This window comes from Hyphomonas johnsonii MHS-2, from assembly GCF_000685275.1.
GTDB classification, from domain to species: domain Bacteria; phylum Pseudomonadota; class Alphaproteobacteria; order Caulobacterales; family Hyphomonadaceae; genus Hyphomonas; species Hyphomonas johnsonii.
In genome coordinates, this window is the sequence record NZ_ARYK01000010.1 from 1 (window position 1) to 57,671 (window position 57,671).

Genomic DNA, 57,671 nt, shown 5'->3' on the forward strand with positions numbered 1-57,671 from the left:
CGGACTGATTGCCGGCCTGTCCGGCGGGAAGGCCCGCGCGACCGGAATCGGCGGCGTGGTGCGGCCAGACCGGATCATCCGTGCACGAGGGACCCGATCATGACATTGTCACTGGCCATTCCGTCAAAGGGGCGCCTGAAGGAAAAGTCCGAAGCCTGGCTTGGCGGGCTTGGATTTCCGGTCAGCCAGATTGGCGGCGAACGCGGATACCAGGCCGAGATCGCCGGGCTGGGTGATGTCGAGATGCGCCTGTTGTCAGCGCGCGAGATTGCACAGGGCCTGATCGACGGCAGTCTTCATGCGGGGATTACCGGCGAGGACCTGCTGCATGATCTGGCGCCGGACGCGGGCGTAGACTTCCGGGTCATCGAACGACTCGGTTTTGGCGGCGCCGACGTGATTGTCGCCGTGCCCCAGGCCTGGCTCGATGTCGACACGATGGCGGACCTGGAGGCGGCAGGCGCTGCGTTCCGCAAGCTGCACCACCGGCGCCTTCGGGTGGCGACAAAATACATGCGGCTGACCCGGCGATTCTTCGCCGCGAAGTCTGTCGGGGAATACCGGCTGGTCGAAAGCGCGGGCGCAACCGAAGCGGCACCGGCGACGGGTTCGGCAGACGTCATCGTCGATATCACGTCGACGGGGGCGACGCTGAAGGCGAACGGCCTGAAGATATTGCAGGACGGGGTGATCCTGAAGAGCGAGGCATCGCTTGCGATGTCACCGAATGCGCCCTGGACGGACGGATCCGAAGCCTCTCTTGCGCGGCTGGTCGACCGGATCGGCGCTGGCGCGAAAAAAGTCTAGAACACATTCTTGACACAAGTATGAAACTGGTGGCGTATGGCATTGCAAGTTTCTGGGAGGAAACGCTGCAAACGGTGGAGAAGCGCGAGACCCTGTTTCAGGTTTCGCGCTTCTTTCCGTTTTGGAAGTATGTCGAGGTTGGAAACCTGCCACCGTGCAAGGGGCAACACGTGCGGAAGGTGGAGTCAGGACGACCCGGAGCAACGGCTCAGGTGAGGTAGGGGGCGTTAAGAACATTACGTCCGGTCCGCCCTGACTTCCCGACTATCAATATGAGATTATCGATAAACGTCAAGCATATTTATCGTTTTTCAATTAATTTTTTGTAATCGTGATCAGGGTGGAGCCCTCGCGGCCCGCCTCCGGGGCAATCCGGATGATCCGTGTCGTGCCATCCGGCGTGAAAGTATCGGTGACCGTTTTGCCGGTCGCTTCGATATTGACGTGGTCATCGCCGTCGTTTTCGGTGCGCACGACGACTCGTACGGAAGTTGAGGGCGGGCCGGTGTCAGGCGAGTCGCCTGAAGCAAGCGGCGCAGACATCACTTCCGTGGCGGTTCGTTCACCCTTGCGGTTTACCTTGACGATTCTGTTGCGGAATGCCGGCGCGGCGCCGTCGGTGACGAACATGTCCTCTTCGCTCGCAGAGATCACCGGGATGCCGGGGGATGTTTCCACGGCAAACGGCACGTCCTGGACGACGGGTTCGGTTTCGGTGAGTCGGCCGCTGTCGATACCGAGCCGGTTGACCAGCGGTTCCAGAACCAGGTGGTCGGTGTCGCGCATTACCGGTTTGATCCGGCCGGTCTGGCCGTTGGAATCCAAGGCCCGCACGGCTTCCGGCGGCGACACGGCGGCCTCGCCGGTTACGGCGGGTCCGCCAGGGCCGATGTGGACCACGTGGGCATCGCCGGGTCGGGCGGCCGGCATCGTATCCGGCGCCGCGGCATTGAACTCTCCGGTTTCAGCCTGCTGGGGCATGGCGGGACATGCCAGCATTGCTGCGACAAGAGTTGCGGTGAAAGCCTGGCGCATCGATCTGCTCCCCGTTCCGGCGTGGCGTATGGGTAGGGGCCTATCGCGAAACCGTATGCCTGTCACATCAATCACGCTTGATCAGCCGTGCATCAGTTGACTTCCCGTGGGCGCCTCGCCAAGCGTATTTCCTAACCACCACGCTTGCGCACCGCAGGGAGAAACCATGACCGATCCGCGCCAACACATCATGCCTGTCTACCGTCCTCCGGAAGACGTCTTCGTTGAGGGGCAGGGCCTTTACCTCTTTACCGAGGACGGCGATCGGTATCTCGACTTCATCGCCGGCATCGCGGTGAACGCCCTTGGCCACGCGCACCCCGCCCTTGTCGACGCCCTGCGCGACCAGGCCGGGAAGCTGTGGCACACGTCCAACATGTTCCGCGTTCGCGGCGCAGAGGAGCTGGCCGACAAGATCTGCCGCGACACGTTTGCCGACCGGGTCTTCTTCACGAATTCCGGCACCGAGGCGATCGAGTGCGCCCTCAAGTCCGCCCGCAAGTATCACTGGGCCAATGGTCGCAAGGAGCGCATCGACATCATCACGTTCACGGGCGCCTTCCATGGCCGCTCGCTGGGCGCGATCAATGCGGGTGGCAATCCGAAATACCTTGAAGGTTTCGGCCCGCCACTGCCCGGCTTCGTGCACCTTGAATGGGGCGACCATGATGCGCTGAAGGAAGCCGCTGCCAGCCCGACGGCGGCGGCAGTGCTTGTCGAACCGGTGCAGGGTGAAGGCGGCGTGCGCGCCATGCCGGAAGACTGCCTGATCGGCCTGCGCAAACTGTGCGACGAGCACGGCCTTGTCCTGATCTTCGACGAAGTCCAGTGCGGCATGGGCCGGACCGGCAAGCTGTTCGCGCATAACTGGGTGGAAGGCGCCGAGCCGGACATCCTGTGCGCGGCCAAGGGCATCGGCGGCGGGTTTCCGTTCGGCGCCTGCCTGACCACGGAAGCCTGCGGCGAGCACATGCAGCCGGGCAGCCACGGGTCGACCTATGGCGGCAACCCGCTGGCCATGGCCGTTGGCAACGTCGTCTGGGACACGATCGCGAACGAGGACTTCCTCGCCGAAGTGCGCCGCGTGTCCGGAACCCTGGCCCAGGGGCTGAAGAGCCTCGCCGACAGCCACCCGGAGAAGGTTGAGGGCGTGACAGGCAAGGGCCTGCTGACCGGCCTCAAGATGAAGGCCGATCCGAAAAGCCTGCAGGGCATTTGCCGTGACAAGAACCTGTTGGTGGGCGTTGCCGGAGCCAATGTGCTGCGCCTCGCACCGCCGCTGATCATCACTGACGAGCATGTGCGCGAGGCCACCGGCATCATTGACGAGGCGATCTCGGAATGGACGCCAGCCTGAGGGACGCATGACAGGTCTCAGAGCCGCCTGTGTCCAGATGCGGTCCGGCACCGAGGTGGCGCCGAACATCGCGGCTGCTTCGGAACTGGTGCGGCAGGCGGCAGCGGCTGGAGCGATGTTCATCGCGACGCCCGAGATGACCAGCCTGCTCGACATCCGGCCGGGCATGGCGCGGCCCAAGATTGTGGCGCAGGGCGATGATGCGACGCTTGCCGCGTTCCGCGTGCTGGCGGATGAATTGGGCGTCTGGCTGCTGCTCGGCTCCATCGCCGTGACGCTTGAGGATGATGACAGGTTTGCCAACCGGTCCTTCCTGATCGGGCCGGATGGCAAGATCATCGCGCAATACGACAAGATCCACATGTTCGATGTCGAAGTCGGCGACGGGCAGACCTATCGCGAATCCCGCACCTACCGGCCGGGCGAAGCGACGACGCTGGCTTGTGCGGCGATCGGCCGGATCGGCATGACGATCTGCTATGACCTGCGCTTTCCGGCGCTCTATCGTACGCTCGCGCAGGCCGGCGCGCAGGTTCTGACCGTCCCGTCGGCGTTCACGCGCGTGACGGGCGAGGCGCATTGGCATGTGTTGCTGCGCGCGCGGGCCATCGAGACGGGCTGCTTCGTTATCGCCCCGGCGCAGGGCGGCAAGCATGAAGATGGGCGCGAGACCTATGGCCACTCTCTGATCATCTCGCCCTGGGGCGAGATTCTGGCGGAAGCGGATGGCGATGAACCGGGCGTGATCTGGGCAGACCTCGATCTCGATGAAGTCGCGAAGGCGCGGGCAAGGATTCCATCGCTGGGCAATGATCAGGTGTTCCGTCTGGACACGTCCACCGACGCCTAGCGCCCCAGCCGCCGGCGAAATTCCTCGTAGCCGAAATTGGAGATCGGTTCGATCACGCCGTCTTCCCAGCGTATGGCGAGGTTGGCGAGCGGCGTGCCGTTGAACGTGTTCGTCTTGACGAAGCTGTAGTGCATCTGGTCGGTGAAGATCAGCTGCTGGCCCGGCACCAGCGGTTCGGGGAAGGAATAGTCGCCGATCACGTCGCCGGTCATGCAGGTCTTGCCGCCGAGACGATAGGTGTGGGCGAGGTCGCCGGCTTCGCCCGAACCGATGATGTCGGGCCTGTAGGGCACTTCAAGAACGTCCGGCATATGCGTCGAGGCGGACGCGTCGAGAATGGCGAGGTCGATTTCGTTGCGATGCAGCGCGAGGACGGTCGCGTACAGCTCGCCCGTGTTGACCACGAGACCGGCGCCAGGCTCCAGCACGACTTCGACACCGAACTTTGCCTTGAACGCCTTGATGGCCGCGATCAGTGCATCGACATCATAGCCCGGCTTGTTGAGGAAATGCCCGCCGCCGAAATTCACCGCCGAGACCTGCTCGATATATTTCCCGAAATTGTCGGCGACGAACTCGATCAGGCCGACCGAGCCCTCGTGCAGGCTCTCGCACAGGGCGTGCACGTGGAAGATGTCGACGCCGGACCAGTCGACGCTGTCCAGCATGGCGGGCACTTCGCCGAAGCGGCTGCCGGGAGCGGTCGGGTTATAGAGGTCGCCGCCAAGCGTGGCGTTGGAATAGCCGGGGTTCACGCGCAGGCCGACCTTGCAGCCGGCCGTGCGCACGATGCTGCCGAAGCGGGCGAGTTGTTCGGCCGAATTGAAATAGATGTGCTGGGCCACCTTGGTCAGGCGCTGCACTTCGTCTTCCGTATAGGCGGGCGAATAGACGTGCACTTCCTTGCCGAATTCCTCATGGCCCATGATGGCCTCGTGCTCGCCGCTGGCCGTTGTGCCATCGAGATAGTCGCGCATCATCGGGAACACGGCCGGCATCGCGAAGGCCTTGGTGGCGAGCAAGACTTTGCAGCCCGCTTCCTCGCGTACCCGCTTCGCAGTCTCCAGATTGGTCAAGAGGCGAACGACGTCGAGGACGAAGACGGGAGTGGCGATGTTTTCCGGAAGTAGGGCTGATGTCATGTCATTGGACTCGTACAGGAGGTGCGCTCACCCGGAGCCCCTCGGGAATATCAGGTCTTCACTGCGAACAATTCGTCCTGCGCACCGGGCTCAAGGTCCACAATCGTGGTTGGCAAGCCGCGCTTGGCGAGGTCGTCGAGGAAGGGCTTGGCCGGGAACTGCTCGACGTTGAACACGCCCTTGCCGCTCCAGACGCCGTCAAAGAACATCTTCGCGCCGGAAACAGGCGGTACGCCGGTCGTGTAGGAGACGGCCTGTGCGGAGACTTCCCTGTTCGTCTCGGCATGGTCGGAGACGTTGTAGAGCATCTTGGTCATCGGCTTGCCATCCTTCCTGCCACGGATGATCACGCCAATGCTGGTCTTGCCGGTATAGCCTTCGGCGAGCGATGACGGGACAGGCAGCAAGTCTTTCAGGAATTCCATCGGCACGATGTCCATGCCCTTGTGCTTGATCGGTTTCAGGCCGATCAGGCCGATGGATTTGAAGACTTCCAGGTGTTTGATGTATTCGGGGCCGAACGTCATCCAGAAGCGGATCTGCTTCAGGCCCTTGATGTTCTTGACCAGGCTTTCCTCTTCCTCGTGATAGATGAGGTAGGAGGCGCGCGGGCCGACTTCGGGATAGTCGATGTCGCACTTGATCGAGAGGGCAGGGATCTCGATCCACTCGCCGTCTTTCCAGTATTTCCCGTCCTGCGTCACTTCGCGGATGTTGATTTCCGGGTTGAAGTTGGTCGCGAATGTCTTGCCGTGGTCGCCTGCATTGCAGTCGACAATGTCGATATAGTCGATCTCGTCGAACAGTTCCTGCTGGGCATAGGCGCACCAGATGTTCGATACGCCCGGGTCGAAGCCGCAACCGAGGATGGCGGTGATGCCCTTGTCGACAAACCTGTCCTGGTAGGCCCATTGCCAATGGTACTCGAACTTGGCCACGTCGCGCGGTTCGTAATTGGCGGTGTCCATGTAGTTGGTGCCGGTCTCGACACAGGCGTCCATGATCGGCAGATCCTGGTAGGGCAGGGCCATGTTGATCAGGAGGTCCGGCTTCACCTTGTTGATGAGCGCGACGACCTCGGCGACATTGTCGGCATCGACCTGCGCGATCTCGATTGGCGTCTTGCACATCTTCGCCACCTTCTCGCAGCTTTCGATGCGGCGGGACGCCAGCGTGATGTGTTTGAACGTGTCGCGGTCCATGGCGCATTTCTGCGCGACGACTGACCCGGCAGCGCCGGCTCCGATAATGAGTACGGTGTCCATTAGTCCTGTCTCTCCTGACGCTAGAGGGGCCGGTGGGCTTGCCCGTCACATAGGGCAAACCGATCGGCTTCGCCAGTGGAGAGATGGCAGAGGTGCCGCAGCGCAGGTCGGGGCTTTTTGGGAGGAACGATGCCCCGTTCCGCGCCGCGGCACGGGCAGAGTCAGGCTGCGCGACGAGGCGTATCGAGCCGCATGATCTCTGACGTCAGCCAGGCGTAGTGACGCTCGAGGCGCGTCACCATCGCGATTTCGATTTCGGGGCGGCAGGCGAGCTCCTCGCGCCAGACCTCGATTACCCGTACCTGCTGTTTCAGCCAGCAGAGCATGGCCGTATCGTCCAGGGGCAAGCACATTTGGAAAGACCTCCAATAGAGTTATTTGCGAATCATTCTCAATATTTGTCTCACACAGAGAAAATGCACTTGCAAGTCATTCGCAATAAAATGACGAGATCGTAACTCGGCGCCAGGCGGCGTTCGCTGGCTTCACTGGCGCCGGGGCGTGAAACGCGCTATCCCCCGCGCTTCTTTTTCCAACGGGAGCGCCCGCCCATGACCACGACCCCAGCCCCGCGCCATTTCCTCGACATCTGGCATCTCGAGACGGCCGAGCTGCGCGCGATACTGGACGAGGCCCACAGGGCCAAGAAGGCGCGGGCAGGCTGGCCCAAGGGCCGCGTCGACACCGGCGCACCGCTTGAGGGCCACACGCTGGCGATGATCTTCGAGAAGTCGTCGACCCGCACGCGGTTTTCCTTCGACATGGGCATGCGCCAGCTCGGCGGCAGCTCCATCACGGCTACCAGCACGGACATGCAGCTCGGCCGCGGCGAAACGATCGAGGACACGGCGCGCGTGCTCAGCCGGTATGTCGACGCGGTCATGATCCGCGCCAACGATCACGGCGATGTCGAGACATTCGCGGAATATTCCAGCGTACCTGTCATCAACGGACTGACCGACCGGTCGCACCCCTGCCAGATCATGGCGGACCTGCAGACCCTTGAAGAAAACGGCGTCACCCTGCGGGGCGCGCGCCTCGCCTGGGTCGGCGACGGCAACAATGTCTGCGCGAGCTTCATGCATGCGGCGGCCAAGTTCGGCTTCTCCCTCGCGGTCGGGACGCCGCAGCGCTTTGCGCCGGACGATGAGGATGTCGAGATTGCCCGCGAGCTGCAGGGCCGGATCGATCTCTATGATACGGCCGAGGAAGCCGTGGCTGGCGCCGATGTCGTGATCGCCGACACGTTCGTCTCCATGGGTGACCAGGACGCCGACCGCCGGCTCGAAATCCTGGAACCCTACGCGGTGACCGAAGACCTGATGGAGCTTGCGGCCGGCGGTGCGAAATTCCTGCACTGCCTGCCGGCCCACCGGGGCGAGGAAGTCGATGCCGAAGTGATCGACGGGCCGCAAAGCCTGGTGTTCGACGAGGCGGAGAATCGCCTGCATGCGCAGAAAGCCATCCTGCGCTGGTGCCTCGACAAGTAGGTCTCAGGTCACGGCCTGGACTTCTTCCAGTCCAAGCGCCACGGGAAGGGCGAGGGCGCTCATGGCGGCGAGCAGGCCGATCACGACTGCCTCGCCCGCATATTCCGCGACCAGGCTGAAGGCGCCGCCGAACACCAGTATGCCGCCAATCACCGTGTTCGACAGGGCCGTGTAGGCAGCCCGTGTGTCCAGCGTCGCCATGTCGACAAGGTGGGTCGACCGGCCGAGCCGGACGCCCTGGTAGGCGATCATCAGGGCGAAAAGGACGAGGGGAAGCGCCCAGGTGGACCCGAGAAGGCCGGCAGCATCGAGTCCAAGCGTTGCGCAGAGCGCGAGGGTCGCCGCAGCCGAGGTGAGAATCAGGACCTTGCGGCTGGATTTGTCTGCGAGGCGTCCCCAGACATAGGAACTGAGAAGGCCCGCACCGGCGGATGCGATCACCAGCAGGCCGAGCCCGCCAAATCCGTCGCTGCCGTCCGGGCCGCTTTCGTGCGCTGCCATTGCCACCATGAAGGGCGGGGCGAGCGCCGTCGACACCAGCAGGGCGCGCACCGCAATGAAGCGGCGCAGCTGGGCATCACTGGCGAGGAGTCCAAGATTGCCGAAGGCTGCGCTGATCGGATTGCCGCCGCCTTCGGTGGCACCGTGCACTTCCCTCAGCTGCAGGAAGATCGCCGCCCCCACGATCCAGAAAATCCCCGCGCCGATCAGTCCGCCGGTCACCAGGTCCATGCGGGCGATCGTGCCGGACGCCAGGAGTGCGCCATAGGCGAGCACGGCCGCGGCGCCGACCGTCGTGGCCGCGCCGGTTGCCGATCCGCGCCGGGACTTGGAAACCGTTTTGCCGAGAACGTCCTTGTAGGTGACCGAGCAGACAGACCGCGCGATGGCCAGCACGGCCAGCGCCGCAATGACGGCCATGCCCGCAGCGGCACCCTTGAGAGTCAACGCCGCCACGGCGATTGCCAGCGCGGACAGGCCTTGCACCAGCGACCCGGCCGCCCAGGCCCATTTGCGCACCGGCATCTGGCGCAGGGCACCGGCCGTGAACAATTGCGGCAGCAACGACCCGGCCTCTCGGACCGGCACGAGCAGGCCGATGAACAGCGTCGGTGCGCCGAGCGTTGCCAGCAGCCAGCTGAGCACAAGTTTCGGGTCAATCAGGCCGTCTGCGACCTTGCTGGTCGAGAGCGCGAGGACATGGGTGGTGAAACTGCGGGCTTCCTCGGCGCAGGCGGCCTCGGGAATGTCCTTGCACACCCGGCCATCATCGCCGGATGTCAGCATTTCGAACACGATATCATGCGTGGTCCGGCCCATGATATCTGATCTATACCAGTTCCCGGGCGCCGCAATGGCGGGCGCACTGCGTTAGCCCCGATCACGCTTTCGCGAAGCGGCTGGCGCGACAGCGTCAGCTATGCCTACACAGGCGCCATGGCTCACACGATCTTCCCCCGCGAGAAATTTTCCGATCCACGCCTGACCGCGAAGGGAGACGCCCGGGCGAGCGTCGCCTGGCACGGATTGAAAACGCTGTGGCTGAATACGGGAACGCTCTGCAATATCGAATGTGCCAATTGCTACATCAAGAGTTCGCCCTCCAACGACTCGCTCGTCTACCTGAGGCTGGCCGACGTCACGCCCTTCCTCGACGAGATCGATGCCCTTGGCGAAGGCGCCAAGGAGATCGGCATTACGGGCGGCGAGCCGTTCATGTGTCCGGAAATCCTTGCGATCATGGGCGCAGTGCTGGAGCGCGGGCACCGGCTGCTCGTGCTGACGAACGCAATGCGCCCGATGATGCGGCCGCGCATTCAGGCGGGTCTCGAGCCGCTGCACGAGCGCTTTGGCGATCGCCTCACCCTGCGCGTGTCGCTGGATTCCCATGACGCCGCGCTGCATGACGCCGAGCGAGGCGCAGGCGCATTCGACGAGGCTGTCAAAGGCCTGTCATGGCTTGCGGCGCGTCGGTTCAATGTTGCACTGGCCGGGCGGATGGCGCTGCATGAGGATGAGGCAGATGCCCGCGAAGCCTATGGCCAGTTCGCCTCACGCATCGGGCTCCGGCTCGAGCCGTCGAATCCGGCGCAGCTGGTGCTGTTCCCCGAGATGATCGCGCAGGACGACCCGCCCGAGATCACGACAGCCTGCTGGCAGATTCTGGGCAAGGACCCGGCCGACATCATGTGCGCCAGCCAGCGCATGGTGATCCGGCGCAAGGGCGCAGCCCAGGCAACCGTGACAGCCTGCACCTTGCTGGTCGAGGATACGGCCTTCGAACTCGGATCCACCCTGGCCGAAGCGACTGCCGCGCCGGTCAGCCTGAACCATGCCTGGTGCGCCAGTTTCTGCGTGCTCGGCGGCGGCAGCTGCTCAGCCTGACTGCGCGCCCCCTTGTCGCACAGGCCCGGCGCTGCCACATGGGGGCATCCTGCCGCTCTGCCTGAAAGCCGTGCCATGCCTGATACTTCACGTCCCGACAGCGACTTCGTTGCAAACTTCCAGATCGACCAGCGCCCCGTGCGCGGTCGGGCCGTTCGCATGGGCGCCGGCAGCCTGTCGCCGATCCTGCACCGGCATGACTACCCGCCGCACCTTGCCCGTGTGCTCGGCGAAGCCGTGACCCTGGCAGCCATGGTCGGCGCATCGCTGAAGTTTGAAGGCCGCATCCTGGTGCAAGCCGAAGGTGATGGCCCCGTTTCCATGCTGGTCGGCGAGTATCGCACCGACGGCGGCGTGCGCGGGTATGCCAAGTTCGATGCGGACCGCTGGGCCCACCTTGAAAAGGTCAACAAGGGCGCCGCGCCGCATATGCCGCAGCTGTTCGGCCCCGGCGGACGCCTTGCGCTGATCCTCATCCAGGACGATCCGTCCGTTGCGCCGTACCAGGGCATCGTGCCGCTGGTGAAGGGCACGCTGTCGGAATGCGCGGAAGATTATTTCACCATGTCCGAACAGGTGCCGAGCCGCATCAAGCTCGCGATCGCGGAACTTGACCGCAAGGGCGAAGCCCCGATCTGGGTGTCCGGTGGCATGATGGTGCAGCGTATCGCGGCCGACGAGGCGCGCGGCGATACGTCAGACGTATGGAACGAAGCCGAAGCGCTGTTCGGTACGCTGAGCGACGCTGAACTGGTCGACCCGGACCTGGCCATGCCCGACCTGTTGTTCCGCCTGTTCCATGAGCAGGGCGTGCGCCTGGAAGACTCCGTTTCGCTGGAAGACAGCTGTACGTGCAATGAGGAGCGGCTTATCGCGACCCTCAAGTCCATGCCCGATGATTCATTGCGTGACATGGTCGAGCCGGACGGGACGCTGGCGATCGATTGCCAGTTCTGCGCGCGGCACTATTCGGTGCCGATCGAGAAAGTGACCGGGCCGGTCAGCTGATGCTGGTGGTCCGGTCCTATTCGCCGTCCATGCCGAGGATGATCTGGGCGTAGCCTTTCGACAGGCGCCCCATGTTCTCGACCGAGATACGTTCATTCGTGCCATGGAAGCCGGTCAGTTCGTCCGGCGTCAAGACGGACGGCGCGAACCGGTAGATGTTGCTGGTGATGGCGGCGGCGTAGCGGGAATCCGTTGCGCCCAGCACAAGCCCGGGTGCCACGGGGGCGCCACTGCCGGCCACTTCGGCGACACTGGCCAGCACGGCGTAGGCGCGATTGTCTGTAGGTGAGACCGGAGAGGCGGGGCTGTTGATGCCATCGCCGCCGGTCTCGACCGCGATCCCGTCAATGCCGGCGGTGACATCCTTTACGTGCTTGATCACGTCGTCAGGCGTGTCGTTGGGATGTACACGGAAGTTCACGGTGGCCACGGCGCGCTGTGGCAGCACGTTTTCTTTGGCGGACCCGCGGAGCATGGTTGGCGCGGTCGTTGTCCGGACCATGGCATTGCCGGCAGAATTGTTGGCAAGCGAGGATTCGACGATGCCCTGGAACAGCCACAGGTTGGCCATTGCCATGCGCTGGGTGAAGGGCATGTCCTTTCCGGCAGCGCGGAACAGGTCCGACACGGGCGGTTTGGAAAAATCGGCGGGCATCTGGTTCTCTTCGAGCGCCAGGATGGCTTTTGCGAGGTTCACGTTTGCGGAATTGCGCGGCGGCGTCGATGAGTGGCCGCCCTGTGCCACGGCTGTCACGTCGACCGTGACATACCCTTTCTCCGCGATCCCGATAATACCCATGGGCTTGCCGGTGAGCGGTGACGGGTCGATGATCATGAAGCCTTCGTCGAGCACCATTTCCGGTTCCACGCCGCGGGATTTGAGCAGGGCAATGCCCGCCTCCGCGCCAGAGCCGAGCACTTCCTCGTCATGCCCGAACATGAACAGCACGGTGCGTTTCGGCTGGAAGCCGGAGGCGGCGAGCGCTTCGGCGGCTTCCATCAGGCCGACAAGGTTGCCCTTGTCGTCGATTGCGCCCCGCCCATAGACCATTCCGTCGATGATCTCACCGGCAAAGGGGGCGCCGGTCCAGTCCGACTGTGTGCCCATGTTGACGGGCACGACGTCCTGGTGGGCCATCAGCAGGATCGGTTTCAGCGCCGGATCGCTGCCTTGCCACGTATAGAGCAATGTCAGCGTGCCGGGCACGATTTCGCGTGTCATGGCAGCATGGGCTGCCGGGTAGGTTTCGGCCAGCCAGTCATGCAGTGCGAGCCATTCGCCTTCCTGTCCCGGACGCGGGTCGCCGCCTTGCAGCGTGATCGTCTTGAACTGGATGATTTCCGACAGATGCTGCGCGGCCGATTCTGCAGAGATTGCCGGGGCATCCGGCAGGTCAACGCGTTGGCCGACCGGTTCGCCGCCATAGGAGAATGTCCGAACGAGAATGATTCCGATGATCAGGACGATCAGTCCCGCTGCCCCCAATATCAGCTTCTTCAACATGATGAGCCCGCCCTCGTTCAGTTTGAACAGGACGGTTGCGGCTCCGGCGGCGCCCGTCAAGACTTTGCAGGGTAAAAAAATGACTTGGCCGTCACGATTTCAGTGGGCACGATACAGAGATGAGTGAAGCGCCGTCCCGACGCCTGTCCCTGCCGAGAGTACTCGCGTTTTCGAGTCTCAGTATTCCGTTGGCGGGCGTTGGCCTGCCACTCGCGGTCTACCTGTCGCCGCTGTATGCGAAGGAGGTGGGACTCGGGCTCGAACTTACCGGTCTCCTGTTCATGCTGCTGCGGTTCTGGGACATCTTCACCGACCCCGTGATGGGTTACATGGTGGACAGGTATCGCAGCCCGCTCGGCCGGGTGCGCCACTGGATCCTGCTCAGCGTACCGATCCTGGCGATTGCCACCTATTTCGTTTACCTGCCGCCACGAACCGGTGCCGGACCGGGCTATTTCGTGGGCTGGATGCTGGTTTTCTATGTCGGCTTTACCCTGCTGCAGACGTCGCGATCCGCCTGGGTTCCTGCCATCGCCAATACCTATGACGAACGGTCGCGGCTGTTCCTCTGGCCGGAGATCGTGAGCACGCTGTCGATGCTGACATTGCTGGCGCTGCCGGCACTGCTGCCCCTGTTGGGCTTCAAGCTGGACCGTTTCGGACAGGTCGCGGTGATGGGCTATGTCCTGCTGGTGTCCCTGCCGATTGCGGGCGCCCTGGCGTTCTTCTTCGTGCCGGACAGGCCGGTGCCCGGCGACAAGGGCCACGCCATGAAGTTCGAGCTGAAGCCGATCTGGGCAGCGGTGAAGAACCAGCTGTTCGGGCGCCTGTTGCTGATGGAATTGTTTGCGGGCACCGCCATTGCCGTCACGGCGTCCAACTATCTCTTCGTTGCTGAATACGTTTTCGAGCTGAGCGACGGGCAGGCCAGCCTGATCCTGATGGTGTTCTTCATCGTCGCGGTGGCGGCCATGCCGCTATGGTTGATGCTTGCGCGGCGGACGGAAAAGAACATCGCATTCCGGGCGGCGACGCTGACGTCTGCGGTGAGCTATATCCTGTATTTCATTCTCGGGCAGACTGGCGGCTTCTGGCCGCTGTTCATCGGGGCGGTGGTCAATGGCACCGCGTTCAGTGCGCCGATCGTGCTGACACGTTCGATGACCGCCGACGTGGTGGAATGGCACACGTCGCGCACGGGCGAAAACCGCGCGGGAATCTACTATTCGATCCTGACAAGCGCCTACAAGATCGGCTCGAGCCTGGCGTTCGGGGTCGGCTACCTGATGGTGGGCCAGCTCGCGGGATTCCACCCGGGCCCGGGAAACTCTCCCGAGGCGATCAATGGCCTGCTCATCATCTTCTGCCTGCTGCCTGCCGGCCTCTATCTCTGCGCGTCGATCGCGTCATGGACGTACCCGCTGTCCCGGGCGATGCAGCAGGACGTGGCGCGCAGCCTCGATCCGCGCGGTCCGCAGACGCTGGACTAGAAGCCACTTCCCGGCGTTGCAATGTAAGCCAGCTCGGCAGGCGTGGACGTACGCGCAAGGACTGCGTTCCTGTGCGGGAACCTGCCAAATTGCTCGATGACCGACTGGTGGGAATAGGCGTATTCGAGCGTCGATTCGGTCAGCTTCCTGAAATCATCCCGCGCGTCGCGGTTCAGGGCCGTGAACATTTCGATGGCCCGCGCCTGGTCTCCGGTGTCTTCGGAATGCTCGAGCGGGAGGTAGAAGAAGATCCGGTCGGCTTCCGGCAGGGACAGGTCCTCTCGGCGTGACAGGCCATCCTTGCAGAGGCGCAGGGCCAGCGCATCCTGGGCGAAGGCACGGGGGCTGTTGCGGAAAATGTTGCGGCTGAACTGGTCGAGGACAATGATTGCGGCGAGCCTTTCGCGCGCCCCCCTGGCCGCCCAGTCGTAGGCCAGAGGGCCTGCCGAAAGCGTTTCGAGAAGCGTCAGGAACCGCGTCCTGATCTGCGCGTCCGTGTCGTCGGACTTGGCGAACCAGACCTTGTTCCGCGCCTTGGCGGCCTCACCGGAGCGGGACGCGTCACCGATCCAGAACTCGAGAACGTCGGATGGCTGGGGCAGGTCTGTCATTCTGCCGGCCGTGTCGCGACGGTCATGTAGTTCACCGCCGTGTCCGAGGAGAGGGTCCAGCTGTCCGAAAGCGGCTTGTAGGATACGCCGGTTGGCGCCTGAGGGGTCATGCCGGCAGCGGCGAGCGCAGTGTGTACTTCGTCGGGCGTCACGAACTTGGACCAGTCATGGGTGCCGCGCGGCAGCCAGCCAAGCACGTATTCCGCGCCGATCACGGCGGTTGCGAGGGCCTTGGCCGTCCGGTTCAGGGTGGCGACGATCATCAGGCCGCCAGGCCGCACCAGAGAGGCGGTATCCTTCAGGAAGGCGTGCGCATCTGCGACGTGCTCGACGACTTCGAGGTTCAGCACGATGTCGAAGGGCTTTTCTCCGCCGTCGATCAGGCCCTCGGCTGTTCCGGCGCGATAGTCGATATCGAGCCCTTGTTCGCGGGCATGCGTGAGCGCGGTCTTGATATTGGATTCCGACGCGTCGACGCCGACCACGTCAGCGCCGAGGCGCGACATGGGTTCGCAGGCGAGGCCGCCGCCGCACCCGATGTCGAGCAGGCGCAGGCCCTTCAGCGGGGCAAGCGCGCCGGGGGCAATGGCGAAGTGGCGCTCTGCTGTCTCCCGGATAAAGCCGAGCCGGACAGGATTGAACTTGTGCAGCGGCTTGAATTTTCCGGTCGGGTTCCACCAGTCGGCCGCCATCGCCGAGAACTTGGCGACCTCGTCGGAGTCGATGCTTGGCGTCCGAGGAGCCGTGCGGGAGCCTTCGATTGTTTTCACCATCGTTTAGCGTTCCTGTTTGATCCGCGCTGAACTTCACCCTAAGACGGCGGATATAGAGGGCAATCCCTTCAGTTTACAGGATATGGGGTGAAATGGCGCGTACGGTTCTAAAATTTGGCGGCACATCTGTCGGCGATCTCGACCGGATCGCCAACGTGGCAGACATTGTGGCCAGCCGCGCGGCCCTGGGCGAGCACATGGCCGTCGTGGTTTCCGCGATGGCGGGCGAAACCAACAAGCTGGTCGCCTATGCTGAAGGCGCGGCGGGCGATGGTCTTGCCCGCGAGAATTTCGATGACGAATATGATGTCGTCGTCGCCTCGGGCGAACAGGTCACCGCCGGCCTGCTTGCGCTTGCCCTGAGACGGCGGGGCCTGAAGGCGCGCAGCTGGCTGGGCTGGCAATTGCGCATGAAGACGGATGGCGATCATAGCCGGGCGCGGATACTGGGCTTTGACAATAGCGGCCTGCCGGAATCGGTGGACCGCGGCGAGATCGCTGTTATCGCGGGCTTTCAGGGCGTCACGGACGATGACCGCGTTGCCACCCTGGGACGGGGCGGGTCCGACACCAGCGCCGTCGCGGTGGCCGCTGCGCTCAACGCCACCGTCTGCGACATCTATACGGATGTTGACGGCGTTTATACCACCGACCCCCGAATGGTGCCCAAAGCGCAGCGGATTGCGAAAATTTCCTATGAGGAAATGCTGGAAATGGCATCTCTCGGCGCGAAAGTGCTGCAGACACGTTCTGTGGAACTCGCGATGAATCATAACGTTCCGGTCCGGGTGCTCTCCAGCTTTTTGAAGCCGGGCGTGCCCAATCCGGGAACACTTGTCTGCTCAGAGGAAGAAATCGTGGAAAAACAGGTCGTTAGCGGTGTTGCCTATTCGCGGGACGAGGCGAAAGTGACGCTTTATGGCGTCGCCGACAAACCGGGCGTCTCGGCGAAGATCTTCTCGGCGCTGGCGCATGCCGGGGTCAATGTGGACATGATCGTCCAGGCTAATGCGCGCGGCCCGGAACGGGCCAACATGGTGTTCACCTGCACGGACCGAGACAGCCCGATTGCCAAGGAAACGCTTGAAAACATGGCGGCGGACATTGGGTACCAGCAACTTGAAGTTACGCGGGACGTCTCCAAGATATCAATCATCGGCGTCGGCATGAAAAGCCACACGGGTGTCGCCGAAACCATGTTCACGGCCCTGTACGAAAAAGGCATCAATATCGACGTCATCTCGACATCGGAAATCAAGATTTCGGTTCTCATAGCCGCCCCCTACACCGAGCTTGCCGTGCGTGCCCTGCACACCGCGTTCGGCCTTGACGCCGTGTAATCGGCACTGCGAAACTCAGGAGAGTCATGCCTTACAACTTGCCGGCCACGCGTCTCCTGATGAACCGGCTTCGCCAGGTGATGGCGGAGGATGGCGACACGCGGTTCAGGCTGGATCAGGTGGTCAGGCTGATCGCGTCCACGATGGTCGCGGACGTCTGCTCGGTCTATTTGCGCCTGTCCGATGGCGGGCTGCTGCTGATTGCCACCGAAGGTTTGAAGCCGGAAGCCGTATCGGCCACGCGCCTGGCACCCAATGAAGGCCTGGTCGGCCTTGTCGCGCGCCGCGGCGAGGCGATGGCGATCCAGAATGCCCCACGCCACCCTGCATTCTCCTACCGCCCGGAAACTGGAGAAGACCCGTTCCACGCCTTCCTGGGCATGCCGATCCTGCGCGGCGGGCGTGTCCTTGGCGTCCTGACTGTCCAGAACAGGACGGAGCGCGCCTATGGCGACGACGAGATCGACACATTGCAGACCATTGCGATGGTGCTGGCCGAGATCGTCGATCGCATGGACCCGGAACACATATCGAACGGCGTGGACTCCAAACGGGAGCGCAATCTTGCGTCCCTGCATGGCCGTGTCCTTTGCGAGGGCCTCGGCTACGGCCGCGCAGTCCTTCACGATCCCGTCGTGCCGGCGGCAAAGTTCTTCGCTGCGGACCAGACGCTGGAGGCCGCTCGCCTGTCCGAAGCGCTGGTCGGCCTGAAGGCGTCGATCGACCAGATGCTGGCCCTCGATGGCGCTGCGCTGGGCGACGATCCGCGGGATGTGATGGAGACCTATCGCCTGCTGGCGCACGATCCGTCCTGGGCCGAGAAGATGCGGGAAGGCATCCGGTCGGGCTTGTCCGCGGAGGCGTCGGTCGACCGGGCCCGTCGCGAGCACAGGGCGCGCCTGCAAAGTGCCCGCGACCCCTACCTGCGCGAACGGCTGAATGACCTTGAAGACCTGGACAACCGGCTCCTGCGCATCCTCGGCGGCGAAGATGGACGTCCGCAGATCAGCGAGGAACGCAGCGTGCTGGTGGCAAGGCGCCTCGGGCCTGCCGAACTGCTGGAATATTCGAATACCGGGCTGCGCGCGATCCTGATGGAAGAGGCGGCAGTGTCGTCGCACGCTGCCATTGTGGCGCGGGCCCTGGGCATCCCCACGCTGGGCGGGATCGAAGGCCTGACAAGCCGGATCGACCAGGGCGACTGGGTCATTGTGGATGCCGAGCAGGGCAGGCTTCATATCCGCCCGGACGACAGCCTGTATGATGCCTACAAGGGCCGGGTCGCCATCCGGTCGGAACGCCAGGCAGGCTATGCGGCCCTTCGTGACCTGCCAGCGCGTACGAAAGACGGCACCGACGTCAAGCTGTACCTCAATGCCGGTCTCGATCTTGACCTCGACATGCTCGAGCAGGCCGGCGCAGATGGTGTCGGATTGTTCCGGACAGAGTTCCAGTTTCTCGTGTCCGAAACCCTGCCGCGCCTCGACGACCAGGTCGCGCTCTACCGGCGGGTCCTGGATCGGGCGGCCGGCAAGCCGGTGATCTTCAGGACGGTCGATCTCGGCGGTGACAAGGTGCTGCCGGCGCTCAATACGGCGCGAGAGGAGAATCCTGCGCTTGGCTGGCGGTCAGTCCGGTTCGCCCTTGATCACAAGGGCCTTTTCCGCCGGCAGCTGCGGGCGCTGGTCCGGGCTGCGGGCACCGACCCGCTGACTGTCATGTTCCCGATGGTCACGACGCCCGGTGAGTTCTTCGAAGCGCGTGAGCTGCTGATGAAGGAAGTGGCGTGGACCCTGTCGCGGACAGGCAAGACGCCAAGCCGCCTCGAAGTCGGCGTGATGCTGGAGACGCCGGCCCTGGCGTTCAGCCTGACCGAATTGGCCGGAGAAGTGGATTTCCTGTCGGTCGGCACGAACGACCTGATGCAGTTCTTTTTCGCCGCAGACCGCATGACGCCATCGGTGTCTGACCGTTATGACCTCGTCAGTCCGGCAGCACTGCGCTTCCTGAAGCTGGTTTCGCAGACCTGTATCGACCATTCGATACGCATGTCGGCGTGTGGAGAAGCCACCGCCTCACCCATTTCCGCCTTGTGTTTCATCGCACTGGGCTTTCTCAACCTCTCGATGCCTGCGGCCTCCATCGGTCCGGTCAAGCGCATGGTCCGTTCGCTTGACCTGGCAGCGTTCCGGAAGGACTTCCTGGCAGCCCTCGACGCACCGGACACAGCGTTCCGTAACCAAGTGTTAGCCTTAGCCTCTGATCATGGTGTGCAATTGTCCGACGCTTGAAACGTTCCGGCCCTCAATATACCATGTTTGTGGACCAGAACTTGCTCGTCTTGGGGACGAACTTCCCCGTGGGCAGCTGGATTGGAAGAATATGGGACACGACGAGACTCCTGACGCATTCGGGCCTTCCGCAGGGGCAGGATCAGCCGCAACCGGGAACGATACGCATCGTTCACTCGACGATGTGGACGTGTCACGGCCGCGCCAGAACGTGCCCGAGCAGGCGCCTGAACGGGCGAGTGCCATGGCAATCTTCAATTCGCGGGAATTCAACGGTGAAACGCTGCGGATGGGACAGGTCCTGCGCCGCGTCCGCGAAGCGCTCGGCCTCGAGATCGCAGATGTCTCGCGCAAGTCGCTTTTGCGGCAGGATTTCCTGATGTGGATCGAGCGGATGGAAATCGGCCAGATCCCGAAGGGGTATCTTACACCCTACCTGCGTGCCTATTCCGGCGAACTCGGCCTGCCAGACGCCGAAGTCATCGCGCGATACACACATGAATGCGGGGCTGTCGCGGACGTGAAATCATCCGCACCGGTGCCGAAGATCGGCGATATCACTCCACAGAAATCAAAACTGCCGATGATGGCCGCCGCCGCTGCTGCACTGGTACTGGTGGCAGGTGGCGCGGTCACGATCACCCAGATCGTCAAGCCGCAGAAGGAACTGGCGCCCGCGCCGGCCATCGTCGCCGTGAACGGCGGCCGCCACAGCCTGTTCGAGGACGCCGAAACGACAAGCCGGCCGCTGCCGACCAACCTGCAGCTGCAACTGGTGGCCCTGCGCCAGGGATGGCTCGAGGTGCGCGGTGCTGACGGCACGATTTTCCGCAGTCGGGTGATGGCTGCCGGGGAAAGCTATTTTCCGAGGCTTGATGCCGGCTGGACGGTTTCAGCGCGTGATGGCGGCTCGTTCGAATGGCGCGTTGGCGATGCCGTGGTCGGACCGCTGGGTCCGGACGGTGGGGCTGTGTTCTCGGTGAGTGTCGACCAGAAACTGGTGGAAGCAGCAGAAATTGCTTCACCGACGGTTGCATCCAACGGTGCGAGCAAGGCGACGCGCTGAGCCTGCGCGGCGAAATGGGGCCTTTACGTCGTGCATCCGGCACGCCACATCAGGCCCATGGTGACTTGCAGGGAGACCGACGTCTCATGACCCACAATCCTATCCGGCCCTGGCGCAACATCGACCGACGCGTGTCGCGCAAGATTCGCGTCGGTTCGGTCGAGGTCGGGGGTGACGCGCCGATTGCCGTGCAGTCGATGACCAACACACTCACGCATGATGCCGGCGCGACAATCGCCCAGATTCGTCGCATGGAGCAGGCGGGCGCCGACATTGTCCGTGTGTCTTGCCCGGATCAGGCATCGACGGCGGCGCTGCGCGAAATCGTGCAGAATGTCGACGCGCCGATCGTTGCGGACATACATTTTCACTACAAACGCGGCGTTGAAGCGGCTGACGCCGGCGCTGCCTGCCTGCGCATCAATCCAGGCAATATCGGGTCGCTTGCCCGCGTGAAGGAGGTGGTCGCGGCCGCCCGCGCCAATGGCTGTTCCATGCGGATCGGCGTGAATGGCGGTTCGCTTGAGCGCCACCTGCTGGAAAAGTACGGCGAGCCGTGCCCGGACGCGATGGTGGAAAGCGCGCTGGACCATGCCCTTATTCTCGATGATCTCGGATTCCACGAATACAAGATCAGCGTGAAGGCGTCCGACATGTTCATGACGGTCGCCGCCTACCAGAAACTGGCCGAAGCCACTGATGCCCCCCTGCATCTCGGCATTACGGAAGCCGGCGGCCTTCGGACCGGCACGGTGAAGTCTGCAATCGGCATGGGCAACCTGCTGTGGGCCGGGATCGGCGACACGATCCGTGTGTCCCTGTCGGCAGACCCGGTCGAGGAGGTGAAAGTCGGCTACGAGATGCTGAAATCCCTCGGCCTGCGCACGCGGGGTGTGAATATCATCGCGTGCCCAAGCTGTGCACGGCAGGGCTTCGACGTGATCTCGACTGTCGAGATTCTGGAGAAACGCCTGGCGCACATCACCGAGCCGATCTCGTTGTCGATCATCGGCTGTGTCGTGAACGGGCCGGGTGAAGCGGCCATGACCGATCTTGGGTTCACTGGCGGCGGCGGCGAATCCGGGATGATGTACGCGGCCGGCAAGCCTGACCACAAGGTCGGCAATGCCACGATGGTCGAGGAAATCGTCGCTGCGGTGGAAGCCAAGGCGGAGAAGTTGCGCGAGGCGCGCGAAACGGCTGGCATCGCTGCCGAGTAGCCACGGTTTCGAGAAGAGACTGCCCAAAACCGAAAATGGCGCTAAGACTCCGGCACAGCGTCTATTTGGCCGGAAGGGTGGTCCCTGAATGATCTGGTTCCTGAAGCGGATTCCGCTGCTCCTCGTGATCGGTGTCACTGCGCTCATCATGTCGAACTGCACAATGCTCGGCCTGAATTACGCGAGTCTCGAAGTCGCGAACAAACCGGTTCCCGTTCCACCGATTGATGTTGCCGCGATTTCAGGTCGAGAGACGGCGCGAGACGCACTTAAAACGAAATTCGAAGACGCGCTCTACGGGCCATGGCCTGCAGGCATGCCGGTATCGGCGAGCGGCTGGCGGGTCATCGAGCCTGATTACCTGAACGGGCGCGGAACCCTGGAAGAGGCTGAGATTACCATCGGCAGCGGCGCGGGTGCCAGACTGTTTCACCTGGTCGCGGCCTTCCCGAAAGCCGACGCACCGTCGCCGGTGGTCATCAGCCAGACCTTTTCAACCAACTGTTCTGTGTTTCCGGACACTGCGGTGACGGCGACGAACGGGCTGCCTTGCGACGGGTCGGAAATGGACGGCGTCGTGGGAATGGCCGCGACGAGCATTTTCGGCACCTATATCGCCCTGGCGCCCGTCGAGCGCTATTTCGATGCCGGCCTCGCCTATGCCAGTTTCTACGCGTCCGAACTTGTGCCCGACAAGAATGGCGAGGCGCAGGCAGTGATGGCCAATCTGGGCGGCCCGGTAAATCCAACCAGCACGCTGATGGCCTGGGCCTACGGGTTTTCCGCTGCCCTGGACGTGCTGGAGGCCGATCCCCGCATCGACGCGAGCCGTACGGCGCTTATGGGACATTCCCGCCACGCTAAGTCCGCCCTGATCACCGGCGTGTGGGACCGCCGCGTGGATGCGGTGATCGCACACCAGTCCGGCTTTGCCGGCGCGGCGCTGTCACGGTCGACGGCTGGCGAAGGCCTCGCACGGATGGCGAAATCATATCCTCACTGGGTGGCGCCCCAGGCGCAGGCCTATCTCGACGACCCGTCGACCCTGCCAGTCGACCAGCACGAGTTGCTCGCCCTGCTGGCGCCGACACCTGTGCTTTTGGGGAATGGGCGCCGAGACGTCTGGTCGGACCCGAACTCGACGTTCCGGTCGGCCGAAGCGGCCTCGGCGGTCTACAAGGCCGACGGGACGACCGGCATGACAGCAACCGGCATGAAGGATTTCCTGCCATCCGACGCGCTGTCCTATTGGCTGCGTGCTGGCGGGCACAGCATCGTTTCGAAAGACATCGACGCGTTCACGACGTTTCTCAGCGCCCATTTCAATGACCCGGGGGAAATTGAATCTTCTGTTCAAACTGCAGATTGCACTCTAAACTCTCAGGAAAACAACGCTGAGGGAGGCGCACAATGTCCGTAACTGTTGAACTTCTTAAACCCGTACTGGCCCTGGTCTGCTGGACGCTGGTGATGTGGCTGTGGATGTACGCCACCCGCATTCCCGCAATGCAGAAGGCCAAGATCAATCCGGACGATGCCCGGCATCCCGGCACCTATGTTGACAAGATGCCGGCGAATGTCCGTTCGGCGGCCGACAATTACAATCACCTGCACGAACAACCGACGATCTTCTACGCTCTCATGTTCTTTGCCGCGATGACGGGTGGCGAAGGTCATTTCATGGTCGTGCTGGCCTGGATCTATGTCGGGCTGCGTGTGGTCCATTCGTTCGTCCAGGTTCTGCAGCCAAACGTGACCTTGCGCTTCATGGTTTTCGCGCTCGCATCGCTCACCTTGTTCGTCATGGCGGGCCGCGAAGTCATGCGGATTTTCCTCTAGACGACGGAATGTGGCAGCGGAGGCGCTTCACGCGCCTCCAAAACCGCTCTAAAGGGCGGCCATGGCCACTATTTCACCCTCCCGCCTGCAACAGGTCATCGACCGGTTCGAACAGGTCGAAGCGCGCATGGGCGCGGCAACCGAAACCGCAGAGATCATCGCGCTGTCGAAAGAATATGCCGAGCTGAAGCCGGTCGTCGAAAAGGCGCGCGAGCTGATCTCGGCGCGAACGGAACTCAAAGAGGCCGAAGCGCTCGTCTCGAGCGGCGACCCCGACATGGTGGAACTGGCCCGCGACGAAGTCGACAACCTGCGCGAGCGCCTGCCGGACCTTGAACAGGAGGTTCAGGTCCTGCTGCTGCCGAAGGATGTCGACGACAAGGCCGACATCGTCATCGAACTTCGCGCAGGAACGGGCGGCGACGAAGCAGCCCTGTTCGCCGGCGACCTGTTCCGCATGTATTCGCGCTACTTCCAGCTCATGGGCTGGAAGGTGGATATCGTCGATGCGGCGGAGGGCGACGCGGGCGGTTACAAGGAACTGGTTGCCAATGTCTCCGGCGATGGCGTGTTCGGGCACATGAAGTGGGAGAGCGGCGTGCACCGGGTGCAGCGCGTGCCGGCAACCGAAACGCAGGGGCGGATCCATACGTCGGCAGCGACGGTCGCGGTGCTTCCGGCGCCAGAGAATGTCGAGATCGACATTCGCCCGGAAGACATCCGTATCGATACGATGCGCTCGTCCGGCGCAGGCGGCCAGCACGTGAACACGACCGACTCGGCTGTCCGCATCACGCACCTGCCAACCGGTCTCGTGGCCACGAGCTCGGAGAAGTCCCAGCACGTGAACCGTGAAAAGGCGATGGATCAGCTGAAGATCCGTCTCTACGAGCGCGAGCGTTCGGCCAAGGATGCGGAGCGGGCCGAGGCGCGGGCGAGCCAGATCGGCTCCGGCGACCGGAGCCAGAAGGTGCGCACCTACAACTATCCTGAAAACCGGGTCACCGATCACCGGATCGGCCTGACACTCTATTCGCTCGACCGGATCATCACCGGCGACAAGCTCAACGACGTCATCGAGGCGCTGATCACTGAAGACCAGGCGCGCAAGCTTTCGGCAATGGAGGCGGACACCTGATCCGGACGACCTACACGGCGATACTTGCTGAAGCGTCCCGGCGGTTGAGGGATGCCGGTATCGAAGCGCCGCAGCGCGAAGCGCGGCTCCTGATGGCGGTGGCGTCAGGCCTCACCACATCCGACCTGATCATCCGTGGCCACCAACCGGTTCCCGCGAGCCTCGCAGATACATTCCACGCCATTGTCGCCCGGCGCGCGGCGCGCGAACCCTTCCAGCACATTGCCCGGACGGCGTCCTTCTTCGGCCTGGACCTGGTGTCGGACCGGCGTGCGCTTGTGCCGAGAGCTGACAGCGAAGTGGTGGTGGAGGCGGCCCTGGCGTTGCTGCCGGAGGGGCGGGACGCGCGTGTGGTGGACCTCGGGACGGGGTCGGGATGCCTGCTGGCCGCCCTGCTTGCGACCCGCACCGAACTGACGGGCATAGGCCTGGACGCGAGTTCCGACGCGGCAGACCTTGCGCGCGAGAATGTCGAACGGCTCGGGTTGGGCAACCGGGCGCGCATCCTGACCGGCAGCTGGACGGAATGGACCGGTTGGGCGGATGTCGACCTGGTGATCTCCAACCCACCTTATATCAACGCGGCGACCATCGCGTCGCTCGACCCGGAAGTCAGGCTTCACGATCCCCTGGACGCCCTTGATGGTGGCGAGGACGGCCTGGCGGCCTATCGCGAAATCGTGATGCTTGCGCGGGCGGGGCTCCGGGCAGGCGTGCCCATCGTATTCGAAATCGGGTTCGACCAGAGATCGTCCGTTTCCGGCCTGATGGCGGACGCCGGCTTCATCGGCCTGGGCAGCAGCAGAGACCTGGCCGGCAATGACCGGGTCGTCTGGGCCTTCCAGGCCGAGAGCTGACGCTCACATTTCTGCTTGGCGTAGCGCATGATACAGGTTAGAACCTATGCGTGAGGTGTTGGAAGCCGCTTGCGACAGCAATTGGTCCACCCTCGTCAGACTCGCGCAAATAAGGGGCTAGGCCAGCATTCTTTGGGCCATTGCGTTGGGAATTGCCTGTCGGAAAAGCAGGCGCATGAAACGGGATACACATTCATGAAACGCTCACGTGGGCGCAATCGCCGTTCTGGCGGCAATAATAACAGCAACAATCACAGCAACCCGAACCGCCACTATGAAAGTGTCGGGCCGGATGTGAAAATTCGTGGGTCTGCGCAGCAGGTTCTCGAAAAGTACCAGCAATATGCCCGGGACGCCCACACGAGCGGCGACCGCGTATTGTCTGAGGCTTATTTTCAGTTTGCCGAGCATTATCAGCGCATTGTCGCCAAACAGGTTGAGGCGAAGGATCGCCAGCAACAACCGCGGACAAATCGCGATGACCGGGACAACCGGCGTGATGACCGCGACACCAACAACAATGACTCGAATGACAATGACGCGTCAGACAACAGCGACCAGAACAGCGACTCGCAAGAGTCCGCGCGACCTGCTCGCGACGATGAGTCCGCTGATCAGCAACGGGAATCCAGCCGGCGCGAACCGCTCAAGGTCATCGACGCAGACGACGGCGCGGATGAGGCCGCAACGTCCGAAAAGGCGCCGGGTGTAGAAGACAAGCCTGCAGCAGAGCGCCCGAAGACCCGCCGCAAGCCTTATCGTGCCAAGGAAGCAACCAAGGAAACAGCCAAGGACGCGGCCAAGGAAACGGCCGATGAACCGGCAGCCGTGACGGATGGGGTGATGAAAACCCTGTCGCGTGGCCGGCGCAAGGCCGCGTCGGAAGCCGAAACGGCACAGTCCGACGATTCGGCGGCCTAAATCGCAGCGGCCTGGGGGGGCGTCGACGCCTTGTCCAGTACACGGTCCGATATCAGTACGAGGCTCGCCCGTCCCGGCGACGCAGGCAATCTGCGTGACCTCGCCATCTCGTCATTCGTGGCGGCGTTCGGCAGCCTGTATAGCGAACGTGACCTGCAGGCCTTCCTGACCGCAAACTATACGCTTGAGTCCTGGCGACACGCGGTCGTCCGCGCGGACCGCCCCGTCTGGGTCGCGGAGACGCCTCAAGGCAAGCTCTCGGGCTACGCGCAGGCGAGTCCGTGCGACCTGCCTGTCGATCCCATGCCGGATGGCGCACTGCAGCTCCGGCGCCTCTATGTGGATCCCGATACGCTTTCGGCCGGGATCGGGGCGACCCTCATGCAATGCGTGATCGATTGGGTGGAAGCGCAAGGCCGTCCGCCCCTTTTTCTCGGCGTCTGGTCCGGCAACGCGGCAGCCCAGCGGTTCTACGCACGACACGGATTTCTCAAGGTCGGCGAATACGATTTTCCGGTCGGCGAGCGAGTGGACCGGGACCACATTCTGCGGCGCGATTGACGCAGGTACAGGTCCAGCGGCTTGTACTGGCCGCCTCAACTCCCCAAATCCAGTTCATCGCATGGACGCTGCCGCTGAGCGGGGTGTCTGTCACCATGAACCGATCTGCCTACACAAGGGGATGATACATGAATATCGACCAATATACCGAACGCGCACGCGCAGTTGTCCAGGGCGCCCAGACTCTCGCTCTGGCGAGCGGCCATCAGGCGCTGACACCGGCACACATTCTCAAGACCATGCTCGACGATCGCGACCAGCTCGCGGTCAATCTCGTCCGGGCGGCCGGAGGCCGGCCTGAACTGCTGGTGCAGGATGTCGATGCGGCGCTGGCGAAACTGCCGAAAGTGACCGGCTCGAATACCGGCCTGCGCCTTGAACAATCCGGCGCCAAGCTTTTCCAGGATGCCGAAGCTGATGCCAAAAAGGCGGGAGATTCATTCGTCACCACAGAGCGGTTGCTGTCGGCGATTGCAGGCTTGTCCGGAGACGCCGCCGCCGACGCGCTGCGCAGTTCCGGTGTAACGCCGAAAGCCCTCGAGACAGCAATCGGCGAACTTCGCCAGGGCCGAACGGCAGACAGCGAGAACGCCGAAGAAGGCTATGAGGCGCTGAAGAAATACACGCGTGATTTCACGAAGGATGCCCGCGACGGCAAGCTCGACCCGGTCATCGGCCGCGACGAGGAGATCCGCCGCACGATCCAGGTTCTCTCCCGCCGCTCGAAAAACAACCCGGTCCTGATCGGCGAACCCGGCGTCGGCAAGACGGCGATCGCCGAAGGCCTGGCCCTGCGCATCGTGAACGGCGACGTTCCCGAAAGCCTCAAAGACAAGCGCCTGCTTGCGCTCGACATGGGCGCACTGATCGCAGGGGCGAAATTCCGCGGCGAGTTCGAGGAGCGCCTGAAAGCCGTGCTGAACGAAGTGCAGCAGGCCGCGGGTGGCGTCATCCTGTTCATCGACGAGATGCATACACTGGTCGGTGCCGGCAAGGCCGACGGGGCGATGGATGCGTCCAACCTCCTGAAACCCGCGCTTGCGCGTGGCGAGCTGCACTGTGTCGGCGCGACGACGCTGGATGAATATCGCAAATATGTCGAAGGCGACGCGGCCCTCGCCCGCCGTTTCATGGCGGTGTTTGTCGACGAGCCCTCGGTTGAAGACACGATCTCCATCCTGCGTGGCCTGAAAGCCCGCTACGAGGCCCACCATGGTGTCCGCGTGTCGGATGCCGCCATCGTATCGGCAGCGACACTGTCCAACCGTTACATCACGGACCGGTTCCTGCCTGACAAGGCGATCGACCTGATGGACGAAGCCTCTGCGCGCCTGCGCATGCAGATCGATTCCAAACCGGAAGAGCTCGACGAAATCGATCGGCGCCTCCTGCAGCTGAAGATCGAGGCAGAGGCCCTGAAACGCGAGAAAGATGCCGCGTCGAAGGATCGCCTGAAGACGCTGGAAGGCGATATCAGCGAACTCCAGGCGAAGTCCGACGAACTGACCTCAGCCTGGTCGGCGGAGAAGAACAAGCTGAAAGGCACGGCCACGGCCAAGGAACAGCTCGACCGCGCCTATGCCGACATGGCGGAAGCCCAGCGGACGGGTGACCTGACCCGTGCGTCCGAATTGAAATTCGCGACCATCCCGGAGCTTGAAAAGCAGATCCGCGACGTCGAAGGCTCCGAGGATGCCGAAGACGGCCTTGTGTCGGAAGTCGTGCGGCCCGAGCACATCGCGGCTGTCGTGTCGAAGTGGACCGGCATCCCGGTCGACAAGATGATGGAAGGCGAGCGGGACAAGCTGTTGAAAATGGAAGATGCCCTGCGCAAGCGGGTCGTCGGCCAGGACGCCGCGCTTGAAGCCGTGTCCAATGCGGTTCGCCGTGCGCGCGCCGGCCTGCAGGATCCCAACCGGCCGATCGGCTCGTTCCTGTTCGTTGGTCCGACGGGCGTCGGCAAGACTGAGCTTACCAAGGCGCTCGCCGAATTCATGTTCGACGATGACACCGCGATCCTTCGGCTCGACATGTCGGAATATTCCGAGAAGCACTCGGTTGCCCGCCTGATCGGCGCGCCGCCGGGCTATGTCGGGTATGATGAAGGCGGTGCACTGACGGAATCCGTGCGGCGGCGTCCCTACCAGGTGATCCTGTTCGACGAAGTCGAAAAGGCCCACCCGGACCTGTTCAACACGCTGCTCCAGGTGCTGGATGATGGTCGCCTGACAGACGGTCAGGGCCGGACGGTCGATTTCAAGAACACACTGATCATCATGACCTCCAACCTCGGCGCAGACGCCCTGGCGAGCGGTGATGAAGGCGAGATTTCGGAGTCGGCCCGCGAAAGCGTGATGAGCGCGATCCGGATGCATTTCCGGCCCGAATTCATCAACCGGCTCGACGAGATCGTCTTCTTCAAACGCCTCGGGCGTGGTGAGATCGACCATATCGTCGATATCCAGATGGAGCGCCTCGAAGAGTTGCTGAAGGACCGGAAGATGAAGCTGGACCTCAGCCTCGATGCGCGCAACTGGCTTGCCGCCCGTGGTTATGATCCCGTCTATGGGGCACGCCCGCTGAAGCGCGTGATCCAGAAGGAAATCCAGGATCCGCTCGCGCGTCTGCTGCTGGAGGGGCGGATCGCAGACGGCGAGACGATCCACGTCGATGTCGAAGGCGACATGCTCTCGATCAACGGCGTACCGAACGATTTCGCCAAGGGACGAGTGGCATTGAACTAGGCGCCACAAATGCCGACTTGAACTATTACTCCCGCACGGGTAGCAATATTTGCTAGCTGTGCGGGAGAAAAACCTTGAGCCCTTTGAAATTTCTGGCCGCGGCCGGGATGAGTGTCTTTTGTCTTTGTGGCGCTGCCGGAGCCGAAAGCGCTAATGATATCGCGGAATTGTTTGGACGTGCCGATGCGATCGGTGATCCGCAGATTTCACCAGATGGCCGCTATCTCGCCGTCGAGTGTTCGCCTGAACTGAAGCCATCCTTGTGTATTTTTCCATTGGATTCGGCCGAGGCGCCGATCCTCTTGCCGGTGATTCAGGATGCGCGGCTCATGCGTCACTACTGGGCGAATGCCGACACGCTGATCCTCGACATCGAGATTTTCGAGACGCTGCAAGTCAGTTCGGGAAAGGAGGACTACGCCTTCGAACGCGCGATTGCCTTTAACCTGACCGACAAGAAACCCGTGATGCTGTTGAAGGACAACCGCAGTTGGGTGGATACAAACAATCTCGTGGCGATCGACCCCGACGATCCGGACAAGGTCATGTTTTCCGTTGTTTCGGAGGTGCATGACAAAGAACCGGGGCGGGTGCGCACAAAGAATGCAGATCGATTCGCGTACTACGTCATGAAAACTGATCTGAAAAAGGGTACGTCCAGGCAGGTGGATTCCGACGGGCGGTTTGTCGTGGATGCGGTGCATGCAGCCGACGGGAAGATGGTGGCTGAACTTCGGTACAAGGATATCGGCCGCGGATTGCACTCGGTGAGCATTACAAAAGGTAACCAGGTTCTGTTCCAGCGGGACGACGTTTCCTTCAATCCGGTTTCCCTTTGGGGGCTTGATACATCCGGCAACAACCTGATCATCTTCCTGCAGGAAGGCGAACCGTACGGCCTGCACCGGTTGTCGCTGGCAGACGGCTCTCTTGCGGCCATGGAAACCGGGTCTGCCGGGGGCACTGTATCGCCTGTCGTCGATGCGCGATCCCTGCGGGTGGTCGGATTTGAATATTCCGGGGAAACGACCGAACAGGTGTTCGAGGATCCGGCGCTTCAATCTCAACTTGCCGCCGTCAGGTCGGCGATGCCGGGTGCGTCCGTCACGCTGGAATCATGGACAGATGATCGCTCGGAAAGCGTCATTCGCGTCGACTTTCCCGGCAAGCCCGTTGCGTATTATACATTCCAGCCGGGCATCGGGGCGCTCTCTCCCCTTGGCAACAAGGCGCCGCATCTGGACGATCGTCCCCTGGGAACGATCGAACACATATCGTATGCCGCGCGCGACGGACTGACGATCCCGGGCTACCTGACCCTGCCGCCCGGCAAGACGCGAGACGATGGACCTTTCCCACTCGTCTTGTTGCCTCACGGCGGGCCGGAGGCGCACGACACATCGACATTTGACTGGTGGGCACAAGGCCTTGCCGCCGCGGGATATGCCGTGATCCAACCCAATTTCCGGGGCTCAACCGGGTACGGTACAGGATTCCGCGACGCCGGGTTCGGAGAGTACGGCGACAAGATGGTGACGGATGTCCTGGACGCAGAGACGTGGGCCCAGGCCCAGGGACTGGCAGAGGCGGGCCGGACGTGTGTCGTGGGGGCGAGTTATGGAGGCTATTCCGCATTGATGGCGGCATTGCACGATAGTGCGGCTGTACAATGCGTGGTGGCTGTGAACCCGGTCACCAGCCCGTTCGGATTATTGGCAGATTACCGGTATGGAAGCTTCGCCGTGAATGGGATGGAGCGCTTCCTTGGTTCGGGGCGCTTCGACAGTCCGGCTGCCCGGTCTTCCATCACGCCGGTGCAGAGGGTGGCAGAACTGAAGGCACCTGTATTGCTGATTGCAAGTGAGGAAGATTCGACAGTCCCGATCGAGCAGAGTGAGCAGCTGGAGCGAGCCGCGAAGGGCGTTGCGGACGTGACGATGGTCAGGATTGCCGGCGAAGACCATTACCTTCGCTCGACGCGTGCGCGTTATGATGTCCTGTCAGATACGCTCGAATTCCTGCATAGTCATGTGCCGGCAAACTGAGGCCAGGCACAGTGGCGGGTCAGGGTGTGACCGGCGCCGTGACCAGGGTCGCTGCGGCCATGGTTGGCGAGACAGTTGCGCCGCGCAATACATCGATCTTTGCCTTCTGGGCCAGGAACTCGGCATACTCGCCCGGTTGGGTGGCCAGGTTCCTGCCGGAGGGAAGATCGAGAGTCATCGGGTTCAGGTAGCGCCCGTTGCGGCGGATTTCGTAGTGCAGGTGTGCGCCCGTCGCCGAACCGGTGTCGCCGACATAGCCGATGACATCGCCCTTCCGGACTGAATCACCCGCCTTTATCCCCGGCGCAAAGCCCGACAGGTGCGCGTAGAGCGTTCCATAGCCGCGCTTGTGCTGGATGCGCACGTTGCGGCCATACCCGTCACTGAATTCCATCCGCTCGATCACGCCATCCCCACCGGCCCTGACGGGGGTGCCGCGCCGGGCCCGAAAGTCGACGCCCGTATGCAGGTGCAATTGCCCCGTCAACGGATGGTACCGCTGACCGAACCCGGAATTGATCGGCACATGACCGATGGGGTAACGGGTCAGGAAGGGCTGGGCGGCGACGCCGTCAGCGTCAAAGAATTCCGTCCGGCCCGTATCGCCTGGCGTGTAGCGATACCAGCTGCCTCGGCTCGTCTCGCCGTTGAACGCTGCAAAGACGAGGTCGCCATTTTCCAGGAAATTGCCGCGTTCGTCTTCGGCAATCTCGAAGACGGCATCGAACCGCTCGCCCGGACGGCCGCCGGACGCAAGATCGGGATCGTCGGGAAACAGGGCAGCAAACGCGGCGGCATGCGCCTGGTTGCCCTTTCCTTCGATCAGGGCATCAGCGAGGCGGGTCTTGATCGTCCCGGCCACGCGGCGGTGGGACGTCATGATCCGTGCGGTCAGGACACTGACAAAGAAGCTGTCATCGGCCTGGCGGGTGGCCAGCAGCGTATTCTTCTTGTCCGGCTTGATCGACACTGCGATCAGGCGCGCTGCGTCACCGTCCAGTGTGCTTTCGTCGAAATAGGCGGTCAGCGCCGTGCCCGGTCTCATGCGTTTGCGATCGACAAGGCCGGTCTCGCGCAGGGCGCTAACGGCCGCTTCAGCTTCTTCAACGCTGGCGCCCAGCACTTCGAGCACGTCCGCCGCCGCTGCGCCCGCCGTGACCTGGCCGATCTTCTGGGCCGTTGAGGTTTCCGGCAGGTTGCTGCGGAAATCGAGCATGGCCTGCGCGGCGTTTCCGTTGCCCGGCTCTTCCGGTGGTGTGGGGCGCACGAGCAGGAACAATCCAAGCATGCCAAGGATCACCATGCCGGCCACGACGCGCTCAAGCGTATGATACGGGCTGAGCGAGCGGTTAACCGATACCGGCCGTTTACTGGGCGACTTTGCCATGTGGATTCCCCTCGCAAAGGCCAGTTGTGGCCAGGTGCAATACAAGGGATCAGATCAGCAAGAAGCGGGCCAGAACTGCATCAACGACGCGAATTTTTCGGCGGATACTCGCCCCAAGGGACGTATCAGGGGGTCGCGGTAGAGACCGATACCAGCCGGGCTGTGCCAATATTGGCCCCCAGATCGGCCCGAATCTGGTCGATTTCGGCTTTCCGGGCGGCAAATTCGGAGAGCATGTCAGGGGACTCGGCCAGTTTTCGACCGGTCGGCAGTTTCAGCCGCATGGCGTTGACGGGCACGCCCTTGATATAGACTTCGTAATGAAGGTGCGGGCCGGTAGAGGCGCCGGTCGAGCCGACATAGCCGATGACATCGCCCTGGCGCACGCGCCTGCCGGATTTCATGCCCTTGCCGTACCGGGACAGGTGCGCATAGGCCGTCACATAGCCATTGGCGTGCTTGATCTTGACGTAGTTGCCATAGCCGCCATAGCGGCTGGCCCGTTCGACAATTCCGTGTCCGGCAGCGAACACCGGCGTGCCGCTCGGGGCTGCAAAATCGGTCCCCTTGTGCAGGCGGGTGTAACCCGAAATCGGATGCCGGCGCTTCCCGAAGGACGAGGAGAGGCGGGCGCCGTTGATCGGGGTTTTCATCAGGAATTTCGTGGCGCTTTCACCGCGACTGTCGAAATAGTCGGGCACCTGGTCGTCACTCGGCGTGAACCGGTAAAAGTCACGCGACAGGGCCTGCCCATCGAGTGAGGCAAACACGACGTCTCCGGATTTGACCGGATTGCCATGTTCATCGACGAAGGTTTCGTAGACGATTTCGAACCGGTCGCCTGGGTAAATTTCACGTTGAAAATCAACGTCATATGCGAAAGCATCCGCAAAATCGACAACCTGCTGGTCGCCCGCGCCGAGGCTGCGGGCGGTTTCGTAGATCGACGTGTCGATTGCGGCGGCAACGCGCTTGTAGCTGGGTGTCAGGCGGGCATTGAGGGCGGCGGCAGACCACGCACCGTCCTGTTCACGCGTGATCAGCAATGACCGGTCAGGTTCGGCCCGAATGGACAGCGCCTTCAGGGTGTCGCCGTCGAGATAGGCTTCTGCGACGAGCCCCGGGCGGAGGCGACGGGCATCCAGCATTTCGCCGGAATAGAGTGTTTGCAGGGCGCTGTTGGCGTCCTGGTGGCTGGCGCCAAGGCCGACGACCAGATCGGTGAGTGTCTGGCGCGATTTCAGCGTGCCGGTCTTGTGCTCGAGCACCACAGGGTCAGTCAGGTCGGTGGCGCTGAGGAGCGTGGTGGCGAGCGGCGGCGGCGTTGCGGCGGCGGCGGTGCCGTGGGTTGGCTGGCCTGCAGGATCGACCATGACGAGACCGGCAATGGCGGACGCTGTTCCCAGCACGAAAAGAACCGCGAGACTCTTCAGTCCCTGCGAAAGGTTCCGCTTGGGCTGGTGCTCCAGCTGGGGTTTGGTTTCGGTGACTTCTTTCACGCGCAACTTCCCGTCATATCCCTGCGTCAATCTCGAAATGGTTCGATTGGTCAGGCATCCATTTTGTCATTTGCGTGTTAAAGAATCCAGAACACGCACCATTTTGGCCTTCTTGCCTTATTAAGACCCTAGGTACCATCACAAGCAAGATGCAAGCCGGAACTCACAGTGAACGCAACAGATGACAAAAATTTAGGGCAAACGGTTGGCCAGCAGCCGGCAAGGCCCGCACGCTGGGTGCGCCGGGTGCTCATCGGTGTTGCGCTGGTTCTGGTCCTGGGCGGCATCCTTGGCTGGGTCGCCCGGAAAACGATTGCAGAGCAGGTGGTGAAATCCTGGTGCGCTGACCGGGGCCTCGTCTGCGAGACCACGGTCGTCCGGCTCGGACTGGACGGCGCGACGCTCCGCGACCTGAAGGTCGGCGCTGGTGGTGACGTGCCATTCCGCGCAGCAGAAGTCAGCGCTGCGCTTGGCTGGGCAGGCCTGTTTTCGCCGGAGGTCACGGGGATAGTCGTCGAGACGCCGGTCGTGCGCGGAACGCTGGATGCAAAGGGCGTGCGTTTTTACGGCCTGGAGAATCTGGCCGGTTCGTCCGGCGGTGGTGGTTCCAGATTCAATATGCCGCCGATCGACGTCACCGGCGGACAGGTTTTCCTGGAGACCGAGGCCGGCACCTTGTCGGCTGCCATCTCCGTAAACGGAACATTCCCGCAAAAGGGTGAATTGCATCTGGCAATGACGCCGGCGGCCCTGAAGGGCAACGGATCGGAATTCTCATGGTCGAAAGGCATCGTCGACATGACTGCCGACCAGGGCCGTATTGCCGGCAAGGCGTCGCTGGTCCTGGAGCGGGCCGACGTGGACGGCCTGTCGATCCATGATGCGAAACTTGACGCAACGATTGACGCTGACGCGGCTGGCACCGGACCGATGCGCCTGGAATGGACCAGTTCGGTCGCCGATGCCCTGTTCCCCGGCGGCGAAGTGAAACAGGGGCATACGGACGGCACCGCGACGTTTACCGAGTTTCCGGGCATGTCGATCAATGATGTGCTTGCGGCGCTCAGGACGGGTGTCTTCCAGGTTGATGCGGCGACCTTTTCCATGGCGGGCTTCGGCGCGGCACAGCTGCACATGGAGGCTGATCTCAAGGGTGATGCCGGAAATATTGGCGGGCCTGTCACGGTCGCGGCGGCGAGCGCCTCGGCGCCGCAGGGCCAGAGCCGTGCGCTTTCGGTGCGTGGCGTTGCCAGCCGGACGTCAGAAGGCGGACTGCTCTTTTCCGGCCCGGCCACGGCATCCGGTGTCGGCCTGACTCCGGCCCTGCGAAGCGCCCTGACCGCGCCGATCATGTTTCCCGGCCCCCTTGCAGACCACGGGATACGCCTGCGCGGCGCCGTCGACAGGGCCTTGCAGGATTTCAGCCTCACGACGGAATTCAGCACCGGCCGCAAGGACGGCGAAATCACCTTCACCAGCCGCCAGACGACCGAGTTGGCGGCAGCCTCGGGCCTGCACGCCACCGTCACACCGCCTGACGATGCCCCGTGGCTGGCGATCCGGGGCACTGACAGGCACGGTGGAGGCACGATCGTGCTTGGTGGCGGCGGTGCGCCGGACCTTGTGCTGGAACTGGGCAGTGCGGACCTGACTGACAGCGGTTTCAGGATCAGCGCCGAAGCCCTGCGCCTCAAGCCCTGGGCGGCGGGCGGGCGCACGCTGTCGGCCGACCTCAGCACGTTTGGACTGGAGAGCGGCCAAGGCGACCTCACTGTCTTTGGCCGCGGATGGATGGCGCTGTCCGGCATGGTTTCGGGTTTCGCGCTGGACTCGACGCGCCTTTCCGGCGGGATCCGTGCCCAGCGTCATGACGGCAAATGGGATGTCAGGCCGGAAGCCACGAAATGCTTCGACCTTTCCACGCAAGGCTTTGATTTCGGCAGCATCCGCGTCAAGCAGCTGAGCACGGACGTCTGCCCCGAAGGCGGTGTGTTCGTGCACGATCGGACTGGCGCGCCGAGCGGTGCGGTAAGGCTGGGTGCCTTCAGCCTGCCGTTCGCAAGCGGGGCGACGTCCGGTACGGTCGATCTCGCCAATGCAATCATCGACTGGTCGTCAAATGGCGGGCTGGCCATGACGATCCGCGGCGATACGCTCGACCTGCCGCTGGACATTGGCGACCGCACACTGGGCATCTCCGGCAAGGCGCCGCGCATGGGCGTGGCAACAGGCAAGGGCGCGCCCAAATTGTCAGCCCGCCTCGGGGCGACGGATTTTACCGGCAGCTTGATCCCTGCGCACGTATCCGCAGACAGTTTCCAGTTCGACGGCACCAGCGGCGCCCGCAGTGTGTCGGGCAGCCTCAGCGCATCTGGCGTGCTGATCCGGGACGACATCGAGGACCCGCTCTACGCGCCACTGACGGCTGACTTCTCGGCGACCCTGAAGGACGGCCACATGACCATGACAGGCCCGCTCAGCCTGAAGAAGGATGGTTACATCGTGGCCAATACGACGCTCGATCTCGATATTGTCGCGCTGACGGGCAAGGCGGCGATCCGCTCGCTTCCCTTGCAGTTCCGCCCCGGCAGCCTGCAGCCCGTCATGCTGTCGGAGCGCCTGCGCGGTGCCTTCACCTATGCCAGTGGCGAGGTCACGGCGCTCGCCGATATTGATATCGACTCGGGCCGTCTCGCCGGCACCGGCGAGGTAACGGTCGCGGATTTCGGGTTCCAGACGACCCGGCTGGGCCGCGTCGACGGGGTGAACGGCCATGTCCGGTTCAGTGACCTGCTCGGCCTGACGACCGACCGCGCCCAGGTTGTCACCGTGGGGGCCATGAATATCGGCGTCCCGCTCACAGACGGGCGAATGGTGTTCCACCTCGACAATGGCCGCGTGATCGGCGTGGAATCGGCAACCTTCCCGTTTGCCGGTGGCACCATTGCCCTCGCGCCCCTGAAATGGACGTTGGGTGGCACCAACCAGCGCGTTGAAGTGGCGGCCCAGGCGATCGACCTGAGCCAGTTGATCGCGGTTTTGAAGCTGCCTGACGTCGATGCGACCGGCACGGTCAGCGGCCGTTTCCCGGTCGACTTCGAAGGCAGCCAGGTCCTGGTGCGGGATGCCCGCCTGTCAGCAGACAAGAAAGGTGGTCACCTTGCTTATACGGGGGGTGCCGTCGACGCGGCGGCCGGCAGCGACTCCAACGCGAGACTCGCATTCGATGCGCTGCGCGACCTTGATTTCTCGATTCTTGAAATTGGCCTGACCGGTGACCTGACAAACCGGACCGTCGCCAGCGTTCACCTGCTGGGGAAGAATACCAGGCCGCTGGCGTTCGGCGACAAGCTGACAATGCCGAAGGGACAGGCCTTCCAATTCAACTTCACATTCGATTCGAACCTCCAGGAACTCGTGAATTCCACACGCTATTCCAGCCAGCAGGGCCAGTTCGTCGATGTCATTGTCGATCTGGTCAACGACCAGAAGAAGCAGGAAAGCAATGCGAAAGGTGAATGAGGTACAACGGTTCGGTCGATTGACGTTAAGCGGAACCGTGTCATGTTCGCGCTCGAATGAAAGGAGTCCCCTGTTGATGACCCCGCCCAAAGCTCTCTTGCTGGTCGGATGCGTTGCGCTGGCCGCAGCGTGCACGCCCACGCTCCGCATTGAACCGTCGGACAAACCGATTACAATCAATCTCAACGTCAAGATCGACCAGGAAGTCCACATCAAGCTGGACAAGGAAGTCGAGAACCTGATCGACAACAACCCTGATCTGTTCCCGCAATAGCGACGACAGGAGTGATGAAATGACCATGATCAAGAATGTCTTCCTAGCCATCGCGTTCGCCTCTCTGGCAGTGGTCAGCGCACCGGCGGCCCACGCGGCAGACCCCCAGATCGAGGCGGCGATATCTGCCGGCGAAGTGGGTGAGCGTATCGACGGCTATCTCGGCGTTGTCGGATCGGCTGACCCGGCAGTCGTGCGCAAGGTTCAGGAAATAAACAACAAACGCCGCGCGCTGTATGAACAGCTGTCGAAGCAAACCGGCACGACCGTGGCCCAGGTTGCCCGTGTGACCGGTGAAAAGCAGATCGCGAAGGCGGGCCCCGGCCAATACTACATGGACGAAACGGGCAGCTGGAAACAGAACTAGGCCGCAAAGGCTCTGGCATCTGCCGCATCAGGCATCCACAGCCCGGTCCTTCGTGCCGGCATGAATTTCCCAGCCCTCGCAGCCCTGCTGCGGGGGCTGATTTTCTTCTGGCAACGCAGCGCGCCTGAAGACTTTCACGTCTGTTTGATTGACACGGACGCCGACGCCCTCGATTTTGCACCCAAGTCATTTTGCAACACCGGCTGGACCTTCCCATGATCGATCCTGCACGCCTCTCGGCCTTTATCTCGTCGCGCATCTGCCACGACCTCGTCTCCCCCGTATCGGGCGTGACCAGTGCGCTGGAAATGCTCGACGAGCCCGGTGACTCGGATATGGACGCGCAGTTCGAAGAGCTGTTGCGCTCCAGCGCCAGGAAGGCCGCCTCGACGATCCAGTTCCTGCGCTATGCCTATGGCTCGCTCGGCCTGCAGGCAGGCACGGCCGACATGCACGAATTCAAGAAGATCACGGAAAACTACCTCCATGGCCTGAAACCCACGATCGAGTGGGATATTACCACCGACCATCTCAGCTTCTCGCATGCGCGCCTTCTGATGAACCTGATCATGATGGCTGTGGACACGCTGCCGCGCGGCGGCGTGATCATTGCCAAGGTCCGCAATGAAGCGGCCGGAATGACCATGACGGTCAGCAGTCGCGGCGAGCGGGTCAAGATGAAGGATGAAGCGGCACGGTCCGTTCAGGGGATCGAGCCTGAGGACGGCTGGAAGCCCGAGAATATTCAACCGCTGTTCGCGAAGATGATTTGTGATAATCTTGGTGGCGAGATCACGGCCAAGCAGGGCGAAGATGTTGCCATCATCATGGCGACGCACATTCGCGCCGAAGGCTGATACCAGACAGGGAAGGTTTCTTTCCGCCCAGCAGTATTTTCTTAACGCTCCTCGGGCAGGAATTAACCTGACTTAACGAAATCCTAGCGGGAGCGGGACCATGAAAACTTGCCTGATCGTCGACGACTCACGTGTCGTGCGCAAAGTGGCCGCACGCATCATCCAGGATCTCAAGTTCAATGTCACCGAGGCCGGTGACGGGGCAGAGGCGCTAACGGCATGCCGCACCGAAATGCCGGATGCCGTGCTGCTGGACTGGAACATGCCGGTCATGAACGGCCTGGATTTCCTGCGGGCACTGCGCCGCGAAGAAGGCGGCAAGAAGCCGCTTGTCGTGTTCTGTTCCATCGAGAATGACGCTGAACATATCAGCGAGGCCATCCGGTCAGGGGCGGACGAGTTCATCATGAAGCCGTTCGACGCGGATATTCTGGAAAGCAAATTTGCAGAAGTAGGGCTGGTTTGAAGCATTTCTTAACAAAGACACCGATATTGGTAACGATTGCGGGTTGGAACGCCTGAAACCGGAGTGGGACATGCAGGATGCGGTTTTCAATGAATTGGCGGACCTGGCCCTGAAAGGGTCAGGTCAGGCGATTCCGAAATCCAAGGCGTACCTGATAGAGGCGCGGCTTGCAGCGATCGCACGGCGCGAGGGATTCGGGTCGATGGACGACCTTGTCCATTGCCTGAAATCGCGCGCAAACCCTGTTTTTGCTGCAGAAGTCGCCGCCGCACTGGTGTCCAAGGATACAAGTTTCTTCCGCGAGCGCGACACCCTGAAACGGATCGTCGAGGATGTCCTGCCGCAACGGTTGAAGGCCTCGAACACCGGGCGTCTGAAAATCTGGTTTGCCGGCGGCTCAACAGGCCAGGAGGCCTATTCGCTGGCCATCGAGCTGGAGGACGAGCTGCCCGCAGCCCTGCGCGGGGCCAAGATCGAAGTCCTGTCGACGGATATCTGCAAGGTCTCGAGCGAAAGGGCGCGTATCGGCTGTTACGGCCATTACGAGGTGCAGAAGGGGCTCTCGATCCACCGCCTCACCAAGCATTTCACCCGCCTCGAGACAGGCCAGTGGGAAGTCTCCGAAGCGCTCAAGGCGCGGGTCAGCTTCCGCCAGCACAACCTGCTGGAAAGCGCAGCCGGTCTTGGCAAGTTCGACGTCATCGTCTGCCGCAATGTGCTTTCCGGCATGGCCCGCCCGGCGAAGACGCGGGTGATCGAAAATCTTGCGGCCCAGTTGGTGCCCGGCGGCATGATCCTGCTCGGCCAGGGTGAAGGCCTGATCGGCCTGACCGACAAGCTGGAACCCGCCCGTGACTTCCGCGGCGCGTGGGTGGCTGCGGGAACGGCCAATGCGGCCGCTTCTGCTGCCTGAGACAACAGCCCTGACATTGCCTTGTCGCAAGACGCCTGTAAGAGGGGCCGAACCTTTTATGGCTGATTGATACAGGCAGACCCCAACCATGGTAAAATCGACTCTTGCGGCATTTGCCGACCGGATTTCTGCTGCCGATTGGGCCGGGAATGGCCTCTCTGCCATGACGCCGATGCGTGTGAAGACCGAGTTGCTGGCGGGTTTCACCGTCGCCCTCGCGCTGATTCCCGAAGCGGTTGCCTTTGCCTTCGTTGCCGGTGTGACTCCGCTGTCCGGTCTCTATGCCGCGTTCATTGTCGGGTTGATCACGGCCCTGTTCGGCGGGCGGCCGGGCATGATTTCCGGCGCGACCGGCGCCCTTGCCGTCGTGATGGTCGGCCTGGTGCACGATCCACGGATTGCCGAGGGCATGGGGCCGCAATACCTGTTTGCGACCGTCGTTCTGATGGGCCTCTTGCAATTGCTCGCCGGCGTCTTCAAGCTGGGCAAGTTCATGCGCCTTGTGCCGCACCCGGTGATGCTGGGCTTCGTGAACGGCCTTGCCATTGTCATTTTCCTCGCCCAGCTCAGCCAGTTCAAGGTGCCCGGCACGGCAGAGGCCAGCGGCCACGGCTTTGCCGGCGGCGAATGGATGAACGGCGCGCCGCTTGCCATCATGCTGGGCCTTACGGCGCTGACCATGGCGATCATCTGGGGCATGCCGAAGCTGACCAAGATCATTCCCGCCCCGCTGGCGGGCATCGGGATCGTCGCCGGCATTGTCATCGGCTTCGGCCTGAACGTGCCGACGGTGGGCGATCTGGCATCGGTCAAGGGTGGCCTGCCGCCCTTCGCTGTCCCCACCGTGCCGATGACGTTCGAGACACTGAGGATCATCTTTCCCTACGCGCTGATCCTGGCCGCGATCGGCCTGATCGAGAGCCTGCTGACACTCAACCTGGTCGGCGAGATCACCGGCAAGCGCGGTGGTGCCTCGCAGGAATGCCTGGCGCAGGGCACGGCGAATGTGGTGACGGGATTCTTCGGCGGCATGGGTGGTTGCGCGATGATCGGACAGTCCATGATCAATGTGAAATCCGGCGGGCGCACACGCCTTTCGGGTGTGTCGGCCGCGCTGTTCCTGCTCGCCTTCATCCTTGTCGGGTCCAGCCTGATCGAGCGCATTCCGCTGGCGGCCCTGGTTGGCGTCATGTTCATGGTCGTGATCGGCACCTTCGCCTGGCAGAGCCTGCGCATCATGACGCGTATCCCGCTGATGGATGCGTTCGTGATCGTGCTGGTGACGGGTGTGACCGTCGCCTATGACCTCGCCACGGCGGTTGTCGTCGGCGTGATCGTGTCGGCACTGGCCTATGCCTGGAACAATGCCCGCCGCATCCATGTGATCGAGCGCGACAGTATCCGGGAACCCGGTGCGCATGTGTACGAGATCGAAGGCCCGCTTTTCTTCGGTTCGACCGACGGCTTTGCCGAACTGTTCCACCCGGAGACCGACCCCGACGTGGTAATCGTGGACTTCAGGCGCAGCCGCGTGGTCGACCAGTCTGCCCTGCAGGCCATCGAAGACCTGGCCGCCCGCTATGCCGCCCATGGCAAGACACTTCGCCTGCGCCACCTGTCCCGTGACTGCCACAAGCTGTTGAAGCGCGCCGGCCAGCTGATCGTCGATATGGATGATGATCCCGACTATGCGCTGGCGGCCGACTACAATGTCCGCATCGGCGTTTTCGGCGGTGCGCATTAAATCACTGCGCAAGTGATGAAATACCCCCTTGGGGTATAGTTACAAATAGCCATATCTCCGCTACAAGGGTGTGATTCTGTCCCTGTTGCGCGAGGATGCCCATATGTTCAACCGACGCCGCTTCCTTCGCTACGCCGCCACCGGCCTCGCCGCAGCGGGCGCCGGCATACCGGCCTGGGCACGGTCGGCCAGCGAGGGGAATCTCGGCATCCCCGCGCTGCAGGGCAACCGGTTCGACCTGACGGTTGGAAAGTTCCCCGTCCGCATAAACGGCCGCGCAAGCGAGGCCATCGGCGTCAACGGCTCCGTTCCTGCGCCGCTGCTGCGCTTCCGCGAAGGCGAGGAGGTGACGCTGAATGTCACCAACACGCTGGAGACCGACACATCCATCCACTGGCATGGCCTGCTGGTGCCGTTCCAGATGGACGGTGTGCCGGGCGTGTCCTTCCCCGGCATCCGGCCGGGCCAGACGTTCAGCTACAAATACGCCGTCCCGCAGAATGGCACCTATTGGTATCACTCCCATTCCGGCCTGCAGGAACAGGTGGGTCATTACGGGCCGATCATCATCGATCCGAAGGGCGCTGACCCGGTCGGGTATGACAGGGAATACGTCCTTGTCCTGGGTGACTGGACCTTCGGTGACCCGGACCGGCTGTTTGCGAAGCTGAAGAAGCATTCCGACAGCCAGAACTTCCAGCAGCGGACGGTCGGCGATTTCCTGCGCGACGCGGAAAAGCAGGGACTGGGCGCCGCGCTGGACGACCGGGCCATGTGGGGCGCCATGCGCATGTCGCCGCGCGACCTCGCGGATGTCGGCGCGCCGACCTACACCTACCTGGTCAATGGCCGGTCGACGGCGGACAATTTCAACATGGTGTTCACGCCGGGCGAGCGCGTGCGCCTGAGGATCATCAATGCGTCGGCGATGACTCTGTTCAATGTGCGCCTGCCGAGCCTGCCGATGACGATTGTCCAGGCTGATGGCCTGCACGTGCAGCCGCTGGAAGTCGACGAATTCCAGATCGGCGTCGCCGAGACCTATGACGTGATTGTCACGCCGCAGGCAGCGGAGGCCTTCGCCTTCGTCGCGGAATCGATTGACCGGTCGGGGCAGGTTGTCGCGACGCTGGGGCCGCGTCCGGGCATGCGGGCCGTCATCCCGGCGCTACGGCCCGTGCCGACGCTGACCATGATGGACATGGGGATGGATCATGCGGCCATGGGGCATGGATCCATGGCCATGGACGCAGAGATGCCAGCCGCCACCGCGCCCGCCGCCATGGACCACAGCAAGATGGACCACGCCGCGATGGGCCACGCGATGCCGGACCCGCAAGGCCCGGCCGTCCAGATGGTGTCGATGGAAGCGGCCATCGAGACCGGGCCCGGCGTTGCCAATCTTGCTGCCATGCCGATGAGCCGCCTGGATGAACCCGGCATAGGCCTCGCCGATGTCGGCCACCGCACCTTGACCTACAGCCAGCTGCGCAGCCTGGACCCGAACCCGGACACCCGTGCGCCGGGCCGCGAGATCGTCGTACACCTGACCAGCAACATGGAACGCTATATGTGGTCGTTCGACGGCGTGAAGTTCTCCGAGGTGACGAAAGCGATCCAGTTCCATGAAGGCGAGCGTGTGCGCCTGACCCTGATCAACGACACGATGATGCCGCATCCGATCCACCTGCACGGCATGTTCTTCGATCTCGTCATTCCCGGTGCGGAGGCCAGCGGCCACCTGCCGCGCAAGCATACCGTGATCGTAAAGCCGGCGGAGAGACTCTCCGTGGATATTTCCGCCGATCATGTCGGCGACTGGGCCTTCCACTGCCACCTGCTTTTCCACATGGCCGCCGGGATGATGCAGGTCGTCACGGTGATGCCGTCGCCAGCGGCCGCCCCGCTGGACACCCATCAGGGGCACGAGATGATGGATCATTCCACGATGGATCACTCGGCGATGAACCATGGCGAGATGGACGAGGAGGACATGAAGCGATGATCCGTTCGATTGCCCTGTTCGCGCTCGCCGGCCTGGTCTCATTTCCAGTCGTCGCCGAGGAGACCGGCCCACCGTGGTCAATGGCCGACGCCTATCATGACGCCGACGAGATGGCGGCGGTGCGCAAGGCAATGCTGATGCACCATGGCGCGATGCGTCAGGTTTCTGTCATGGCAGACCGGCTGGAACTGCAATCATCGGATGCCGGCGACGCGCTCGTCTGGGACGGCAACGGCTGGTATGGCGGCGATGTGGACAAGCTGTGGCTGAAGAGCGAGGGCACTTACTCGCTGGAGACCGACGCCGTGGAAGACGCTGAAGTCCAGGCCCTCTGGTCGCATGCGATCTCGCCCTATTTCGACCTGCAGGGCGGCATCCGCTATGACCTCGAGCCCAAAGGCCGCACGCATGCCGTGCTCGGGCTTCAGGGCCTTGCGCCCTATTGGTTCGAGGTGGATGCGGCCGCTTTCCTCAGCAGCGAAGGCGACCTGACCGCGCGGATCGAGACGGAATACGAGGTCCGCCTGACACAGCGCCTGATCCTGCAGCCGCGCGTGGAGGCCGAATTCGCCGCGCAGGACATTCCGGACCTTGAGACCGGGTCGGGCCTGACCAGCCTCGATGCAGGCCTGCGTCTGCGCTATGAATTCGTCCGCGAGTTTGCGCCCTATATCGGCGTCGAATGGCAGGGCAGTTTCGGCGGCACGGCAGACTATCTCGAGGCGGCAGGCGAGGAGACGGATCGTACCGCCTTCGTGGCAGGCGTGCGAACCTGGTTCTGAAGCCTGCCTCTCGCAATTTGTCTTGTCCCGCGCTATATCGCGGTTTCCTGAAGCTGCTCCGGGCCTTGAACCCGGTTGGAGTAAGACATGACACATACAGAAACCGCTGCCTGGACAGGCGGCGTGAACTCCCTCGGTTTTGCAAAAAGCCCCGCTGATACGCGGGTTGTCGCCGCCATGTCGGGCGGGGTCGACAGCTCGGTCGTGGCCGCGATGCTGAAGGCCGAAGGCTATGACGTGATCGGCATCACGCTGCAGCTCTATGACCACGGCGCTGCCGTCGAGAAGAAGGGCTCCTGCTGCGCGGGCCAGGATATCCATGATGCCCGCAACGTCGCCGACCAGATCGGCATTCCGCACTATGTGCTGGATTATGAAAGCCGCTTCCGCGAGCAGGTGATGGAAGATTTCGCCGACACCTACCTGGCCGGGTCGACGCCGATTCCGTGCATCCGCTGCAACCAGACTGTCAAGTTCTCGGACCTGCTTCGCACCGCGAAGGAGCTGGGCGCCGATTGCCTGGCGACGGGGCACTATATCCGCCGGACCGAGGGCAAGGACGGGCCGGAGCTTCACCGCGCAGCCGACGCGAGCCGTGACCAGTCATACTTCCTGTTCGCCACGACGCGGGAACAGCTGGCCTATATCCGCTTCCCGCTCGGCGGCCTGCCGAAGACGCAGGTGCGGGAGCTGGCGGATAAGTTCAACCTGCCGGTCGCGGCCAAGCCGGACAGCCAGGATATCTGCTTCGTGCCGGACGGTTCCTACGCCAAAGTGGTCGAGAAAATCCGCCCCGGATCCGGGCGCGGGGGCGATATCGTGCACCTTGACGGGAGGGTCCTTGGCCAGCACGCAGGCGTCATTCACTACACGATCGGCCAGCGGCGCGGCCTGAACGTGGCCGTGGGCGAACCCCTGTTCGTGGTCAAGATCGACGCGCCGACACGGCGGGTGATTGTCGGGCCGCGCGAGGCGCTGATGACATCGGGCCTGTTGCTCGAAGAGCTGAACTGGCTGGGCGCCGGAAGCCTTGAATCTGCAGCCGATGCCGGTGCGCCCGTGCTGGTGCGCGTGCGCTCGACGCAGCCGCCGGTACCGGCGCGGCTCGGCTGGCAGGGCGACATCCCGGTGATCTGGTTCGACCAGCCGGAAGAAGGCGTGGCGCGCGGCCAGGCGGCGGTCCTGTATGATCCCGAAGACGGCACGCGGATTTTCGGCGGCGGGTTCATCCTGCGGACGATCCCGGCCGACCAGCGCGTGGTGGCCGCCTAGGCGGCTGCACCTGCGACGCCTGCGAGGGCGCTTGAGGGTGGGGGCCGGTTTTCGGATCGGGATGTCAGGTCAGGTGTCGGGGACAGCGCCTGCGAGACCGTACGCCCGGCGCAGGCCGGGATCGCCTGAAGCGTGCCCGAGCCACACCGAGACGGTCCCCGGCGTGCACCCGGGGCACCGGGGCTGGGTGTCTGTGAGGGCAAGCCCCAGGCGGTCCGATACAGGTGCACGATACCTGCACGAACGCTGCACGGACATGTCGTCAGACAGACGGATGAGCACGACGCGCCCGTTCCACATCACGCCCCAGAGCATCTGCGCGCCGGGATGACCGGTCGCCCTGAACCATGCCTTCAGGCGCTGGATGCGCCAGAAGATCAGCGGCCAGAGCGGCAGCAGGTACCAGGGCAGGCCGGGCATGGGCACGAGGAGGGAGAAGGGTGGCATCGGTGCCATTATAGGCCGGGTGCCGGAGGGGGCGGATAAGAGACGATCTGTCCCCACACAAATGCCGCCTCCTGGTCAGGAAGAGACTCATCTCTCCCAGGCGACCGTATCATCCCGGAACCCGCGCTTCGCTCCCTTAGGTGGCAAACGTCCGGAGCGTGTCATTCCTGCCAAACGTCAAACTCTCACGGGCTTGATTTTGGAGGTTTGAGAATACCACGGCGCGGTCTAGGTCTGAATGATCGTTCCTCCAATGTGGAGTCTGAAATGACCCGTTTCGCCTTGCTTGTTGCCGTCTTTTGCCTGTTTGCTGCAGGCGGCCCCGCCGAAGCCGAGCGTTCCGAAAAACACGCCAAGGTTCCCCGCAATCTCGAAGTGGCCCCACCGGGGGAATGCGAATCACACCATGACGCCCTGGGCTGCAAGTCGCAGAGGTTGAAATCCGCGGTCGAACGCTTCTGTTGCAGGATCACTGACAATCCCGGCATCGGCGATACCACCAGCTTCACCAAGCGCGTCTTCCGTGACCGGAAAACCGGGGAACTGGTCTATGGCGTCAGCTATGTGACGAAGAACACGTCGAAACGGTTTGAGACAAGCTGGCTGATCGAACCGGAATGGGCCGATCTCGGGATGACGACTGCAGACGTGGCATACGGACGGTTGAGCGGATCGCAGGACGCCTACATGATTGACACGCTGGCCGGCAAGACCACGCTCATCGGTCGTGGAAACGTCGGGTTCGCGCTCAGGCTTGTCGTGACGGAAGTCCCGAATATCCCCTACCTGTACGACAAGGCCGCCGATGGCACGATCAGCGTGCGCATGCTGGACGAGGCCAACCGGCCCGGTGCCGTGTCAATCGACCGGGTGATTGCCGACGCGCAGCTGCCAAAAGGCCGCGCGTCCGTGGAAATCATGGATGACGGGTCGCTTCTGGTTCACCGGCTGGATGCAAACGGAAAGATCTTCGATCAGGTCTTTGACGCAACGGGCGCCACCGCCCTGACGCCGCCGATGAAACCCCTGATCATGGCAGCCTATGGGCTGAACCGGAATTACATGCTGTTCGAGATCGATCATGCGCGCCGCCTGTTCTGGCCGGTGCGCGGCGCCGACGTCATCGCCAAGCCCGACAGCCTGATCGGCATTCGTCCGCTGGCCGGTACGCTCACGTCAAAAATCGAACCGCTGCCTGCCGCCCAACTCGCGCAACTCTACCAGCCCGAAACGCCGGATCCCTCACCCTACGCTGCCGACCTACCCATCTGCGTCTACGGCAGGCCGTCGTGCGATCTACTCTACAAGTTTGTCGCGGTCTGGGAGACGGATGACCAACAGGTCGCTATGGCCCTGGTGTCCGAGAGTGGGAACAAGGACGTACTCGGGGAGAGGAGCCGCGTAATCCCCACCTTCCTCGAGATCGCCACCACGTCCAATGCCGCTGATTTCAAATCCATCCATGACCTCAACGTCCCTGACCCGAAGCACCACATCACGTTCCGGTCCTACGCAGCCGTCGAACCGATCGTGGCAACCCGGACCGATGGGACTTTCGAGGTCTATCGCTACAAGGTCGGCGGTCGCTACGGCCTGTTTGAAACGGTCACGCCGGCGCCTGAAGCCAGTGAAGCCGCCGCCATGGCGTGGTGGGAAGCGGATCTCGCCGCCCAGCGCGCCCGCAGTGACAAAATAAACGCCGATTACCAGGCGTTCAAGGACAAGCAGGCGCGCGATCGCCAGGCCAGCCTGGCGAAATTGGCCGCCGACTCCGCAGCCCGGCAGGCCCAGGCCCGCATCGAATACGATCAGGCGCTGGCCGCCGGCAATTACGCGCTGGCGATGCAGACTGCACGGCGCCAGCTCACACAGCGCGATGTCTACCAGACGGTCATGCGTTCGATCGCCGCCGGTCCGGGCGCGGGCGTCGGCCTCGCTGACATCGAGATCGCCAGGCAGTTCGCCACCGCCGAGGAGACAGCAGTGCTGGATGCGCATGCCCGCCTGATCGACTACCGCGCCAATGTCGAGCGCGCGGAGGCCGCCAAGCGGAACATCGCCCAGAACATGTTGAACGCGGCAGCCAAATACCAGGGCAAACCGGTCACGATACCGTCCGGATCCCAAGGGTACAGTTCCGCTGCCAGCACCGCAAATTCGGCCTTGGCAGATGCCCAATTTGAATCGCGAATGAATTATCTTGAAGGGAAAACGGGCCAGTACATGTGCGGCAGCTCGAGCTTCTGCGACTAGGCCAAGCCGGGCCGGAAAACGCCGCTAAGCCTTCAATGCCCCACCAGGCGAACGGCTTCTGCCTGCGCGGTCAGGTTCTGCAGGCGCCCGTCTCGATCGATCTGCATGAGGTTCAGGATGGTCACGGCCTCTTCCCCCGGCGCCGGATCGAGGCGCGCCAGCAGATGAAAATAGCCGCTATCTTCATCGGATACGCGAAACTTTCCGCTAAACTGCTGTTCGGTCCCCCCTGCCTCGGGGTGGAAGACGGCGTCGAAGTGCCCGTCTTGCTTGAAATGGGTAAGTGTCTCACCATTCGCGTTGCTTACCTGCCATGTGCCGACCAGGTATTGCTCGACCGGCATGCAATTTGAGTGAAACATCAGGCCGAGATCTGCCTCCGTGGCGCCCACCCATTCATCCCACGGCGATACGTGGTGTCGGGGAAAGTCCGTGTAGCCATTTTCCTTCGAACTGTGAAAATACTGGATGCACACTTTTTCGTAGGGAAGGCCCGTCACGAATCTGGACGAAATTCTCTCGTTCCACACGCTGTCTTCCCAATTTTCTTCATTGGGCGCGAGATGGTGAACACCATCTACGACATAGGAATCTGATCCCGGCTGGATCGCCTCGGGCACCTGTGCGGATGCCTGGGTGATGATGACGCTGAACGCGAGCGTGGCAAGGCAGGATCGCAGCATGGCTATGTCCCTTCATGTGTTGACCGCCTCATGTACGAGAGGGCTCCATAGTCTTAGGCGGCAAGCGGCCTCAAAACGGGCCACTCGGTGAAAAGAATTTGCCGTCTGTCCGCGCGCGTCTGGATGTCCATTGCCTGGATTTGCGGCGCAAGCGGCCGGTGCGGGAAGCCCCATTGGTTCCCTTGCCGCCGGGCGTAATCACAGGATTTTGCGTTCTGCTTAGCAGAACTTAAACGGAGTTCTGCTTTCATGGGCGCTGTACACAGAGGGTTCCGGCCCCGGAGGCAAGCGAGATCAATGTATCATTTCCTGACAAAAGTATTGAGCCGCATTTCGGAAGTCATCCGGATATTCGCGCTGTCGATCGTCGGATTGATGATGCTGTCTACCGGACTGGTGCTGGCGATTGGCGGGCGGCCTGAAGCGCTGATTCCGCTGGTACTCGGGGGGTTCGCGGTCTTCAATTTGCGAAAACTGGTATTGCAGCTGTATCGGGAAATCGGCGGCGCCCTCTGAAGGCGTACCACCGGTCGGGCGCGTCAGCGTGCCTGGCGTTTCCGGACCAGGGAGATGGCGATTCCGCCCAGCACGAGGGCGGACGCAACCAGGAAGCGGAGCGAGACGGCCTCGCCGAGCAGGGTGATCCCGCCGAGGGCGGCGATGACCGGCACGCTGAGCTGGGCAATGGCGGCTGTGGCGGAACTGAGGCGCGGCAGGACGGTGTACCATAGCGCATAGCCAAGGCCGGACATGACGACGCCGGAGGTGACGGCGAGGGCGATGCCCGTGGGGGTCAGGGGTGCCGGAAGGGTGACACAGAGGGCGAGCAGGGCCAGCGGCACGGCGAAGATGAAATTCGCTGCCGTGTCGCCTGTCGGATCGGTGCTGCCCCGTCCGATCAGGGAATAGATGCCCCACCCGATCGCGGCAGCAAGCATCAGCCCCGCGCCGAGCAGGTCGGGGGCCGCGCCGCCGGACGGCCAGAGCAGCCAGACCAGTCCACCGAACGCGATGGCGGCGCCGAGCGCCTGCAGGCTGCCGATGCGCTGGCGTGACAGCAGGGCGCCGGCAAACATCACGACCTGGACGCCGCCGAACAGGATGAGCGCACCGACCGCAGCGCCGAGCGAGATATAAGCGAACGAAAAGCCGATCATGTAGGTGGCGAGCGTGATGGCGCCTGCGGGGCGTGTGGCGGACCAGAGCGTCCATTCGCGTCGGCGCAGCGCGACCAGCCCCCACAGGACCAGCGCGCCGCTGGCGACACGAAGCGCGGCAAAGCTGGCAGGATCTATGGCGCCATCGGCCAGCGCGAAACGATTGAGGATCGAGTTGGCGGCAAAGGCCACCATCGTCAGACTGGTCAGCAGGAAGAGTTTCATCGCCCGTGGGCCAAGGGTCAGCTCATCCAGTCGGGCGGGGCGGCGTGGGTGCCGCTGGCCGGCATGGCGGGCTGGGGATAACGCTCCAGCAGCTTTGCGACGATGGCGTCGGCGACACGGTCGGCCTCGCGCAGGGGCGGGTAGGGCCAGGTGGCCAGCGTGCCGTCGAACCAGCGGGCCGCGCCATGATCGATCAGGCTCTGGTGCAGGCGGTCGAACTTGTCGGCCCGGCCCTCGAGGCGGGCGATATGCACCGGCAGGCCATGCCAGGCGACGTCCGACAGCATGTTGGCGCTGTCTTCGGTGACGACCGCAACGTCGGAAAAGGTCAGCCAGGCGAGATAGGGATTCGGGCCGTCCTCGGGCCCGGCCCAGAAACGGGCGCCGACCTGGTCGGCCAGGGTCCGGAAGCGGGAGATGGCGGGCAGGGGCGTGCGGCGTGACGTGGTGATGCGCAGGCGCCAGCCGAGGCCAGCGAGCTCGCGCAGCTGGGCGTCCAGCCGCTCGGCCGCAGCCTGCGAGAAGGTGTGCGTCTTCGAATCGCCGCCGAGGATGATGATCGCGCTCTTGCCGCGCTCGTCAGCAAGGTCGGCGAAGGCCTGGCCGGCATCCTCGATCAGGTCGGGCGCGAAATAGGAAGGCGACCCGATGGTCTGGATGACATTGTCGCCGGTGACGCCGTCATGCACCGGCGTGACCAGCAGGTCGAAATTGTCCGGCGAGATTTTCGGGTCGAGGATCTGCACGGTCAGGGTCTTGCCGCCGGAGTGTTTGCGCACGGCGCGAGTGATGGCGGCAGACCGGCGACCGGCGGCAATCCAGACGGTGGGCCAGGGCGGTGCAATCAGGGCGCGCTGGGCGGCTGGCAGTGATTGCAGGGGCCAGGGCCAGGCATCGGCCGGCAGCCAGACGAAGGGCGCGCGCGGCGTCAGCGTTACCGGGTCTGCCCGGTGACCGGCACCTTCAATATGTGCGATGCGCATCCAGCGGCGGGTTTCGCCCAGCGCCTGCATCACCGCACGTACCTGTGCAGCGTTGCCTGCGCGGCCATCCGACACCGCCCAGACGGAAGGTCCGAGCGGGCCGCCCCCACTCATTTATTTGTACTCGACCTTGGAGATCTCGTAGGCGCGCGCACCGGACGGAGCGGACACCTCGGCCTCGTCGCCTTCCTCCTTGCCGATCAGGGCACGGGCGATCGGCGAGGTAATCGAGATCTTGCCGAGTTTCACCGAGGCTTCGTCCTCGCCGACGATCTTGTAGGTCTGTTCTTCCTCGGTATCGACGTCCACAATGGTCACGGTCGCGCCAAAGCGGATCTTGGTGCCGGAAAACTTGCTGACGTCGATCACGTCGGCGCGGGCGAGCTTGTCATCAATCTCGCTGATGCGCCCCTCGATGAAGCTCTGCTTCTCCTTGGCGGCATGGTATTCGGCGTTTTCAGACAGGTCACCATGCTCCCGAGCCTCCGAGATCGCCGCGATGATGTTCGGGCGTTCAACGGACTTCAGGGCCTTCAGTTCTGTCTGAAGCGCAGCATGGCCTTCAGCGGTCATGGGAATGCGTTCCATGTCGATATTCCTCGTGATTTGCGGCGAAGAGGTTGGCTCAAAATTTGAGGCCGTCAAGTGGCCCCCGTTCAGGCCGATTGCAAGGCGCGAACCGAGATTTCCCGGGTTTTCAGGCTCGCAATCGCCTGAACAGAGGCAATTGAGGCTGAAAGTGTTGTGAAATACGGGATCTTGCGGTTCACGGCGGTACGACGGATCGAGGCGCTGTCAGCGAGCGAAGCAGCCCCTTCAGTTGTATTAAACATCATTTGCACGTCACCGTTGATCATTGCGTCAACGATGTGTGGCTGGCCCTCCAGCACCTTGTTGACGCGGGTGACGGGCAGGCCCTGGCTCTCCAGGAAGGCTGCCGTGCCGCTGGTGGCGATGAGGGTGAAGCCGAATTTGACGAGATTGCGGGCCGGTTCGACCACGCCCTTCTTGTCGGCGTCGCGGACCGAGATGAAGACCTTGCCGCTTTCGGGCAGGCGTACACCGACGCCGAGCTGGGATTTCAGGAAGGCCATGCCGAAATCGTCGTCCCAGCCCATGACTTCGCCGGTCGAACGCATTTCCGGGCCGAGTTGGGGGTCGACGCCCGGGAAGCGGGCGAAGGGGAAGACGGCTTCCTTGACCGCGATACGGCGCGGGTTGGCGTTGGTCAGGTCAAAGCTGGTGAGCATTTCGCCCGCCATGACCTTGGCCGCGATGGCGGCGATCGGTGCACCGACGGCCTTGGCGACAAACGGCACCGTGCGGCTGGCACGCGGGTTGGCTTCGAGGACATAGATCTCGTCGTCCTTGACCGCGAACTGGATGTTGATCAGGCCACGCACGTGCAGCGCCATGGCGAGGGCCACGGTCTGCTCGGCAAGGCGGCGCTGCAAGTCTGCCGACAGCGTGTAGGGCGGCAGGGCGCAGGCGCTGTCGCCGGAATGGACGCCGGCTTCCTCGATATGCTCCATGATACCCGCGACGTGGACATTGGTGCCGTCGCAGATGGCGTCGACATCGACTTCGATGGCGTCGGAGAGATAGCGGTCGATGAACAGCGACGCGTCGCCTGAGACTTTCAGGGCCTCGGCGGCGAACTCGCGCAGGTCTGCGTCATCGCGGGCGATCTGCATCGCGCGCCCGCCGAGCACGAAGGATGGCCGCAGCATGACCGGGTAGCCGATCTCGTTGGCCTTCACTTCGGCCTCTTCCACGCTGCGCGCGGTGCGCGACGGGGCCTGGCGGATCTTCAGCTCGTCGAGCAGGGCAGCGAACTGTTCGCGGTCTTCGGCGAGGTCGATGGATTCCGGGCTGGTGCCGAGGATGGGGATATTCTCCCGATGCAGCGTGCCGGCGAGCTTGAGCGGCGTCTGGCCACCGAACTGGACGATCATGCCCTTCAGCGTACCGACGGACTGTTCCTTGTGGATGATCTCGAGGACATGTTCGTCGGTCAACGGTTCGAAATAGAGCCGGTCGGACGTGTCATAGTCGGTCGAGACGGTTTCCGGATTGCAGTTGACCATGATGGACTCGATGCCGAGGTCTTCCATCGCGTAGGCGGCGTGACAGCAGCAATAGTCGAACTCGATGCCCTGGCCGATCCGGTTCGGGCCACCGCCCAGGATGATCGCCTTGTCGCGGCCCGAGGGCATGGCCTCACACTCCGGCGTGTCGCTGCCGAACATCGGGTGTTCATAGGTGGAATAGAGATAGGGCGTCTTGGCGGCGAACTCTGCGGCGCAGGTGTCGATGCGCTTGTAGACGGGGCGCACGCCGAGCGAGTGGCGGTAGCCGCGGACCCAGCTTTCGCCCTGGCCGACCAGCTGGCCGAGACGCTGGTCCGAGAAGCCCATCGCTTTCAGCTCCGTCATGCCGAAGGCATCCTTGGGCAGGCCATCGGCGAGGATGGCCGTCTCGGTCATGATGATTTCCGCAATCTGGCGGAGGAACCACGGATCAATCGCGGTGATGGCGTGGACGTCTTCCACGCTCATGCCCTGCCGGAAGGCCTGGGCGACGATGCGGATACGGTCAGGCGTCGGCACGGACAGGGCCTGGCGCAGGGCCGCTTCGGTTTCGAAGGGCAGGTCGTCGAGCCCGGCAAGGCCCGTCTCGAGCGAGCAGAGCGCCTTTTGCAGGCTTTCCTTGAAATTGCGGCCGATGGCCATCGCCTCGCCAACCGATTTCATCGCCGTGGTGAGGATGGGGTCGGCGCCCTTGTACTTTTCGAAGGCGAAGCGCGGGATCTTGGTGACGACATAGTCGATGGTGGGCTCGAACGAGGCGGGGGTGACGCCCGTGATGTCATTGTCGAGTTCGTCGAGCGTGTAGCCGACGGCAAGCTTGGCGGCGATCTTGGCGATCGGGAAGCCGGTGGCCTTGGAGGCGAGCGCCGACGAACGCGACACGCGCGGGTTCATCTCGATGACGATCAGGCGGCCATCCTTCGGGTTGACCGCGAACTGCACGTTCGAGCCGCCGGTCTCGACGCCGATCTCGCGCAGCACCGCGATCGAGGCGTTGCGCATGACCTGGTATTCCTTGTCGGTCAGCGTCAGGGCCGGGGCGACGGTGATGGAGTCACCCGTATGCACGCCCATCGGGTCGATATTCTCGATCGAGCAGATGATGATGCAATTGTCCGCGGTGTCGCGGACGACTTCCATCTCGTATTCCTTCCAGCCGAGCAGGCTTTCGTCGATCAGGATCTGGGCACTGGGCGAGGCGGCGAGGCCGGAGCGGCAGATTTCCTCGTATTCCTCGACATTGTAGGCAATGCCGCCGCCGGTGCCGCCGAGCGTGTAGGCGGGGCGGATGATGGCGGGCAGGCCGACGGTCTCGATCGCGTCCATCGCGGCCTTGAGGCCCGAAAGGCGGTCATACCCCTTGATCCTGCCGTCCGGTCCGCGGATTTCCGGGGAGGCGATGATCGCGGCGCGCGGATTTTCCAGGCCGATCCGGTCCATGGCCTCGCGGAACAGCTTGCGGTCCTCGGCCATCTCGATGGCTTCGGCCTTGGCGCCGATCAGCTCGACGCCGTGCTTTTCGAGGATACCGGCATAATGAAGGTCCAGCGCGCAGTTGAGCGCGGTCTGGCCGCCCATCGTGGGCAGCAGGGCATCCGGCTTTTCGGCCTCGATGATCTTCTCGACGATTTCCGGGGTGATCGGCTCGATATAGGTCGCGTCGGCAAGGTCCGGATCGGTCATGATCGTCGCCGGGTTCGAATTGACGAGAATGACGCGATAGCCTTCGGACTTCAGGGCCTTGACCGCCTGCACGCCGGAATAGTCGAATTCGCAGGCCTGGCCGATGATGATCGGACCGGCACCGATGACGAGAATCGACTTGATATCGGTGCGCTTCGGCATGGTCGTGTCACTCTCCGGTCAAACGGGTGCGTGATAGCGGGGAGTCGGGTACGAGGGCAAGGATAAAGGGCCGCAGTGGTGAGAAAAGCCCCGCACCCGGTTGTCGGATGCGGGGCTTTGCCCGGGCGATTTGCGGTCGCTTTGCAGTCAGCGCCTACCAGCGGCGTGAATCATAGGGGTAGCGGTCATAGGCGTTGGCATAGCCGTCACCATCCGAGTCGCGCTCATCTTCCTGGTCCTTGATGCCGGGCATGTCGCAGTCTTCGGCTTCCGTACAGCCCTTGGCTGCACCGGCTGCGCCACCGAGGACGGCGCCGACGGCTGCGCCCTGGCCAGCGTCGCCGCTGCCGGTATTGTTGCCGATCACGGCACCTGCGACAGCACCTGCGGCGGCGCCATAGGCGGCGTTGCGTTCTGTCGTGCCGCTGGATGTGCAGGCGGCAAGGACCAGAGCGCTCGCACCGGCGGCGAAAAGCTTCATGTAGGTTGTCATCGTGTGCTCCTTGTTTTGATCACGGTGGACGAACGTCCAGTGACCGGGAGCGGTTCCACGGCGGAGATTACACGACTGTCAGGCGGCGCGGCTGGCCTGTCGTGTCAGGTCCAGCGCTTGGCAAGCTTCTGCGTCACGGCGTCGGAGTCTTCCCGGGCTGCGCCCTGGTAGCCCGTATTGGCATCCGAGACGAAGGGATTGGTCTGGCGCTCGTGACCGAAGGTCGAGATCGGCCCGTGGCCGGGAACGAACCGCATCTCGTTGCCGAGCGGCCACAGCTTGCCGGTGATCGAGTCGATCAGCTGCTGGTGGTTGCCGCGCGGAAAGTCTGTCCGTCCGATCGAGCCCTGGAACAGGACGTCGCCGACAAAGGCGAGCGCGCCTTCCTTGTTGTAGATCACGACATGGCCGGGCGTGTGGCCCGGGCAGTGCGCGACACCGAACTTCAGGCCGGCAAGCTCCAGTTCGTCGCCATCGTGCAGGTAACGGTCGGGTTTCACGTTGCGGCCGTCGGTTATGCCGTATTTGGCGCCCTGTGCTTCCAGCTCGTCGAGCAGCCACTGGTCGTCCTCGTGCGGGCCGATGATCGGGCAACCGGTGCGTTCGGACACGGCGGTGGCGGCGCCGGCATGGTCGAGGTGGCCATGAGTCAGCCAGACGGCGACGAT

At 63.1% G+C, this 57,671-nt stretch carries 49 protein-coding genes (1 of these 49 running past the window's edge); 31 read left to right on the plus strand and 18 right to left on the minus strand.

Going from position 1 to position 57,671, the window contains the following annotated elements; all coding sequences use genetic code 11:
- Positions 1-99: 99 nt before the first annotated feature.
- Positions 100-807 (plus strand): ATP phosphoribosyltransferase, encoded by a 708-nt coding sequence (hisG, locus tag HJO_RS15515; protein ID WP_035618782.1) that lies wholly within the window; start codon positions 100-102, stop codon positions 805-807.
- A gap of 315 nt (positions 808-1,122) precedes the next feature.
- Here hisG and HJO_RS15525 read toward each other — a convergent pair whose 3' ends face one another.
- A complete protein-coding gene (locus HJO_RS15525) occupies positions 1,123-1,842 on the minus strand; it encodes a hypothetical protein (RefSeq protein ID WP_156945762.1) in 720 nt (239 codons plus the stop codon).
- Between the two features lie 166 nt (positions 1,843-2,008).
- Here HJO_RS15525 and HJO_RS15530 point away from each other — a divergent pair, with 166 nt between their 5' ends.
- Both HJO_RS15530 and HJO_RS15535 read left to right on the plus strand, forming a co-directional pair.
- Complete coding sequence (locus HJO_RS15530; RefSeq protein ID WP_035618789.1) at positions 2,009-3,199, plus strand: aspartate aminotransferase family protein; 1,191 nt, start codon at positions 2,009-2,011, stop codon at positions 3,197-3,199.
- Between the two features lie 7 nt (positions 3,200-3,206).
- A complete protein-coding gene (locus HJO_RS15535) occupies positions 3,207-4,049 on the plus strand; it encodes a carbon-nitrogen hydrolase family protein (protein ID WP_035618791.1) in 843 nt (280 codons plus the stop codon).
- On the opposite strand, the gene HJO_RS15540 is transcribed toward HJO_RS15535, so the two are convergent.
- From HJO_RS15540 to HJO_RS15550, 3 genes are all read right to left on the minus strand, one after another.
- Positions 4,046-5,191, minus strand: a complete 1,146-nt coding sequence (locus HJO_RS15540; protein ID WP_035618795.1) for a carboxynorspermidine decarboxylase — start codon at positions 5,189-5,191, stop codon at positions 4,046-4,048. The genes HJO_RS15535 and HJO_RS15540 overlap by 4 nt on opposite strands.
- 50 nt (positions 5,192-5,241) lie before the next feature.
- On the minus strand, positions 5,242-6,456 hold the full coding sequence (locus tag HJO_RS15545; protein WP_035618798.1) for a saccharopine dehydrogenase family protein: 1,215 nt from the start codon (positions 6,454-6,456) through the stop codon (positions 5,242-5,244).
- Positions 6,457-6,617: 161 nt separating this feature from the next.
- Positions 6,618-6,809, minus strand: coding sequence for a hypothetical protein (locus tag HJO_RS15550; RefSeq protein ID WP_035618801.1), 192 nt, complete (start codon positions 6,807-6,809; stop codon positions 6,618-6,620).
- A 198-nt stretch (positions 6,810-7,007) separates the two neighbouring features.
- On the opposite strand from HJO_RS15550, the gene argF reads away from it, so the two are divergent.
- Positions 7,008-7,946, plus strand: a complete 939-nt coding sequence (argF, locus tag HJO_RS15555; protein ID WP_035618804.1) for an ornithine carbamoyltransferase — start codon at positions 7,008-7,010, stop codon at positions 7,944-7,946.
- A 3-nt stretch (positions 7,947-7,949) separates the two neighbouring features.
- Here the strand turns inward: argF and HJO_RS15560 are convergent, their stop codons facing one another.
- On the minus strand, positions 7,950-9,266 hold the full coding sequence (locus HJO_RS15560) for a hypothetical protein (protein ID WP_035618807.1): 1,317 nt from the start codon (positions 9,264-9,266) through the stop codon (positions 7,950-7,952).
- Between the two features lie 117 nt (positions 9,267-9,383).
- Here HJO_RS15560 and HJO_RS15565 point away from each other — a divergent pair, with 117 nt between their 5' ends.
- Together HJO_RS15565 and HJO_RS15570 are read left to right on the plus strand one after the other, a co-directional pair.
- A complete protein-coding gene (locus tag HJO_RS15565) occupies positions 9,384-10,331 on the plus strand; it encodes a radical SAM protein (RefSeq protein WP_035618810.1) in 948 nt (315 codons plus the stop codon).
- 75 nt (positions 10,332-10,406) lie between these two features.
- The gene (locus tag HJO_RS15570; RefSeq protein ID WP_035618813.1) at positions 10,407-11,339 is read left to right on the plus strand and encodes an Hsp33 family molecular chaperone HslO; all 933 of its coding nucleotides are present in this window, start codon (positions 10,407-10,409) and stop codon (positions 11,337-11,339) included.
- Positions 11,340-11,355: 16 nt separating this feature from the next.
- Here the strand turns inward: HJO_RS15570 and HJO_RS15575 are convergent, their stop codons facing one another.
- Positions 11,356-12,843: a M20 family peptidase gene (locus HJO_RS15575; protein ID WP_035618981.1), complete on the minus strand. Its 1,488-nt coding sequence runs from the start codon at positions 12,841-12,843 to the stop codon at positions 11,356-11,358.
- Positions 12,844-12,962: 119 nt separating this feature from the next.
- Here HJO_RS15575 and HJO_RS15580 point away from each other — a divergent pair, with 119 nt between their 5' ends.
- A complete protein-coding gene (locus tag HJO_RS15580) occupies positions 12,963-14,333 on the plus strand; it encodes an MFS transporter (RefSeq protein WP_084142095.1) in 1,371 nt (456 codons plus the stop codon).
- Here HJO_RS15580 and HJO_RS15585 read toward each other — a convergent pair.
- Together HJO_RS15585 and ubiG are read right to left on the minus strand one after the other, a co-directional pair.
- Positions 14,330-14,944, minus strand: a complete 615-nt coding sequence (locus HJO_RS15585) for a DUF924 family protein (RefSeq protein ID WP_035618817.1) — start codon at positions 14,942-14,944, stop codon at positions 14,330-14,332. The genes HJO_RS15580 and HJO_RS15585 overlap by 4 nt on opposite strands.
- Positions 14,941-15,717: a bifunctional 2-polyprenyl-6-hydroxyphenol methylase/3-demethylubiquinol 3-O-methyltransferase UbiG gene (gene ubiG / locus HJO_RS15590; protein WP_035618819.1), complete on the minus strand. Its 777-nt coding sequence runs from the start codon at positions 15,715-15,717 to the stop codon at positions 14,941-14,943. Before ubiG ends, HJO_RS15585 begins: the two co-directional genes overlap by 4 nt.
- A gap of 92 nt (positions 15,718-15,809) precedes the next feature.
- On the opposite strand from ubiG, the gene HJO_RS15595 reads away from it, so the two are divergent.
- The 12 genes from HJO_RS15595 to HJO_RS15660 all read left to right on the plus strand — a co-directional run bounded on the left by HJO_RS15595 (position 15,810) and on the right by HJO_RS15660 (position 31,739).
- Positions 15,810-17,057 (plus strand): aspartate kinase, encoded by a 1,248-nt coding sequence (locus HJO_RS15595; RefSeq protein ID WP_035618821.1) that lies wholly within the window; start codon positions 15,810-15,812, stop codon positions 17,055-17,057.
- A gap of 26 nt (positions 17,058-17,083) precedes the next feature.
- Positions 17,084-19,348, plus strand: coding sequence for a phosphoenolpyruvate--protein phosphotransferase (ptsP, locus tag HJO_RS15600; RefSeq protein WP_035618823.1), 2,265 nt, complete (start codon positions 17,084-17,086; stop codon positions 19,346-19,348).
- Positions 19,349-19,592: 244 nt separating this feature from the next.
- Positions 19,593-20,414 (plus strand): helix-turn-helix domain-containing protein, encoded by an 822-nt coding sequence (locus HJO_RS17930; RefSeq protein ID WP_162173843.1) that lies wholly within the window; start codon positions 19,593-19,595, stop codon positions 20,412-20,414.
- 86 nt (positions 20,415-20,500) lie between these two features.
- Positions 20,501-21,634 carry a flavodoxin-dependent (E)-4-hydroxy-3-methylbut-2-enyl-diphosphate synthase gene (ispG, locus tag HJO_RS15620; RefSeq protein WP_035618835.1) on the plus strand — a complete coding sequence of 378 codons (1,134 nt, stop codon included), beginning with the start codon at positions 20,501-20,503 and terminating at the stop codon, positions 21,632-21,634.
- A gap of 88 nt (positions 21,635-21,722) precedes the next feature.
- Positions 21,723-23,054: an alpha/beta hydrolase family protein gene (locus HJO_RS17935; RefSeq protein WP_051618700.1), complete on the plus strand. Its 1,332-nt coding sequence runs from the start codon at positions 21,723-21,725 to the stop codon at positions 23,052-23,054.
- The gene (locus tag HJO_RS15630) at positions 23,045-23,473 is read left to right on the plus strand and encodes an MAPEG family protein (RefSeq protein WP_035618838.1); all 429 of its coding nucleotides are present in this window, start codon (positions 23,045-23,047) and stop codon (positions 23,471-23,473) included. The genes HJO_RS17935 and HJO_RS15630 overlap by 10 nt, the downstream gene beginning before the upstream one ends.
- A 61-nt stretch (positions 23,474-23,534) precedes the next feature.
- Entirely contained in the window at positions 23,535-24,611 is a 1,077-nt protein-coding gene (gene prfA, locus HJO_RS15635; protein ID WP_035618841.1) for a peptide chain release factor 1, read from the plus strand.
- A 20-nt stretch (positions 24,612-24,631) separates the two neighbouring features.
- Complete coding sequence (gene prmC / locus HJO_RS15640) at positions 24,632-25,468, plus strand: peptide chain release factor N(5)-glutamine methyltransferase (protein WP_035618844.1); 837 nt, start codon at positions 24,632-24,634, stop codon at positions 25,466-25,468.
- A gap of 195 nt (positions 25,469-25,663) precedes the next feature.
- Complete coding sequence (locus HJO_RS17940; protein ID WP_084142128.1) at positions 25,664-26,389, plus strand: DUF4167 domain-containing protein; 726 nt, start codon at positions 25,664-25,666, stop codon at positions 26,387-26,389.
- 30 nt (positions 26,390-26,419) lie between these two features.
- Positions 26,420-26,950 (plus strand): GNAT family N-acetyltransferase, encoded by a 531-nt coding sequence (locus tag HJO_RS15650; RefSeq protein WP_162173844.1) that lies wholly within the window; start codon positions 26,420-26,422, stop codon positions 26,948-26,950.
- Between the two features lie 128 nt (positions 26,951-27,078).
- A complete protein-coding gene (gene clpB / locus HJO_RS15655; protein WP_035618846.1) occupies positions 27,079-29,694 on the plus strand; it encodes an ATP-dependent chaperone ClpB in 2,616 nt (871 codons plus the stop codon).
- Positions 29,695-30,023: 329 nt separating this feature from the next.
- Positions 30,024-31,739 (plus strand): alpha/beta hydrolase family protein, encoded by a 1,716-nt coding sequence (locus HJO_RS15660; protein WP_162173845.1) that lies wholly within the window; start codon positions 30,024-30,026, stop codon positions 31,737-31,739.
- A gap of 19 nt (positions 31,740-31,758) precedes the next feature.
- Here HJO_RS15660 and HJO_RS15665 read toward each other — a convergent pair whose 3' ends face one another.
- The gene (locus tag HJO_RS15665; protein ID WP_084142105.1) at positions 31,759-33,126 is read right to left on the minus strand and encodes a M23 family metallopeptidase; all 1,368 of its coding nucleotides are present in this window, start codon (positions 33,124-33,126) and stop codon (positions 31,759-31,761) included.
- A 125-nt stretch (positions 33,127-33,251) separates the two neighbouring features.
- Complete coding sequence (locus tag HJO_RS15670; RefSeq protein ID WP_241764769.1) at positions 33,252-34,625, minus strand: M23 family metallopeptidase; 1,374 nt, start codon at positions 34,623-34,625, stop codon at positions 33,252-33,254.
- Positions 34,626-34,871: 246 nt separating this feature from the next.
- On the opposite strand from HJO_RS15670, the gene HJO_RS15675 reads away from it, so the two are divergent.
- From HJO_RS15675 to mnmA, 10 genes are all read left to right on the plus strand, one after another.
- Positions 34,872-38,147 (plus strand): intermembrane phospholipid transport protein YdbH family protein, encoded by a 3,276-nt coding sequence (locus HJO_RS15675; protein WP_156945768.1) that lies wholly within the window; start codon positions 34,872-34,874, stop codon positions 38,145-38,147.
- A 76-nt stretch (positions 38,148-38,223) separates the two neighbouring features.
- Positions 38,224-38,421 carry a YnbE family lipoprotein gene (locus tag HJO_RS15680; RefSeq protein WP_035618854.1) on the plus strand — a complete coding sequence of 66 codons (198 nt, stop codon included), beginning with the start codon at positions 38,224-38,226 and terminating at the stop codon, positions 38,419-38,421.
- Positions 38,422-38,440: 19 nt separating this feature from the next.
- Entirely contained in the window at positions 38,441-38,788 is a 348-nt protein-coding gene (locus tag HJO_RS15685; protein WP_035618856.1) for a YdbL family probable chaperone protein, read from the plus strand.
- A 215-nt stretch (positions 38,789-39,003) separates the two neighbouring features.
- On the plus strand, positions 39,004-39,645 hold the full coding sequence (locus HJO_RS15690) for a histidine phosphotransferase family protein (protein WP_035618859.1): 642 nt from the start codon (positions 39,004-39,006) through the stop codon (positions 39,643-39,645).
- A 100-nt stretch (positions 39,646-39,745) separates the two neighbouring features.
- Entirely contained in the window at positions 39,746-40,111 is a 366-nt protein-coding gene (locus HJO_RS15695) for a response regulator (RefSeq protein WP_035618861.1), read from the plus strand.
- Positions 40,112-40,181: 70 nt separating this feature from the next.
- The gene (locus tag HJO_RS15700) at positions 40,182-41,024 is read left to right on the plus strand and encodes a CheR family methyltransferase (protein WP_035618998.1); all 843 of its coding nucleotides are present in this window, start codon (positions 40,182-40,184) and stop codon (positions 41,022-41,024) included.
- A gap of 88 nt (positions 41,025-41,112) precedes the next feature.
- Positions 41,113-42,768 carry a SulP family inorganic anion transporter gene (locus HJO_RS15705; protein ID WP_035618863.1) on the plus strand — a complete coding sequence of 552 codons (1,656 nt, stop codon included), beginning with the start codon at positions 41,113-41,115 and terminating at the stop codon, positions 42,766-42,768.
- Between the two features lie 103 nt (positions 42,769-42,871).
- Entirely contained in the window at positions 42,872-44,773 is a 1,902-nt protein-coding gene (locus HJO_RS15710) for a copper resistance system multicopper oxidase (protein WP_035619001.1), read from the plus strand.
- On the plus strand, positions 44,770-45,555 hold the full coding sequence (locus HJO_RS15715) for a copper resistance protein B (RefSeq protein ID WP_035618864.1): 786 nt from the start codon (positions 44,770-44,772) through the stop codon (positions 45,553-45,555). The genes HJO_RS15710 and HJO_RS15715 overlap by 4 nt, the downstream gene beginning before the upstream one ends.
- Before the next feature lie 87 nt (positions 45,556-45,642).
- The gene (gene mnmA, locus HJO_RS15720; RefSeq protein ID WP_035618866.1) at positions 45,643-46,827 is read left to right on the plus strand and encodes a tRNA 2-thiouridine(34) synthase MnmA; all 1,185 of its coding nucleotides are present in this window, start codon (positions 45,643-45,645) and stop codon (positions 46,825-46,827) included.
- 69 nt (positions 46,828-46,896) lie between these two features.
- On the opposite strand, the gene HJO_RS15725 is transcribed toward mnmA, so the two are convergent.
- A complete protein-coding gene (locus HJO_RS15725) occupies positions 46,897-47,274 on the minus strand; it encodes a hypothetical protein (protein WP_156945774.1) in 378 nt (125 codons plus the stop codon).
- Positions 47,275-47,541: 267 nt separating this feature from the next.
- Here HJO_RS15725 and HJO_RS18555 point away from each other — a divergent pair, with 267 nt between their 5' ends.
- Positions 47,542-49,527, plus strand: a complete 1,986-nt coding sequence (locus HJO_RS18555; RefSeq protein WP_035618868.1) for a hypothetical protein — start codon at positions 47,542-47,544, stop codon at positions 49,525-49,527.
- A gap of 32 nt (positions 49,528-49,559) precedes the next feature.
- On the opposite strand, the gene HJO_RS15735 is transcribed toward HJO_RS18555, so the two are convergent.
- Positions 49,560-50,210 (minus strand): hypothetical protein, encoded by a 651-nt coding sequence (locus HJO_RS15735; RefSeq protein WP_035618869.1) that lies wholly within the window; start codon positions 50,208-50,210, stop codon positions 49,560-49,562.
- 297 nt (positions 50,211-50,507) lie between these two features.
- Between HJO_RS15735 and HJO_RS15740 the strand changes: the two genes are divergently transcribed.
- On the plus strand, positions 50,508-50,726 hold the full coding sequence (locus HJO_RS15740) for a hypothetical protein (RefSeq protein WP_035618870.1): 219 nt from the start codon (positions 50,508-50,510) through the stop codon (positions 50,724-50,726).
- A gap of 23 nt (positions 50,727-50,749) precedes the next feature.
- Here HJO_RS15740 and HJO_RS15745 read toward each other — a convergent pair whose 3' ends face one another.
- The 6 genes from HJO_RS15745 to HJO_RS15770 all read right to left on the minus strand — a co-directional run.
- A complete protein-coding gene (locus tag HJO_RS15745; protein ID WP_035618871.1) occupies positions 50,750-51,592 on the minus strand; it encodes a DMT family transporter in 843 nt (280 codons plus the stop codon).
- Between the two features lie 17 nt (positions 51,593-51,609).
- Positions 51,610-52,689 (minus strand): mitochondrial fission ELM1 family protein, encoded by a 1,080-nt coding sequence (locus HJO_RS15750; RefSeq protein WP_035618872.1) that lies wholly within the window; start codon positions 52,687-52,689, stop codon positions 51,610-51,612.
- Entirely contained in the window at positions 52,690-53,163 is a 474-nt protein-coding gene (greA, locus tag HJO_RS15755) for a transcription elongation factor GreA (RefSeq protein WP_035618873.1), read from the minus strand.
- 68 nt (positions 53,164-53,231) lie between these two features.
- On the minus strand, positions 53,232-56,510 hold the full coding sequence (carB, locus tag HJO_RS15760) for a carbamoyl-phosphate synthase large subunit (protein ID WP_035618876.1): 3,279 nt from the start codon (positions 56,508-56,510) through the stop codon (positions 53,232-53,234).
- Positions 56,511-56,664: 154 nt separating this feature from the next.
- A complete protein-coding gene (locus HJO_RS15765; RefSeq protein ID WP_035618878.1) occupies positions 56,665-57,003 on the minus strand; it encodes a YMGG-like glycine zipper-containing protein in 339 nt (112 codons plus the stop codon).
- A 104-nt stretch (positions 57,004-57,107) separates the two neighbouring features.
- Positions 57,108-57,671, minus strand: partial view of an MBL fold metallo-hydrolase gene (locus tag HJO_RS15770; RefSeq protein WP_164473944.1) — the 3' portion only. The gene runs 171 nt beyond the window's last position; 564 of the gene's 735 nt are visible here — the last part of the coding sequence; its start codon lies off the right edge, out of view; its stop codon occupies positions 57,108-57,110.

Bases quoted from the DNA above. Each gene is read 5' to 3' on its own strand.
- hisG (WP_035618782.1), top strand. From the start codon at position 100: ATGACATTGTCACTGGCCATTCCGTCAAAGGGGCGCCTGAAGGAAAAG.
- HJO_RS15525 (WP_156945762.1), bottom strand. From the start codon at position 1,842: ATGCGCCAGGCTTTCACCGCAACTCTTGTCGCAGCAATGCTGGCATGT.
- HJO_RS15530 (WP_035618789.1), top strand. From the start codon at position 2,009: ATGACCGATCCGCGCCAACACATCATGCCTGTCTACCGTCCTCCGGAA.
- HJO_RS15535 (WP_035618791.1), top strand. From the start codon at position 3,207: ATGACAGGTCTCAGAGCCGCCTGTGTCCAGATGCGGTCCGGCACCGAG.
- HJO_RS15540 (WP_035618795.1), bottom strand. From the start codon at position 5,191: ATGACATCAGCCCTACTTCCGGAAAACATCGCCACTCCCGTCTTCGTC.
- HJO_RS15545 (WP_035618798.1), bottom strand. From the start codon at position 6,456: ATGGACACCGTACTCATTATCGGAGCCGGCGCTGCCGGGTCAGTCGTC.
- HJO_RS15550 (WP_035618801.1), bottom strand. From the start codon at position 6,809: ATGTGCTTGCCCCTGGACGATACGGCCATGCTCTGCTGGCTGAAACAG.
- argF (WP_035618804.1), top strand. From the start codon at position 7,008: ATGACCACGACCCCAGCCCCGCGCCATTTCCTCGACATCTGGCATCTC.
- HJO_RS15560 (WP_035618807.1), bottom strand. From the start codon at position 9,266: ATGGGCCGGACCACGCATGATATCGTGTTCGAAATGCTGACATCCGGC.
- HJO_RS15565 (WP_035618810.1), top strand. From the start codon at position 9,384: ATGGCTCACACGATCTTCCCCCGCGAGAAATTTTCCGATCCACGCCTG.
- HJO_RS15570 (WP_035618813.1), top strand. From the start codon at position 10,407: ATGCCTGATACTTCACGTCCCGACAGCGACTTCGTTGCAAACTTCCAG.
- HJO_RS15575 (WP_035618981.1), bottom strand. From the start codon at position 12,843: ATGTTGAAGAAGCTGATATTGGGGGCAGCGGGACTGATCGTCCTGATC.
- HJO_RS15580 (WP_084142095.1), top strand. From the start codon at position 12,963: ATGAGTGAAGCGCCGTCCCGACGCCTGTCCCTGCCGAGAGTACTCGCG.
- HJO_RS15585 (WP_035618817.1), bottom strand. From the start codon at position 14,944: ATGACAGACCTGCCCCAGCCATCCGACGTTCTCGAGTTCTGGATCGGT.
- ubiG (WP_035618819.1), bottom strand. From the start codon at position 15,717: ATGGTGAAAACAATCGAAGGCTCCCGCACGGCTCCTCGGACGCCAAGC.
- HJO_RS15595 (WP_035618821.1), top strand. From the start codon at position 15,810: ATGGCGCGTACGGTTCTAAAATTTGGCGGCACATCTGTCGGCGATCTC.
- ptsP (WP_035618823.1), top strand. From the start codon at position 17,084: ATGCCTTACAACTTGCCGGCCACGCGTCTCCTGATGAACCGGCTTCGC.
- HJO_RS17930 (WP_162173843.1), top strand. From the start codon at position 19,593: ATGGCAATCTTCAATTCGCGGGAATTCAACGGTGAAACGCTGCGGATG.
- ispG (WP_035618835.1), top strand. From the start codon at position 20,501: ATGACCCACAATCCTATCCGGCCCTGGCGCAACATCGACCGACGCGTG.
- HJO_RS17935 (WP_051618700.1), top strand. From the start codon at position 21,723: ATGATCTGGTTCCTGAAGCGGATTCCGCTGCTCCTCGTGATCGGTGTC.
- HJO_RS15630 (WP_035618838.1), top strand. From the start codon at position 23,045: ATGTCCGTAACTGTTGAACTTCTTAAACCCGTACTGGCCCTGGTCTGC.
- prfA (WP_035618841.1), top strand. From the start codon at position 23,535: ATGGCCACTATTTCACCCTCCCGCCTGCAACAGGTCATCGACCGGTTC.
- HJO_RS17940 (WP_084142128.1), top strand. From the start codon at position 25,664: ATGAAACGCTCACGTGGGCGCAATCGCCGTTCTGGCGGCAATAATAAC.
- clpB (WP_035618846.1), top strand. From the start codon at position 27,079: ATGAATATCGACCAATATACCGAACGCGCACGCGCAGTTGTCCAGGGC.
- HJO_RS15660 (WP_162173845.1), top strand. From the start codon at position 30,024: ATGCGTCACTACTGGGCGAATGCCGACACGCTGATCCTCGACATCGAG.
- HJO_RS15665 (WP_084142105.1), bottom strand. From the start codon at position 33,126: ATGGCAAAGTCGCCCAGTAAACGGCCGGTATCGGTTAACCGCTCGCTC.
- HJO_RS15680 (WP_035618854.1), top strand. From the start codon at position 38,224: ATGACCCCGCCCAAAGCTCTCTTGCTGGTCGGATGCGTTGCGCTGGCC.
- HJO_RS15685 (WP_035618856.1), top strand. From the start codon at position 38,441: ATGACCATGATCAAGAATGTCTTCCTAGCCATCGCGTTCGCCTCTCTG.
- HJO_RS15690 (WP_035618859.1), top strand. From the start codon at position 39,004: ATGATCGATCCTGCACGCCTCTCGGCCTTTATCTCGTCGCGCATCTGC.
- HJO_RS15695 (WP_035618861.1), top strand. From the start codon at position 39,746: ATGAAAACTTGCCTGATCGTCGACGACTCACGTGTCGTGCGCAAAGTG.
- HJO_RS15700 (WP_035618998.1), top strand. From the start codon at position 40,182: ATGCAGGATGCGGTTTTCAATGAATTGGCGGACCTGGCCCTGAAAGGG.
- HJO_RS15705 (WP_035618863.1), top strand. From the start codon at position 41,113: ATGGTAAAATCGACTCTTGCGGCATTTGCCGACCGGATTTCTGCTGCC.
- HJO_RS15710 (WP_035619001.1), top strand. From the start codon at position 42,872: ATGTTCAACCGACGCCGCTTCCTTCGCTACGCCGCCACCGGCCTCGCC.
- HJO_RS15715 (WP_035618864.1), top strand. From the start codon at position 44,770: ATGATCCGTTCGATTGCCCTGTTCGCGCTCGCCGGCCTGGTCTCATTT.
- mnmA (WP_035618866.1), top strand. From the start codon at position 45,643: ATGACACATACAGAAACCGCTGCCTGGACAGGCGGCGTGAACTCCCTC.
- HJO_RS15725 (WP_156945774.1), bottom strand. From the start codon at position 47,274: ATGCCACCCTTCTCCCTCCTCGTGCCCATGCCCGGCCTGCCCTGGTAC.
- HJO_RS18555 (WP_035618868.1), top strand. From the start codon at position 47,542: ATGACCCGTTTCGCCTTGCTTGTTGCCGTCTTTTGCCTGTTTGCTGCA.
- HJO_RS15735 (WP_035618869.1), bottom strand. From the start codon at position 50,210: ATGCTGCGATCCTGCCTTGCCACGCTCGCGTTCAGCGTCATCATCACC.
- HJO_RS15740 (WP_035618870.1), top strand. From the start codon at position 50,508: ATGTATCATTTCCTGACAAAAGTATTGAGCCGCATTTCGGAAGTCATC.
- HJO_RS15745 (WP_035618871.1), bottom strand. From the start codon at position 51,592: ATGAAACTCTTCCTGCTGACCAGTCTGACGATGGTGGCCTTTGCCGCC.
- HJO_RS15750 (WP_035618872.1), bottom strand. From the start codon at position 52,689: ATGAGTGGGGGCGGCCCGCTCGGACCTTCCGTCTGGGCGGTGTCGGAT.
- greA (WP_035618873.1), bottom strand. From the start codon at position 53,163: ATGGAACGCATTCCCATGACCGCTGAAGGCCATGCTGCGCTTCAGACA.
- carB (WP_035618876.1), bottom strand. From the start codon at position 56,510: ATGCCGAAGCGCACCGATATCAAGTCGATTCTCGTCATCGGTGCCGGT.
- HJO_RS15765 (WP_035618878.1), bottom strand. From the start codon at position 57,003: ATGACAACCTACATGAAGCTTTTCGCCGCCGGTGCGAGCGCTCTGGTC.